The 55,879-nt window shown below is 70.7% G+C and carries 55 protein-coding genes and 2 riboswitches (2 of these 57 running past the window's edge); of the genes, 19 read left to right on the top strand and 36 right to left on the bottom strand.

What is annotated here, in order from left to right; genetic code table 11:
- The 3 genes from thiD to thiM form a co-directional block, all read right to left on the bottom strand.
- Positions 1–1,406 carry the 5' portion of a bifunctional hydroxymethylpyrimidine kinase/phosphomethylpyrimidine kinase gene (gene thiD, locus QUC20_RS02175; protein WP_289330800.1) on the bottom strand. It extends 118 nt beyond the left edge of the window, so only the first 1,406 of its 1,524 coding nucleotides appear in the window; the start codon lies at positions 1,404–1,406; its stop codon lies beyond the left edge, outside the window.
- Positions 1,403–2,083 (bottom strand): thiamine phosphate synthase, encoded by a 681-nt coding sequence (gene thiE / locus QUC20_RS02170; RefSeq protein ID WP_259455265.1) that lies wholly within the window; start codon positions 2,081–2,083, stop codon positions 1,403–1,405. Before thiE ends, thiD begins: the two co-directional genes overlap by 4 nt.
- Positions 2,080–2,898 (bottom strand): hydroxyethylthiazole kinase, encoded by an 819-nt coding sequence (gene thiM, locus QUC20_RS02165; protein WP_289330799.1) that lies wholly within the window; start codon positions 2,896–2,898, stop codon positions 2,080–2,082. The genes thiE and thiM overlap by 4 nt, the downstream gene beginning before the upstream one ends.
- Positions 2,889–2,985: riboswitch (TPP riboswitch) on the bottom strand. Its footprint overlaps the gene before it by 10 nt.
- 117 nt (positions 2,986–3,102) lie before the next feature.
- On the opposite strand from thiM, the gene QUC20_RS02160 reads away from it, so the two are divergent.
- Positions 3,103–4,098, top strand: a complete 996-nt coding sequence (locus QUC20_RS02160) for a hypothetical protein (RefSeq protein WP_289330798.1) — start codon at positions 3,103–3,105, stop codon at positions 4,096–4,098.
- 66 nt (positions 4,099–4,164) lie between these two features.
- Positions 4,165–4,671 carry a GNAT family N-acetyltransferase gene (locus QUC20_RS02155; protein ID WP_120263571.1) on the top strand — a complete coding sequence of 169 codons (507 nt, stop codon included), beginning with the start codon at positions 4,165–4,167 and terminating at the stop codon, positions 4,669–4,671.
- Between the two features lie 275 nt (positions 4,672–4,946).
- Here QUC20_RS02155 and QUC20_RS02150 read toward each other — a convergent pair whose 3' ends face one another.
- Positions 4,947–5,108, bottom strand: a complete 162-nt coding sequence (locus tag QUC20_RS02150; protein ID WP_289330797.1) for a hypothetical protein — start codon at positions 5,106–5,108, stop codon at positions 4,947–4,949.
- An 84-nt stretch (positions 5,109–5,192) separates the two neighbouring features.
- Between QUC20_RS02150 and QUC20_RS02145 the strand changes: the two genes are divergently transcribed.
- A complete protein-coding gene (locus QUC20_RS02145) occupies positions 5,193–6,443 on the top strand; it encodes an HNH endonuclease signature motif containing protein (protein WP_289330796.1) in 1,251 nt (416 codons plus the stop codon).
- A gap of 243 nt (positions 6,444–6,686) precedes the next feature.
- Here QUC20_RS02145 and QUC20_RS02140 read toward each other — a convergent pair whose 3' ends face one another.
- A complete protein-coding gene (locus QUC20_RS02140; protein WP_289330795.1) occupies positions 6,687–7,616 on the bottom strand; it encodes a cytochrome b/b6 domain-containing protein in 930 nt (309 codons plus the stop codon).
- Positions 7,617–7,624: 8 nt separating this feature from the next.
- Complete coding sequence (locus QUC20_RS02135; RefSeq protein WP_289330794.1) at positions 7,625–8,401, bottom strand: enoyl-CoA hydratase-related protein; 777 nt, start codon at positions 8,399–8,401, stop codon at positions 7,625–7,627.
- A 119-nt stretch (positions 8,402–8,520) separates the two neighbouring features.
- Here QUC20_RS02135 and QUC20_RS02130 point away from each other — a divergent pair, with 119 nt between their 5' ends.
- Entirely contained in the window at positions 8,521–12,312 is a 3,792-nt protein-coding gene (locus QUC20_RS02130; protein ID WP_289330793.1) for a choice-of-anchor I family protein, read from the top strand.
- A 94-nt stretch (positions 12,313–12,406) separates the two neighbouring features.
- Here the strand turns inward: QUC20_RS02130 and QUC20_RS02125 are convergent, their stop codons facing one another.
- Genes QUC20_RS02125 through QUC20_RS02110 form a run of 4 tightly spaced genes read right to left on the bottom strand, consistent with a single transcriptional unit; the run spans position 12,407 to position 16,744 of the window.
- On the bottom strand, positions 12,407–13,597 hold the full coding sequence (locus tag QUC20_RS02125) for a bifunctional 2-methylcitrate synthase/citrate synthase (RefSeq protein ID WP_289330792.1): 1,191 nt from the start codon (positions 13,595–13,597) through the stop codon (positions 12,407–12,409).
- 41 nt (positions 13,598–13,638) lie between these two features.
- The gene (gene prpB / locus QUC20_RS02120; RefSeq protein WP_120263574.1) at positions 13,639–14,565 is read right to left on the bottom strand and encodes a methylisocitrate lyase; all 927 of its coding nucleotides are present in this window, start codon (positions 14,563–14,565) and stop codon (positions 13,639–13,641) included.
- Positions 14,565–16,085, bottom strand: coding sequence for an MmgE/PrpD family protein (locus QUC20_RS02115; protein WP_289330791.1), 1,521 nt, complete (start codon positions 16,083–16,085; stop codon positions 14,565–14,567). The genes prpB and QUC20_RS02115 overlap by 1 nt, the downstream gene beginning before the upstream one ends.
- Positions 16,082–16,744: a GntR family transcriptional regulator gene (locus QUC20_RS02110; protein WP_289330790.1), complete on the bottom strand. Its 663-nt coding sequence runs from the start codon at positions 16,742–16,744 to the stop codon at positions 16,082–16,084. Before QUC20_RS02110 ends, QUC20_RS02115 begins: the two co-directional genes overlap by 4 nt.
- Positions 16,745–16,850: 106 nt before the next feature.
- Here QUC20_RS02110 and QUC20_RS02105 point away from each other — a divergent pair, with 106 nt between their 5' ends.
- Entirely contained in the window at positions 16,851–17,381 is a 531-nt protein-coding gene (locus QUC20_RS02105) for a ribonuclease H family protein (RefSeq protein WP_289330789.1), read from the top strand.
- Positions 17,382–17,396: 15 nt separating this feature from the next.
- Here QUC20_RS02105 and QUC20_RS02100 read toward each other — a convergent pair whose 3' ends face one another.
- The 8 genes from QUC20_RS02100 to rlmN all read right to left on the bottom strand — a co-directional run bounded on the left by QUC20_RS02100 (position 17,397) and on the right by rlmN (position 24,121).
- Positions 17,397–18,008 (bottom strand): hypothetical protein, encoded by a 612-nt coding sequence (locus QUC20_RS02100; protein WP_289330788.1) that lies wholly within the window; start codon positions 18,006–18,008, stop codon positions 17,397–17,399.
- A gap of 191 nt (positions 18,009–18,199) precedes the next feature.
- Complete coding sequence (locus QUC20_RS02095) at positions 18,200–19,051, bottom strand: hypothetical protein (RefSeq protein WP_120263578.1); 852 nt, start codon at positions 19,049–19,051, stop codon at positions 18,200–18,202.
- Positions 19,048–19,614, bottom strand: a complete 567-nt coding sequence (locus tag QUC20_RS02090) for a hypothetical protein (RefSeq protein ID WP_120263579.1) — start codon at positions 19,612–19,614, stop codon at positions 19,048–19,050. Before QUC20_RS02090 ends, QUC20_RS02095 begins: the two co-directional genes overlap by 4 nt.
- Positions 19,615–19,656: 42 nt before the next feature.
- Positions 19,657–20,895, bottom strand: coding sequence for a hypothetical protein (locus tag QUC20_RS02085; RefSeq protein ID WP_289330787.1), 1,239 nt, complete (start codon positions 20,893–20,895; stop codon positions 19,657–19,659).
- Positions 20,892–21,197 (bottom strand): hypothetical protein, encoded by a 306-nt coding sequence (locus tag QUC20_RS02080; protein WP_289330786.1) that lies wholly within the window; start codon positions 21,195–21,197, stop codon positions 20,892–20,894. The genes QUC20_RS02085 and QUC20_RS02080 overlap by 4 nt, the downstream gene beginning before the upstream one ends.
- Before the next feature lie 46 nt (positions 21,198–21,243).
- Entirely contained in the window at positions 21,244–21,735 is a 492-nt protein-coding gene (locus QUC20_RS02075; RefSeq protein ID WP_289330785.1) for an NUDIX hydrolase, read from the bottom strand.
- Positions 21,736–21,747: 12 nt separating this feature from the next.
- Entirely contained in the window at positions 21,748–22,761 is a 1,014-nt protein-coding gene (locus tag QUC20_RS02070; RefSeq protein ID WP_289330784.1) for an aldo/keto reductase family protein, read from the bottom strand.
- 55 nt (positions 22,762–22,816) lie between these two features.
- Positions 22,817–24,121, bottom strand: a complete 1,305-nt coding sequence (gene rlmN / locus QUC20_RS02065) for a dual-specificity RNA methyltransferase RlmN (protein WP_289330783.1) — start codon at positions 24,119–24,121, stop codon at positions 22,817–22,819.
- 93 nt (positions 24,122–24,214) lie between these two features.
- On the opposite strand from rlmN, the gene QUC20_RS02060 reads away from it, so the two are divergent.
- The 6 genes from QUC20_RS02060 (at position 24,215) to QUC20_RS02035 (ending at position 31,059) form a co-directional block, all read left to right on the top strand.
- Positions 24,215–25,126, top strand: coding sequence for a PRD domain-containing protein (locus tag QUC20_RS02060; RefSeq protein ID WP_120263585.1), 912 nt, complete (start codon positions 24,215–24,217; stop codon positions 25,124–25,126).
- 187 nt (positions 25,127–25,313) lie between these two features.
- Positions 25,314–27,179, top strand: coding sequence for a beta-glucoside-specific PTS transporter subunit IIABC (locus tag QUC20_RS02055; protein ID WP_289330782.1), 1,866 nt, complete (start codon positions 25,314–25,316; stop codon positions 27,177–27,179).
- Between the two features lie 132 nt (positions 27,180–27,311).
- Positions 27,312–28,727 (top strand): glycoside hydrolase family 1 protein, encoded by a 1,416-nt coding sequence (locus QUC20_RS02050; protein ID WP_120263587.1) that lies wholly within the window; start codon positions 27,312–27,314, stop codon positions 28,725–28,727.
- Positions 28,728–28,811: 84 nt separating this feature from the next.
- The gene (locus tag QUC20_RS02045; protein WP_289330781.1) at positions 28,812–29,687 is read left to right on the top strand and encodes an HAD family hydrolase; all 876 of its coding nucleotides are present in this window, start codon (positions 28,812–28,814) and stop codon (positions 29,685–29,687) included.
- Between the two features lie 23 nt (positions 29,688–29,710).
- Complete coding sequence (locus QUC20_RS02040) at positions 29,711–30,580, top strand: Cof-type HAD-IIB family hydrolase (protein WP_289330780.1); 870 nt, start codon at positions 29,711–29,713, stop codon at positions 30,578–30,580.
- Complete coding sequence (locus QUC20_RS02035) at positions 30,580–31,059, top strand: GNAT family N-acetyltransferase (RefSeq protein ID WP_120263590.1); 480 nt, start codon at positions 30,580–30,582, stop codon at positions 31,057–31,059. The genes QUC20_RS02040 and QUC20_RS02035 overlap by 1 nt, the downstream gene beginning before the upstream one ends.
- Before the next feature lie 23 nt (positions 31,060–31,082).
- On the opposite strand, the gene QUC20_RS02030 is transcribed toward QUC20_RS02035, so the two are convergent.
- From QUC20_RS02030 to QUC20_RS02020, 3 genes are read right to left on the bottom strand one after another with little or no spacing between them, the layout of a single operon-like run.
- Positions 31,083–31,925: an SDR family oxidoreductase gene (locus QUC20_RS02030; RefSeq protein ID WP_289330779.1), complete on the bottom strand. Its 843-nt coding sequence runs from the start codon at positions 31,923–31,925 to the stop codon at positions 31,083–31,085.
- The gene (locus QUC20_RS02025) at positions 31,922–32,743 is read right to left on the bottom strand and encodes an enoyl-CoA hydratase/isomerase family protein (RefSeq protein WP_289330778.1); all 822 of its coding nucleotides are present in this window, start codon (positions 32,741–32,743) and stop codon (positions 31,922–31,924) included. Before QUC20_RS02025 ends, QUC20_RS02030 begins: the two co-directional genes overlap by 4 nt.
- Positions 32,740–33,501, bottom strand: a complete 762-nt coding sequence (locus QUC20_RS02020; protein ID WP_289330777.1) for an SDR family NAD(P)-dependent oxidoreductase — start codon at positions 33,499–33,501, stop codon at positions 32,740–32,742. Before QUC20_RS02020 ends, QUC20_RS02025 begins: the two co-directional genes overlap by 4 nt.
- A gap of 385 nt (positions 33,502–33,886) precedes the next feature.
- Here QUC20_RS02020 and QUC20_RS02015 point away from each other — a divergent pair, with 385 nt between their 5' ends.
- Both QUC20_RS02015 and QUC20_RS02010 read left to right on the top strand, forming a co-directional pair.
- The gene (locus QUC20_RS02015) at positions 33,887–34,624 is read left to right on the top strand and encodes an aminoglycoside 3'-phosphotransferase (RefSeq protein ID WP_259455268.1); all 738 of its coding nucleotides are present in this window, start codon (positions 33,887–33,889) and stop codon (positions 34,622–34,624) included.
- Positions 34,609–35,118, top strand: coding sequence for a GNAT family N-acetyltransferase (locus QUC20_RS02010; protein ID WP_289330776.1), 510 nt, complete (start codon positions 34,609–34,611; stop codon positions 35,116–35,118). The genes QUC20_RS02015 and QUC20_RS02010 overlap by 16 nt, the downstream gene beginning before the upstream one ends.
- A 69-nt stretch (positions 35,119–35,187) precedes the next feature.
- Here the strand turns inward: QUC20_RS02010 and glpK are convergent, their stop codons facing one another.
- From glpK to QUC20_RS01995, 3 genes are all read right to left on the bottom strand, one after another.
- Positions 35,188–36,702: a glycerol kinase GlpK gene (gene glpK, locus QUC20_RS02005; RefSeq protein ID WP_120263596.1), complete on the bottom strand. Its 1,515-nt coding sequence runs from the start codon at positions 36,700–36,702 to the stop codon at positions 35,188–35,190.
- 45 nt (positions 36,703–36,747) lie between these two features.
- Complete coding sequence (locus tag QUC20_RS02000; protein WP_289330775.1) at positions 36,748–37,500, bottom strand: MIP/aquaporin family protein; 753 nt, start codon at positions 37,498–37,500, stop codon at positions 36,748–36,750.
- A 101-nt stretch (positions 37,501–37,601) separates the two neighbouring features.
- Entirely contained in the window at positions 37,602–39,320 is a 1,719-nt protein-coding gene (locus tag QUC20_RS01995; protein ID WP_120264427.1) for a glycerol-3-phosphate dehydrogenase/oxidase, read from the bottom strand.
- 121 nt (positions 39,321–39,441) lie between these two features.
- On the opposite strand from QUC20_RS01995, the gene QUC20_RS01990 reads away from it, so the two are divergent.
- Complete coding sequence (locus QUC20_RS01990) at positions 39,442–40,422, top strand: sugar-binding transcriptional regulator (RefSeq protein ID WP_120264428.1); 981 nt, start codon at positions 39,442–39,444, stop codon at positions 40,420–40,422.
- Between the two features lie 37 nt (positions 40,423–40,459).
- Here the strand turns inward: QUC20_RS01990 and QUC20_RS01985 are convergent, their stop codons facing one another.
- The 3 genes from QUC20_RS01985 to QUC20_RS01975 all read right to left on the bottom strand — a co-directional run bounded on the left by QUC20_RS01985 (position 40,460) and on the right by QUC20_RS01975 (position 43,406).
- A complete protein-coding gene (locus tag QUC20_RS01985) occupies positions 40,460–41,251 on the bottom strand; it encodes an energy-coupling factor transporter transmembrane component T family protein (protein ID WP_289330774.1) in 792 nt (263 codons plus the stop codon).
- Entirely contained in the window at positions 41,248–42,765 is a 1,518-nt protein-coding gene (locus QUC20_RS01980) for an ABC transporter ATP-binding protein (RefSeq protein WP_289330773.1), read from the bottom strand. The genes QUC20_RS01985 and QUC20_RS01980 overlap by 4 nt, the downstream gene beginning before the upstream one ends.
- A 2-nt stretch (positions 42,766–42,767) precedes the next feature.
- The gene (locus QUC20_RS01975; RefSeq protein ID WP_120263600.1) at positions 42,768–43,406 is read right to left on the bottom strand and encodes an ECF transporter S component; all 639 of its coding nucleotides are present in this window, start codon (positions 43,404–43,406) and stop codon (positions 42,768–42,770) included.
- A riboswitch (TPP riboswitch) is annotated at positions 43,400–43,509 on the bottom strand. It overlaps the preceding gene by 7 nt.
- 37 nt (positions 43,510–43,546) lie before the next feature.
- Between QUC20_RS01975 and QUC20_RS01970 the strand changes: the two genes are divergently transcribed.
- Complete coding sequence (locus tag QUC20_RS01970; RefSeq protein ID WP_289330772.1) at positions 43,547–44,899, top strand: D-alanyl-D-alanine carboxypeptidase family protein; 1,353 nt, start codon at positions 43,547–43,549, stop codon at positions 44,897–44,899.
- Here QUC20_RS01970 and QUC20_RS01965 read toward each other — a convergent pair.
- The 3 genes from QUC20_RS01965 to QUC20_RS01955 all read right to left on the bottom strand — a co-directional run bounded on the left by QUC20_RS01965 (position 44,862) and on the right by QUC20_RS01955 (position 47,627).
- A complete protein-coding gene (locus tag QUC20_RS01965; protein ID WP_289330771.1) occupies positions 44,862–45,533 on the bottom strand; it encodes a class I SAM-dependent DNA methyltransferase in 672 nt (223 codons plus the stop codon). The genes QUC20_RS01970 and QUC20_RS01965 overlap by 38 nt on opposite strands.
- Entirely contained in the window at positions 45,530–46,453 is a 924-nt protein-coding gene (locus tag QUC20_RS01960; RefSeq protein WP_289330770.1) for a DnaJ domain-containing protein, read from the bottom strand. The genes QUC20_RS01965 and QUC20_RS01960 overlap by 4 nt, the downstream gene beginning before the upstream one ends.
- A 103-nt stretch (positions 46,454–46,556) precedes the next feature.
- Entirely contained in the window at positions 46,557–47,627 is a 1,071-nt protein-coding gene (locus QUC20_RS01955) for an enoyl-CoA hydratase/isomerase family protein (protein WP_289330769.1), read from the bottom strand.
- A gap of 86 nt (positions 47,628–47,713) precedes the next feature.
- On the opposite strand from QUC20_RS01955, the gene QUC20_RS01950 reads away from it, so the two are divergent.
- Both QUC20_RS01950 and QUC20_RS01945 read left to right on the top strand, forming a co-directional pair.
- Positions 47,714–48,646 (top strand): ATP-binding cassette domain-containing protein, encoded by a 933-nt coding sequence (locus QUC20_RS01950; RefSeq protein ID WP_120263604.1) that lies wholly within the window; start codon positions 47,714–47,716, stop codon positions 48,644–48,646.
- Positions 48,643–49,464, top strand: coding sequence for an ABC transporter permease subunit (locus tag QUC20_RS01945; RefSeq protein ID WP_120263605.1), 822 nt, complete (start codon positions 48,643–48,645; stop codon positions 49,462–49,464). The genes QUC20_RS01950 and QUC20_RS01945 overlap by 4 nt, the downstream gene beginning before the upstream one ends.
- Here QUC20_RS01945 and QUC20_RS01940 read toward each other — a convergent pair.
- From QUC20_RS01940 to QUC20_RS01915, 6 genes are all read right to left on the bottom strand, one after another.
- Positions 49,431–49,850 (bottom strand): hypothetical protein, encoded by a 420-nt coding sequence (locus tag QUC20_RS01940; protein WP_120263606.1) that lies wholly within the window; start codon positions 49,848–49,850, stop codon positions 49,431–49,433. The genes QUC20_RS01945 and QUC20_RS01940 overlap by 34 nt on opposite strands.
- A 69-nt stretch (positions 49,851–49,919) precedes the next feature.
- Positions 49,920–50,720, bottom strand: a complete 801-nt coding sequence (locus QUC20_RS01935; protein WP_120263607.1) for a uroporphyrinogen-III synthase — start codon at positions 50,718–50,720, stop codon at positions 49,920–49,922.
- Positions 50,721–50,929: 209 nt separating this feature from the next.
- The gene (locus QUC20_RS01930) at positions 50,930–51,196 is read right to left on the bottom strand and encodes a hypothetical protein (protein WP_289330768.1); all 267 of its coding nucleotides are present in this window, start codon (positions 51,194–51,196) and stop codon (positions 50,930–50,932) included.
- Positions 51,186–51,596: a phage holin family protein gene (locus QUC20_RS01925; protein ID WP_289330767.1), complete on the bottom strand. Its 411-nt coding sequence runs from the start codon at positions 51,594–51,596 to the stop codon at positions 51,186–51,188. The genes QUC20_RS01930 and QUC20_RS01925 overlap by 11 nt, the downstream gene beginning before the upstream one ends.
- A 1-nt stretch (position 51,597) precedes the next feature.
- Complete coding sequence (locus tag QUC20_RS01920) at positions 51,598–51,957, bottom strand: hypothetical protein (protein ID WP_120263610.1); 360 nt, start codon at positions 51,955–51,957, stop codon at positions 51,598–51,600.
- Positions 51,958–52,051: 94 nt separating this feature from the next.
- Entirely contained in the window at positions 52,052–53,446 is a 1,395-nt protein-coding gene (locus tag QUC20_RS01915) for a protoporphyrinogen/coproporphyrinogen oxidase (protein WP_289330766.1), read from the bottom strand.
- 55 nt (positions 53,447–53,501) lie between these two features.
- Here QUC20_RS01915 and QUC20_RS01910 point away from each other — a divergent pair, with 55 nt between their 5' ends.
- Both QUC20_RS01910 and QUC20_RS01905 read left to right on the top strand, forming a co-directional pair.
- A complete protein-coding gene (locus tag QUC20_RS01910; RefSeq protein WP_289330765.1) occupies positions 53,502–54,080 on the top strand; it encodes an HhH-GPD-type base excision DNA repair protein in 579 nt (192 codons plus the stop codon).
- 99 nt (positions 54,081–54,179) lie between these two features.
- A protein-coding gene (locus tag QUC20_RS01905) for an endo-1,4-beta-xylanase (protein WP_289330764.1) crosses the window boundary here: on the top strand, positions 54,180–55,879 show its 5' portion. It continues 1,888 nt past the right edge of the window; the window shows 1,700 of its 3,588 coding nt (coding positions 1–1,700); the start codon lies at positions 54,180–54,182; its stop codon lies off the right edge, out of view.

Here is a 55,879-nt window from a genome sequence, read left to right as displayed (position 1 = left end):
CGTTCCGAGGCCGATGCTTCGCTCGCAGCCCGCTCCGCGATCTCGACGGCGGAACGGTTCGAGGCCGCGAAGGCCGGATCGGCGTAGGTCGAGAGCCAGTCGCGATAGGGATGCCCGGCATGCGAGGCCAGCACGAAGCGCTCGCCCAGGTCGGCGTAGAGCCAGAAGCACGGCAGGAGCGCGGCCACCACTTCACCGTACGACCCTCGAGCAGTCGCGGCGTGCAGATGGTCGGTGTAGGCGAGCGTCGCGGGAGCGGGGGCTGCGGCATCCGCTCCGACCCGCGCCCGGTGCAGTTCGGACTCGACCGCGACCGCCGCAGCGGCCGCTTCCGCCCAGAACACCTGTTCGTCGCTCCGCGGCGCCAGAGCGCTGGCCCGGGCGAGCACGCGGGCGTACTCGGACAGGTAGAGCGCGTCCTGCCGGAGATACCAGGCGAACACCGACTCATCGAGCTCGCCCGTGCGCAGCCCGTCGACGAAGCTGCACGCGTCGACCGCGGCGCGGAGCGGGGCCACATCCGCCCATGCCTGCGTCGTCCACGACACGGGCGGCGCCGGCGGCACGAGCTGCGGGCGGATCTCGTGCAGGTGGTCGACGGGACCGTTGCCCCCGCCGACGGCGAGAGCGGCACCGGCGGCGATCGCGCCGGCGAGCCAGTCCGTGGCGCGTGCGAGCGCATCGCTCCAGCCCCGGCCGGCTGCGCCGAGGGTCGCCATGGCCGCGGACAGCGAGCATCCCGTGCCGTGGGTGTTCGTCGAGGCGATGCGCGGCCGTGACACCTCCCCCGCGACGCCTTCGGGCGTCACGATGGCGTCGGGGCATTCGTCGCCGCCGAGGTGCCCGCCCTTCACGAGTACCGTCGCCCCCGACGAGCGGGCGAACCGCAGCGCTTGGGCCAGCGCGTCCGGCCAGGTGCCCGCGACCGGCTCGTCGGCCAGAACGGCGAGCTCGGGCAGGTTGGGTGTCACGAGATCGACGCGCATGCAGAGGGCACGGATCGCCGCCTCCGCCGCGTGATCGAGCAGGCGGTCGCCGCTCGTGGCGACCATGACGGGGTCCAGCACGACGAGGTCGCCACCCCGACGCGCGAGCCAGTCGTCGACGACCGCGACCAGCGGCTCGGAGTGCAGCATCCCGATCTTCACCGCATCGATCTCGACGTCGTCGCCCACGGCGTCGAGCTGCGCGCGCAGGAACTCGGCGGGCGGCGCGTGCACCGCCCGCACGCCGCGGGTGTTCTGCGCCACCAGAGCGGTCACCACGGCCATCCCGTAGCCGCCCATCGCGGCGATCGACTTCAGGTCGGCCTGGATGCCCGCACCTCCGGACGGGTCGGTGCCCGCGATGCTCAGCACCCGCGGCACGCGCACCGCCCGCGGCATCCCCGCCGCCCGCGCCCTCACCGCGCCGCTCCGTCCGACGCGCCGCGTGAATGACGGGCCGCCGCAGCGGTGAAGGCCCGGGCCGCGGCAGCGGGATCCGCGGCACCGCAGATCGCCGACACCACGGCGACCCCGGCCGCGCCCGCCCGGCGGAGCGGGACGACGTCATCGGCGCCGACGCCACCGATCGCGACGCACGCGAGCGGGGTCGACGCGGCCCGCGCCGCGAACCCCGCGATGCCGAGAGCCGGCGGGTGATCGGCCTTCGTCGCCGTCGGCCGGATGACGCCGACTCCGAGGTAGTCGAGGGTGCCCTCCGGCATCGCGTGAGCGGCCCGCAGATGGTCTTCGGTGTTCGCCGTCCAACCGATCACGGCGGTCGGCCCGAGCAGTCTGCGCGCGGTGATGGGCGGGATGTCGTTCTGCCCGAGGTGCACGCCGTCGACCTGCGCACCCGCGTCCCGCGCGGCGAGGGCGACGTCGACCCGGTCATCGATGAGGAGCGGCACCCGCCCCGCGATCGCATCCGACAGCACACGCGCGCGGCGCACCAGCTCCGCCGCCTCGCACGTCTTGTCACGCAGCTGCACGAGGGTCACCCCGCCGGCGACGGCAGCATCGACGATCGACGGCAGCGCCTCGAAGCCGACGCGGTCGTCGGTGACGAGGTGCAGGGCGAGGGACTCGCGACGGATCACTGCGCAACGCCCGATGTCGAGACCTCCATCGACACCCGCGACTCGTCGAGCTCGTCGGGCGCGAGCGCGGCGAGCGCATCGAGGAAGGCCACGGCGAACGAACCCGGCCCCGAAGAGACGGATGCCGCGGCCTCGGCCGCCCGCTTGTGCACGACGGACGCGGCGACCGCCGCCGAGAGGGGGGCCGTCACCCCGAGGAAAGCGGCCATGGTCGCACCGAGCGAGCAGCCGCCGCCGGTGACGCGCGTCAGCAAGGGGTCTCCCCCGCGGACCCGCGCGATCCGGTCTCCATCCGTGATCAGGTCGACCGGACCCGACACCGCCACGACCGCCCCCGTGCGACGCGCGAGCGACAGCGCTGCGTCACGCACCGTGTCGGGATCGTCGACGCTGTCGACTCCGCGACCGCCCGATCCGCTGCCGGCGACCGCCGCGATCTCCGACGCGTTGCCGCGGATGATCGCGGGCCGAGCCGAGACGAGCTCGGCGGCGAGCGCCGTCCGGACCGGCAGCGTCCCCACCGCGACCGGGTCGAGAACCCAGCGTCGCGTCACCTGGACGACTTCGCGGGCGCCGGCCTGCTGCTGCGGCGTGGGGGTTCCGAGGTTGAGCAGGACACCGTCGGCGACCCCGGCGAAGATCCCGGCCTCGCCCTCGATGTCGACCATGGCGGGACTCGCACCGAGCGCGAGCAGCGCATTCGCGGTGAAGCCGGTGACGACGGCGTTGGTCACGCAGTGCGTGAGCGGGGCGGCATCCCGCAGCGCTCGGAGCGCCGCCTCCGGACCTCGGACGGTGGGCACGACATCGCGCATCTCGACATCCCTTCGCCAGCATTGCACTGGAGCAGGTTCGACGGGTCTGATCTCAGCTCGCGGTCGCGGGCACCCCGTGTCGGGACCCGACCATAGCAGGCCTGTTTCGGTGCCGAGATGACGGCTCCCTTTTCTCCTGGCCCCCGCAGCGCGTAGGTTGCGAGTGAGCGCGCTCACGGGCCGGCGCGCCAGGGGGTGAGGGCCGTGCTGACAGCAGGGGTGGCGTTGGTGTGCGCGTGCCTGGCGACCATCGTCGGGCTGGTCTACCTGTTCGCGGTACGCCCGAGCTGGCGTCGACGCGGCGAGGTGCTGCGTTTCGCGATCGTCGGGGCGCTGTCCGCGATGGCGGCGAGCCTGCTGCATCTCGTGCACACCCAGACCGGAGACCCCGCGTCCCTCGTCATCAGCGACGTCGCCATGGTGCTGGCGCCGGGCTTGGTCTTCGCGGGCCTCGGCTCGTTCAGCGGCAACGTCCTGGCGCGTGCGGGCATCGCCGCGTCGCTCGCCGCGGTGGTCGGCGTCGTCTCCGCCGCGGTGGGTCTCCCCGCCTCACTCGCGGTGAAGGTGCTGGTCGTGGCGGTCGCCTGCGGATTGACCGCCGTGGCAGCGAGGCACCCCGCGATCGCCGCGAGACGCGGGACGTGGCTCCTCGCTTCGGCGATGACAGCGTACGCAGCCTTCTCCACGTGCCGCGCCGTGACGGGGCTGACGGCCGGGTGGGATTCGCCGTTCTTCCGCTCATGGATGTCGGTCGTGCCGACGACCCTGGCCGGAGCCGTCCTGGTGCTTCTCACGGGTGTCGCGCTGCTGATGATCCTGTCGGACCGGAGCGCGACGGCGGCGGCGCGACGCCCGCCTGCCGCGTCGTCGCTCGGCCGTGGACAGATGTGGTCGGTCGCCCTGAGCTCGTTCGACATCGTGCGGACGGCGCTCGGCACCGCCCGCGCGGATCGGATGAGGGACGAGCTGCTCGCCGCGGCACGGACGCTCGATCCGGACGCGGTGCTCGGCGCGACGCGAACGGGAACGCGCCTGCGCGCTGGCGGCGAACAGGCGGCGGTGGAGACGGCGCTCCGCGCCCGCCTGGTCGCGGCGGGGTGGAGCCCGGGCGAGGTCGGTCTGCTCTCGGTCGAGGCAGCGGCCGAGGGTGAGGCTGCGGCCGCCCATGATGCCGAAGAAGGGGTCGAGCTCGGAGCCTGATGAGCCCGCGGCGCAACCCCGACGGCTCGATTTCACGCCACCGCCACCCGCGCGTAGAGTCTGGCCATGGAAGCCGAACTGCAGACCGACATCGTCGTCCGTCCGGTGCGGGATGTCGACGCCGAAGCCCTCGGGCGCGTGCACGCCACCTGCTGGCACGAGACCTACGACCACCTCATCAGCACGGCCGCGCTCCAGAGCGTGTCGCCTCGCCGACTCGCCGAGCTGTGGACGCACTGGGCCGCGCAGGGCGAGGACTTCCGGATGTACGCCGCGCTCGTCCGCGGCGAGATCGTCGGCTTCGTGGGTTCGGGCCCGGCTCGCGACCGCGACGCGCCTCGGATGCGCGAGCTCTACTTCATCTACCTGCTCGACGCGTGGCACGGCACCGGCATCGGCCAGCGCCTGTTCGATGCCGCCGTCGAGAAGGACGAGGGGATCTACCTGTGGGTCGCGGAGGACAACCCCCGCGCGCACCGTTTCTACGAGCGCAACGGCTTCACGCTCGACGGACAGACCCACACCGAGCCCTTCCTCGGTGAGACGCTGACCGAGGTCCGCTTCGTTCGCTGACGTGAAGTCCGCTCTGGCCGGAGTCCGGTTGGCCTCGGCGGCTGTCTGCTCGGGTTGAGCTGGTGACCGTCGGCTTCGGGCCGGTATCGCCCGGTATCGCCCGCTATCGCCAGCGCGAACGTCCGTCTCGCGCTGGCCACGAGCGGGCGCGGGTTGTGCCGGCGTCGCTCGTGACCGGCGCTGTCGGTTGTGTTGGCGCCGATTGAGTCTCGGATGGCGCCGGTTTTCTCACATGCGGTGGCCGTCGCTCCTCCCCTATCGGATGATCTGGCGAGTTATCCAACATAGAACGTATCTTCGACTGTAATGTCGCCCCCTACTGTCATGATGGGAACATGAAAGCGAACGGCGAGGTCGGCGGGATGCGACGCGATGACGCCGCGCCCGCGCAGGTGCTCGCGTTTGCGAGGTTCGCGGAAGCGCTCGATCTTGTCCATGCTGGCGAGGTTGAACGGATGTGTGCGTTGGCCGATCTGGGACGGTCGGCGTTGCGTGAGGCCCGGCGCGATGGGGTGCGGGGCATGGCCTCCGACATGGAGCTGCGATCGGTCGCAGCTGAAGCGGCGGGGATGGCGCGGTTGACGGATCGGCGGTTGCAGGGCGAGATCGACCATGCGATGACCGTCATCGACGACTACCCGGCCGTGTTCGCCGCGTGGGTGGAACGGCGGATCGAACGCGGACACGTGGATGTGATCGTGAAGGCCGGGGCCGGGGTGCCCGATGAGGTGCGAGGGTCGTTCGCGGATGCCGCGATCGATGTATGCGAGCGGGATGTACCGTCCCGGGTGCGGGGTGCGCTCGAGGTTTTGGCGGCGCGGGTGCACCCCCAGTCGTTCACGGAGCGGCATGGTGCTGCGGCGGCGGAGCGGTGCGTGCGCGTGTTCCGCGGGTCGGACGGGATGTCGAACCTCGTCGCCAACCTCCCCACCGTCATCGCTGTGAGGATGCTTGACCGGCTCACCCAGATGGGACAAGCCGTCAAGGATGCCCGGGATGCCCGGGATGCCCGGGATGCGGGCGGTTGCGGGGATGCGGTGGAGGCGGATGCTGCCTCGGCCGGTGCTGCCTCGGCCGGTGCTGCGGGCGCCGGGGCGGATGCGGCGCCAGACGCCCGGACGATGGATCAACTGCGTGCTGACATTCTCGGCGACCTTGTCCTCGGCGGAGCACCCGTGGTCGACCCGACCTACGGAACCGACCGGGCCGGTGGGCTCGGCGCGATCCGAGCACGAGTCCAAGTCACCGTCACCGCCGAGACCCTGATAGGCCGTGACGAGCACCCCGCCGACGCTGTCGGTGCCGGACTGATCGACGCCGACACGGCGCGTGAACTCGCCGGACAGGTCACCGAGTGGGACCGGCTCTTCATCGACCCGGTCACCCGCACCCCGGTCGAGATCGACACCTACCGGCCCACCATCGCGATGAAGAAACTCCTCACCGCACGCGACCAGCACTGCCGGTTCCCCGGATGCCGCAGAGCCGCGATCCGATGCGAACTCGACCACACCATCGACTACGCCCTCGGCGGCCACACCCACCTCCTCAACCTCGCCCACCTCTGCCAGAGACACCACTCCATGAAGCAATTCACCCGGTGGGAAGTGCGGCAGCTCGGCGGTGGAGTCCTCGAATGGACCTCACCCCTCGGGCGGGTCTACCGCGAAGACGTACCCACACCCGCCGTCTGCTTCACCACCGGCACGGTGGACCCGCCACCGGATGGCCGGACCGGCGGAGCACCGCCACCCGAACCACCACCATTTTGATCGTGAGGGCCGGGCAGTCCCGCGCCGGGGACGAGCGGGATGCCCCGCGCTCCGAGCGAGGCAACAGCGCGCCTGCGCCCGAGCGCGGCAACATCGTGCCTGCGACACCGGCCCCGCGACGCCGCGACCGCACATTGGGCGTGTCGCACCGGGGGCGTGTCGCACCGCACCTGCGCCACCGGGCGTGCGACACCGGGCCCGGCGACGCCGCGACGCCGCGACGTCGCCGGGTCACGTCCGCGATCAGCGGGTGATGGTCGGGCCGAACAAGCGCGCGATCGGTGCGAGCACGGCGGGACGGGCAGCGACGCACGCTCCGACGATGACGCCGAGCGACAGCACGAACAGCCAGAAGCCGGTCCAGTTGTCGGCGTAGGCCGTCGGGCCCACCGACCCTTGTGCGGCATACATGTGATTGAGGTTGCGAAGCGCTCCCGTGGCGAGAACGAGTGCGACATGGGTCACGATGAAGACCGCGAAGAACAGCATCACGAGCACGTGAAGGCGGCGCGCCGGCTCCAGCGGCAGGATCCGGTTCATCCGCGCGTCGCCGCGGGGCCACACGGTGCTCAGCCGCAGCCCGGTCGCCACCGCGAGCGGAGCGGCGACGAAGACCGTGGTGGCGTAAGCGAGCTGCTGCAGACTGTTGTAGTTGACCCAGCCGTTTTCGGTCGGCCAGTCGAGCGACACGTATTGCAACGCCGCCGACGCCGCGTTCGGCAGCACCTCCCAGCTCGTCGGCACGATCCGCATCCACTGCCCCGTCGCGAACAGCAGGATCACGAACACCACTCCGTTGGCGACCCAGAAGACGTCGAGCGCCTGATGGAACCAGATCGTCAGGCTCGTCCGCCGCTTCGGTCGACCACGCGGCGACCAGAAGACCTTCGGGCGTTTCTCCCTACGAGCCTGCAGACCGGTGCGGATGATCAGCACCATCAGGAACGCGTTGAAGAAGTGCTGCCAGGCGAGCCACGCCGGAAATCCGACAGGCGCACCCTCGGGCAGCGGGTACGCCCCCGGGTACCGGTCGAGAAACCCGCGCACCGCATCGAGGCTCAGCGCCCACCGGGCGCACGCGACCGCCCCGGCAGCCACGAGCACCAGCACCACCCCGCCGACGAGCACGATCGCCGCCCGACGGCGGATGGCGGACCCGCGTTCGACCAGCACTCGACGAATCAGCGGTGCCGGAACTCGGGACTGCGCTTCTCGGCGAAGGCCGCCATGCCTTCCTTCTGGTCGTCGAGGGCGAACAGCGATGCGAAAAGCGTGCGCTCCAGGCGAAGCCCTTCGGCGGCGGTCGTCTCCTGCGAGGCACGCAACGCTTGCTTGGCGGCGTAGGCGACCGGCAGCGACCTCGACGCGATCCGCTCAGCCACCGCGCCGGCCTCGTCGAGCAGCTGTGCGGCGGGGACGACGCGCGACACCAACCCGGCACGCTCAGCCTCCTCTGCCGGCATCCGCCGACCGGTCAGCACCAGCTCGGCCGCCTTGTAGTACCCGATCGCACGCGTCAGCCGCTGCGTGCCGCCGATGCCGGGGATCACGCCCAGATCGATCTCGGGCTGCCCGAAGACCGCGGTGTCCGCCGCCAGCACGATGTCGCACATCATCGCGAGCTCGCACCCGCCCCCGAGCGCGAACCCGGCGACCGCGGCGACGACAGGAGTGCGCACCCGCGAAAACTCTTCGAGCGCCGCGAAGGGGTTATCCATCGACATCTCACGGGCGCTCTTGCCCGCCATCTCCTTGATGTCCGCACCCGCCGCGAACGCCCGCTCCGAGCCGGTCACGACGATCGCGCCGATGGACTCGTCGCGATCGAACGCCGTCGCCGCGTCCGCGAGCTCGGTCACGAGCGTCGAGTTCAGGGCGTTCAGCGCCTCGGGTCGGTTCAGGGTCAGCCAGCCGACGCGCCCTCGCGTCTCGCTGATGATCGTCGTGTAGTCGCTCATCCCCTCATCGTGCCACGCGCCCCACCGCGCGTCTCCGACCAGTTGCCGGGCATTCACGTCCCGGACACGTGCGCGGAGTACTCACGACCTGCACCCGTTCACCCGACCAGAGGACACCCATGCCTTCGCCTGCCCGGAGCCGCACGGTTCCCCGCACGCTCGCCGCCGTCGCGACGGCCGCGCTCACCTGCACCCTCGCGCTGACCCCGCTCACCGCGGCATCCGCCGCGCTCGTCACCGCTCCGATCACCGACTCCGCCCCCGGCGCGACGCTTTCGCTCACGCCCATCGGCACGCACGAGACCGGCGAGTTCGATGCGTCGGCCGCCGAGATCGTCCAGTCGTACCGCGACCGCCTGCACGTCGTCAACGCGCAAGCGGGCTCGGTGACCGTGCTCGACAACAGCGACCCGACCACTCCGGTCGAGCTGTTCACCATCTCGGATGCCGGCACGGCGAACTCCCTCGCGATTCGCGACGACGGGCTCGGCGTCGTCGCGTTCGAGGCAGAGGACAAGACCGCGAACGGAACGCTGGTGTTCTTCGACGCGAATGCCGATGACGCGGCATCCACCCGCCTGGGCGCCGTCACCGTCGGCGCGCTGCCCGACATGGTCACGATCTCCAAGGACGGCGCGTACGCGGTCGTCGCCAACGAGGGCGAACCCGCCGACGACTTCTCGCTCGACCCGGAAGGCTCGATCGGCGTCGTCGCGCTGCCCAAGACCGTGTCCGCCCCCGCACAGTCGGCCGTGCGTATCGCGGGCTTCGGCGCGTTCGAAACGGGCGGGTCGAAATCGCTCCCCGCGGGCGTCCGCGTGTTCGGACCCGATGTCGCCGCGCCCGACCAGGGCGACAAGCCCCTCGCCGCCAACCGCGTGAGCCGCAACCTCGAGCCGGAGTACATCACCGTCGACGGCACGACGGCCTACGCCGCACTCCAAGAGGCCAACGCGATCGCCGTCGTCGACCTCGCGAAGGCCGAGGTCACCAAGATCCTGCCGCTCGGACTCAAGGATCACGGCACGACCGGAAACGGTCTCGATGCGAGCGATAAGGACGGCGGGATCACCATCGCCACGTACGCCGGGCTGAAGGGCATGTACATGCCCGACGGCATCCAGTCGTACTCGGCCGCCGTCGGCGGCAAGACCAGCACCTACCTCGTCACCGCCAACGAGGGCGACGCCCGCGAATGGGGCGACTACGCCGAGGCAGTCCGCGTCAAGGACCTCGGCAAGAAGGGGCTCCCGGCCGTCTGCGCGGACTCGCCGCTCGCGGCGAAGCTCGGCGACGGAGCACTCGGACGCCTCAACGTCTCAGTCGAGAACGGATTGCGCGGCGACGGCAGCTGCTACGACGAGCTGTCCTCCCTCGGCGGCCGCTCCTTCTCGATCTGGGGCACCGACGGCACGCTCGTGTTCGACTCGGGCGACCAGTTCGAACGGATCCTCGCCCGCGTCGCACCCGATTACTTCAACTCGAACCACACCGAGGCCAACCTCGACGGACGCAGCGACGACAAGGGCCCCGAGCCCGAGAACCTGTCGATCGGCACCGTCGGCGGCCGCACGTACGCCTTCATCGGCTTCGAGCGCGTCGGCGGCGTCATCGTCTACGACATCACCGACCCGAAGGCGCCGACGTACGTCACGTACGTCAACAACCGCGACTTCAATGCTGCTGCCGACTCGCCCGCTGCGGGCGACCTCGGCCCCGAAGGCATCCAGTTGATCGGGGCGCACCGCTCCCCCACCGGCCAGCCGCTGCTCGCGGTCGGCAACGAGGTGTCGGGAACGACGACCCTGTACAGCGTCGAGCAGCTCGTCGGCGGCGCTCCCGTCGCGCAGCCCGACATCCGCGTGCTGACGATCAACGACTTCCACGGCCGTCTCGTGCCGGAGTCCGGCGGCGTCGCGGGTGCCGCGGTCCTCGCGGGTGCGGTGGACACGTTCCGCCAGCAGAACCCGAACACCCTGCTCGTCTCGGCCGGTGACAACATCGGCGCCTCGGCGTTCGAGTCGTTCATCGATCAGGACACTCCCACGATCGACGCGCTGAAGACCGCCGGCCTCGACGTCAGCGCCGTCGGCAACCACGAGTTCGACCGCGGTTTCGACGACCTGACCGGTCGCGTCATCCCTCGATTCGAGGAGAACGCGGATGCCGGCGCCTTCAGCGACTTCGCCCTCGGCGCAAACGTCTTCCGCAAGGGCACCGACGAGCACGCGCTCAAGCCCTACACGATCAAGGAGGTCGACGGCACGCGGATCGCGTTCGTCGGCACCGTGACCGAACAGACCGCCGGCATGGTCAGCCCGCAGGGCATCGCCGACATCGAGTTCCGCGACCAGGTCGCCTCGGCCAACGACGCCGCCGCCGATGCGGTCGCCGAAGGCGCCGATGTCGTCGTGCTCCTCGCCCACGAAGGGTCGGCCGGCTCGGACTGCGCGGCGATCGCGACCGAGTCGGGCCACTTCGGCGACCTCGTCCGCGGCGCGTCCGACGACATCGACGCGATCGTGTCCGCTCACACGCACCAGAAGTACGCGTGCGAGATCGGTGGTCGCCCGGTGATCCAGGCGCACCAGTACGGCACGACGCTCGGCTCCCTCGACATCGAGCTGACGGATGCCGGTGACCTCGAGTCCATCACGGGCAGCACCGTGCCGCTCATCGACCCTGCGCTCGGCCAGCCGATCGCCTTCCCCGACGTCGACACGCGTGCGGTCGTCGCGGAAGCGGTCCGCGTCGCGGACGAGAAGGGCCGGGTGCAGGTGGGCTCGATCACCGCCGACATCATGCGCGGCAAGACGGCGTCGGGATCGGAGGACCGCGGCGTGCATTCGACGCTCGGCAACACCGTCGCCGACGTGTACCTCTGGGCCACATCGCAGAACCCGGCCTACGGTGGGCGCGACGCCGAGGTGGCGTTCATGAACCCGGGCGGCCTCCGCGCCGACCTGCTGTTCGGCGACGACGGCGGAGCCGTGTCGTACCGCGAGGTCGCGAATGTCCAGCCGTTCGCGAACACCCTGGTCACGCTGGAGCTCACCCCGGCACAGATCAAGCAGGTGCTCGAAGAGCAGTGGCAGCCGGCCGGGGCATCACGTCCCAAGCTCGCCATGGGCGTGTCGAAGGGCTTCTCCTTCGAGTACGACCCGGCAGCACCCTCAGGCTCGCGCATCCGCTCGATGCAGCTGAACGGTGAGCAGCTCGCGGTCGACGACACCACCACGACGATCCGCGTCGTCACCAACTCGTTCCTCGCGGGCGGCGGCGACAACTTCGCGACCTTCGCGACCGGCTCGAGCGCGACCGACTCCGGTCAGGTCGACCTGCAGGCGACGGTGGAGTTCTTCGCCGCCGTCGGCCCGGTCTCACCCGCACCGGCGAACCGCGCGTATCTCTCCGGAGAGCAGCCGCCCGCCGAGCAGCCCGGCTTCCCCGGGCCAGGCGCCCCCGGTGACGGCGAGCCCACGGAGCCCGGCGAACCCGGCGAGCCCGCCGAGCCAGCACAGCCGTGGGCGACGGTCGAGCTTGGCAGCACCACGGTCGCGCAGGGCGGAACCCTCGCAGTGACGGTGACCGGCCTCGAGCCGGGCCAGCAGATCGCGGCGACGCTGTTCAGCGACCCGGTCGCGGTCACGGGGATCCCCGCGGCTGACGAGGCCGGCCGGACGGCGTTCTCGATCGCGATCCCGCGCGACTTCGAGGTCGGCGCGCACCGCCTCGTCGTGACGTCGGGGACGCTCGCGCCCATCGAGGTCGGCGTGACCGTGACGGCGGCGGCGCCTGCGGGCACGATCGCCGTCACGGGCGGGACCGCGCCGATCGGGTTCGCGGTGGCGGGCATCCTCACCCTCGCGCTCGGCGGCCTGCTGGTCGCGGCGCGTCGCCGGACCGCCTGACCCGCCTCACCCGCGAGAGGGCCATCGGCCCGCTGCATCCCCGAGAGACGAGGTGCAGCGGGCCGATCCGCGTTCCGGCCCCGGAGGCCCGCGCTCAGCCTGCGGCTTCCTCCGGGCGCTCCGCCACGTCGATCTCGGCCTCGTCCGCGACATATCCGTCGACGTGGCGCTCATCCGGCCCGTCGTACGCCGACAGGGGCCGGATGAGCGCGTTGGCGGCGTACTGCTCCATGATGTGAGCCGTCCACCCCACGACCCGCGCCGCCACGAACAGCGGCGTGAACGTCACCGTGTCGAACCCGATGAGGTTGTAGGCGGGCCCGGAGGGGTAGTCGAGGTTCGGGTAGATGCCCTTGCGGCCGGTGAACTCGCGCTCGAGGGTGTCGTAGAGCTCAGCGACATCCGGCCGGTCGTAGTGGTCGACCAGCGCATCCAGCGCCGCTTTCATCGTCGGCACCCGCGAGTCGCCGCGCTTATAGACGCGGTGGCCGAACCCCATGATCTTCCGCTTCTCGGCGAGCGCCCGGTCGAGCCAGGCCTCGACGCCGGCGGCGTCGCCGATCTCATCGAACACATGCATCACGGCCTCGTTCGCCCCGCCGTGGAGCGGCCCCTTCAGGGCGCCGATCGCGCCGACGACGGCCGAGTACAGGTCGCTGAGGGTCGAGGCGATGACCCGGGCCGTGAAGGTCGAGGCGTTGAACGAGTGCTCGGCGTACAGGATCAGCGACCGGTTGAACGCGTCGGCCACGACCGGGTCGGGCTCCTCTCCGAAGGTCATCCACAGGAAGTTGGCCGCGTCGTCGAGATCGTCGCGCGGATCGATGAGCGCGAGCCCCCGGCGGCGACGCTGCCCGTACGCGACGATGGCGGGCAGCACCGCGAACAGGCGCAGGCTGCGGGCGAGATTGCGTTCGGGTGTTCCGACCGCATCGAGCACGGATGCCGCGCCGGCGGTGTCGAGCGCGCCGAGGACGCTCACGGCGGTCCGGACCTCATCCATCGGGTGCGCGTCCAGCGGCATCCGGTCGATCGCCTCGCGCAGTTCCGCCGGCAGCGCGCGCTGGGGCCGGGCCTGTCGTCGCTGTTCGGCGAGCTCGTCACCGGTCGGCAGCTCGCCGTGCCACAGCAGGTGCGCAACCGCATCGACCGGCTGCGTCGCGGCGAGCTCCTGCACCGGGTAGCCCCGGTAGAGGAGCGAGTTCGTGTCGGGGTTCACTCTCGAGATCGCCGTCACGTCCGCGACGACCCCCACGAGCCCCTTGCGGATCTCTTGCTCGGTCATGTCCTGTTCCCTCTCCGTCGAGTAGCCAGAATCTGCGGGTCTCAGCCCCGGTCGATCGACTCATTCTGGCGAGTCGACAGGGTGAAGTCGAAGACCGACGAGTCGAAACGTGTGTAGCCCTCGTAGTCGACGAGGTCGTACAGGTCGGCTCGGTGCTGCATCTCGTCGAGCTTCGCGGTGAGATTCCCGGCCGTCGTGAGCTCGTCGAGCGCGCGGCCAGCCGCCCCCATCGCGATACGCAGCAGCGAGACGGGCCAGATCACGATCCGAACGCCCGCGTCGCGCAGCTGGTCGACGGTGAACAGCTCCGACTTCCCGAACTCGGTCATGTTCGCCAGGATCGGCACGTCGACGGCGGCCGCCATCGCCTCGAACTCGGCGAGATCGCGCATCGCCTCGGGGAAGATCGCGTCGGCCCCGGCATCGACGAGCGCGCGGGCGCGGTCGACGGCGGCATCCATCCCCTCGATCGCCCGCACGTCGGTGCGCGCCATGATGAGGAAGTCCGCGTCGCGCCGGGCATCGACGGCAGCCCGGATGCGGCCCACCGCGGTGTTCTCGTCGACGACGCTCTTGCCGTCGAGGTGCCCGCAGCGCTTCGGGTTGACCTGATCCTCAATGTGGCAGCCGGCTAGGCCCGCGTCTTCGAGCGTCTGGATCGTGCGCGCCACGTTCATCGGCTCGCCGAACCCCGTGTCGGCGTCGATGATCGCGGGAAGCTCAGTCATCCGGGCGATCTGCTGACCGCGTCCGGCGACCTCGCTGAGGGTCGTGAGACCCACGTCGGGCAGACCGAGGTCGGCGGCGATGACCGCGCCCGAGACGTACACGCCGTCGAAGCCGCGCTGCTCGATCAGCCGGGCCGACAGCGGGTTGAACGCTCCCGGAAAACGCAGGGTCTCACCGCTCGCGAGACGTTCACGCAGGATGCGGCGCTTGTCTGCCGCCGTCGTACGCGAGTACAGCATCAGAACAGTCCTCTCGGGTTCGGAGCCGACGCGGTGACACCGTCGCGCGCCACGATGTTCAGCTCGCGCACCTCGTCAGCCGTGAGCTCGGGCAGGCGCTGCGCCAGGTCGAGGAAGCGCTCGATCTCGGCCGGCTCGAGCACCGGCTCGGCGAGGATCCGGAACTTGCGGATGTAGTCCTCGCGCGCGAACGGCCGGGCGCCGAGCGGGTGCGCGTCGGCGACGGCGATCTCGTCCACGATCGTCGAGCCGTCGGTCAGGCGGATCTCGACGCGACCGCCGAACGCCTTCTCGGCCGGGTCCTCCGAGTGGTAGCGCCGCGTCCATTCGGGGTCCTCGGCCGTCGTGACCTTCTGCCACAGCTCGACCGTATCGGGGCGGCCCGCCCGTTCGGGCGTATACGAATCGACGTGGTGCCAGCCGCCGTCCTGCAGGGCGACCGCGAAGATGTACGGGATCGAGTGGTCGAGCGTCTCCCGCGAGGCGGTCGGGTCGTACTTCTGCGGGTCGTTCGCGCCCGAGCCGATGACGTAATGCGTGTGGTGGCTCGTGTGCAGCACGACGCTCTCGACGTTCGCGGGGTCGACCAGCTCGGGGTGCTCGCCGTGGAGCTTGCGCGCCAGGTCGATCCACGCCTGCGCCTGGTACTCCGCCGAGTGCTCCTTGGTGTACGAGTCGAGGATGCCGCGCTTGGGCTCCCCCGGAGCCGGCAGCGGCACCGCGTAGGCGGCATCCGGCCCGTCGAGCAGCCACGCGATGACACCGTCCTCGCCCTCGTAGATCGGGTTCGGGCTCGTCTCGCCGCGCATGGCGCGGTCGACCGCTTCGACGGCGAGCTTGCCGGCGAAGGCGGGGGCGTGCGCCTTCCACGTGGAGATCTCGCCCTTGCGCGACTGGCGCGTCGCGGTCGTCGTGTGAAGCGCCTGACCGACCGCCTGGTAGATCGTCGCGGCGTCGAGGCCCAGCAACGTCCCGATTCCTGCGGCGGCGGAGGGCCCGAGGTGAGCGACGTGGTCGATCTTGTGCTTGTGCAGGCAGATCGCGCGCACGAGGTCGATCTGGATCTCGTACCCGGTCGCGAGGCCCCGCACGAGTGCCGCACCGTCGGCGCCCACGTGCTGCGCGACCGCGAGGATCGGCGGGATGTTGTCGCCCGGGTGCGAGTAGTCGGCGGCGAGGAAGGTGTCGTGGTAGTCGAGCTCGCGCACCGCGACGCCGTTCGCCCACGCGGCCCACTCGGGGCTCGTGAGGTCGGTCACCCCGAACACGCTCGCCCCCGCGCCGCCCCGCGAGACCGGGTGGTCGAGGGCCTGCGCGCGGGCCGAGCTGACGGGCGCCCGGGTGAGGGATGCCGCCGCGACCGCGGCGTTGTCGATGATGCGGTTGATGATCATCCCGACGACGTCGGGCTCGACCGCGACGGGGTCGACCGCGACCTCCGCGATCTTCCACGCGAGCTGCTCCTCGCGTGCGAGCTCTTCGTCGCTGCGGTGGACGCGGACGTGATGGCTGACGGTCATGCGGATGCCTCCAGGGAGTCGAGGATGCTGGTCAGGGCGTTGTGCAGGTGAACATGGGTGGCGTGCGCCGCGAGGTCGGCGTCGCGGGCGGCGATCGCGCTCGCGATGAGCCGGTGCTCGCCGATCGAGGCGGCGAGCCGCGCCGGGTTGTCGCGTGCGAGGCGGCGAACCCGCACGAGGTGAGCGCGGGTCTTCGTGAGCGCCGACGTCAGGTAGGCGTTTCCGGCGGCGTCGTCGAGCGCCGCGTCGAAGCGAGCGATGAGCGCGTAGTACGCGTCGGGGTCACCCGTCGCGGGCGCTTCAGCCTGCGCCGTGCGCTCGAACGCCGCGGCGAGCTCGGCGAACAGTGCAGCGTCGCCCCGGGACGCCGCGAGCCGCGCGGCGGTCTCCTCGAGAGCGCGCCGCACCTCGAACAGCGACCGGATGTCGTCACGATCGATGTCGGCGACGACGGTCACGCGCGGTGAGGCCTGACGCACCAGGCCGTCAGCGGCGAGCCGTCTCAGGGCCTCGCGCAGCGGGGTGCGGCTCACGCCCAGTCGGGTCGCCTGCTCCACCTCGGCGAGCACGGCACCGGGAGCGAGGTCGCCGTTCTGGATCTCGGTCAGCAAAGTGGCGTACGCGCGCTCTCCCGCTCGTGCTCCACCCTCGGCCACCATGCAGTGATTGTATACACAGAGGCACGCTCGCAGCTCGAAAGTGATCGGATTCGATGTGAGCGTATACAGAAACCGCAGTCGGCCGGCCCCCGGTACCCTTGCCCGAGTGAGTTCCGACCGATACACCGTGGCCACCGACGGCGCCTGCAAGGGCAATCCCGGACCGACCGGCTGGGCCTGGGTCGGCGAGGACGGTCACTGGGCCGCGGGAGCGATCCCGCAGGGCACGAACAACATCGGTGAGCTTCTCGGGCTGCTGAAGGCGATCGAGGACCACCCCGACGTCCGCGAGCTCGTCGTCCAGGCCGACTCCAAGTACGCCATCGACACGTACGCGTCGTGGATGGACGGCCACCGTCGTCGCGGCTGGAAGACCTCGACCGGCGCGCCGACGAAGAACCGCGACATCCTCGAGCATCTCATCGCCGCCCGCGATGCCCGTCGGGCGCGCGGCCTGCCCGACGTCATCCTCGAACACGTCCGCGGGCACCGCGGTCATGTCCTGAACGAGTGGGCCGACGAGCGAGCCGTGCGCGGCGCCGAGCACGCCGCGCAGGGCACCGCCAGCGCCTGGTCGTCGCTCGGCGGGCTGCACGAGAAGCTCGACGTCTCGGAAGCGCCGAGGAAGAAGCGCTGACGGGCGCAGCGCGGATCAATCGCGCCGGCGCCACCGCACGCTCGCGACGATCGCGTCGCAGACGAGCTCCATCGCATCGATACCGTCGTCGGGGATCTCCGTCCCGTCGACACGGTGGAGGATCGTCGACCGGAAGACGAGCGCGCGCTTCTTCTCGTCGGGCACGCGGACGAGATAGCCGTGACCCGCCGTGCGCACTTCCGCACCCTCGATCGTGGAGGTCTTCGCCGCAGACCACTTCAAGATCGTCCCGCGCTCGTCGAGCGGTCGAGCCCGGTAGCGCTGCACCATCGTCGCGCCCAGGTCGGAGGCCGTCGCCCCCGCGGGTGCGACGAGCCACGAGGCGACGAGCGACACCGGGATCGCCTCGTCCTCACCGACCTGCGACGGCGAGAAGACGCGGATGACGTCGGCGCGCGTCGCCTCGGCGCGGGCAGAGGCCACCGCCTCGCGCAGCGCCGCCAGCGCAGCCCCTCGGGAAGCGACCGGAAGCGCGGAGACGGCGGCGTCGACACGCTCGTCCACCGATGCGAGATCGGGCGCGTGGGCCTCCCAGCCGGTGGGCAGGAGCACCGCGAACGACGGGTCGCTCACGGTCTCACCGATCAGCTCCGCGCGCAGCGACATGAGGGTTCCTTCCGTCGGGGGTGCCAGCCTATCGAGCCGGCTGTGTCAGACCGCATCGCGCATCACCGTCATCGTCCCGGCCGCCTCCGGACCTGGACCGACGCACGGCCTCGGACCCGAGGTCACGAACCGCGTCTGACGCGCGATCAGCGCCTTTATGTGGTCGTCCGAAACCGCGTGCATACCAGCCCTCAGACTTCACCCCTCATGACCTCGGGCACCCACGTTGCCAGCAGCGCGTCGATGATCACCGAACCCGCCGGGGTGCGCGGCGGCACGGGTTCGAGCGTGATCCCCCGCGCCGCGATCTCCGCCAGCACCGTGTCGCGAAGTGCCACGATGCGATCCGCTGTCGCGGCATCGAGAGCCGCTTCCGTCTCGGCGCGAAGCCGGAGGCCGACCGCCTCGACCTCCGGCTTCGTCTCGGCGAGGGCGACGTTCTCCGCGGTGTCGACGAGCTCGGTGTCGGCGGAATCCCGAGCACGTGCGACGAGCACACCGACGAGGCCGGCGACCCCGATCGCCGCTGTCACCAGCAGGATCATCGCCGTCGTGTCCCAGCCGCGTCCGACAGTGAACACCGCGGCGAGGACGAGCCCCACCGTGGCGACGCCGTGAAGCCGGATGACGGCGCGGTTCAGCGCCCGTCCTCGCGCAGCGATCATGACGACGATGCAGGCGAGGGCGGCGAGCCCCGACAGGGTGACGACTGTGGCCACGGTGTCAGCGGGATCGAAGCGCAGGCCGCTCGAGAGCACTGCCGCGACCGCGGCGCACAGGGCTCCGACGAGCAGGACCATGAGCGGCCAGCCGCCTGGTCGGCGCGAACCGTGCCGCTCCCGCAGACCGGCCCTTACCGATCTGCGGGCAGCGTCTGCCGCGTCGCGGGCCTCCGTCCACAGGCGCATGGCGAGATCCCGCTCGCCGACCGCCGTGAACGCCGCGAGCTCGACAGTGCGAGGCTCCACATTTCGCGGGAGAGCCGGCGCGATCTCAGCGTGCACCGCGGCGAGCTGTTCGGACCATTGCGCTTCGATCATCATGCCGCAGCTCCCGACAGGGAGAGAGTCGAGAGCACCCGCTCGGCCAGGACGTGAGCAGCCGCCGCGGCAAGTGGCACCAATGGGGTCAACGCCGCCACGACGCATCGCCCCTCGAGATCGAGGACATACACCGTCGAAATCGTCTGCGCCACAACGACCGAGTCATCGCCCACCACGGGATCGAGGACCGTCGCGCGCCACCCGCGAACCACGCCCCACGAGACCGTCGCGAGCTCAGCTCCCCAGGGCGAGGGCACAAGGGCCTCCGCGATCTCTTTCGCTCCGGCTGCCGTCGACGGAGCCGGGGCATCTCCGAGCCCGAGGACGCCCAGCATCCCGAAGATGCCGGAAGCGGGCACCGAGAGCAACAGCGCGACGCTCAGCTCACTTCCCAGACGCGCATACAGAGCGAGCCGTGCCGCATCTTCGACGCGTTGCGCAGAGTCGGCAGGAACTCCCTCCAGCCGTGCCGCGATCCACGCGTCGGCGTCGGCGATCGTGTCGGGGACGCGACTCCAGATCGACGGGTCCGCCCGGAGCGCGAGGTCGGAGACGAGTGGCATGACGGTTCCTCCCGGAATCCGAGGATGTGGCAGCTGCCGAGCCTAGCGCGATAGCGAGGCGAGGCGTTCGCTGCCGTCCTTGAGAATGCCCATGACGTCGAGCATGACGTCGACGGAGCCACCGAGCGCCTCGGGCAGGTTGGTCGGATTGCCGGCGAGCGCGTTCCAGCCCGCTCGCCATCCGCCGACGAGACGGGTCTCCTGCATGACGTACGCGGGGAACTGCAGCACGCGCATCATGTTTTGAGAGTTGAGGCCGTGCACCGTGAACAGATCGGGGATCCGGCCGACGAGGAACCGGTTGAGCGAGCTGTGGAGATCGACGAATTCGCTGCCCCCTAACCGGAACGCACCGCTCAGGCGCGGGAACCGAGCGCTCACGTTCGCGAACTCGGCGAGGTTGCCGAGCTTGGCGAGCTTGCCGAAGGGGATGATGCCGACGGCGGCGAAGGCGACGCTCTGCCAGTCACCGCGGCCCGCGTTGAGCTTGGCGATCTCGCCGAGAAGGCTGAGCACACCTGCGACGGTGGCGAGCACACCGGCCAGGAGCGCGAGCGGCCCGGTGAAGACGAACGCGACGATCAGCAGAATCACGCCTACGACGAGGAGCACGTCGAGCATCGCCTCGACGAACGGCATCGAGTTGTCCCAGAAGCTGTCGGACACGCCGTTGGCGTTGGTGTGCTCGAGGCTGTTCACGGCGGTGTCGTAGGCCGACTCCCACGTCTCGACGGGGGCGTCGTAGGTTCCCCAGTAGGCCTCCCACGACGACACCGCGGCGTCGAACGCGGCCTGCGCACCGGCGGTACTGGGCCGCGTGCCGGTCTGCTCGACGTCGGGATGCAGGCGTTCCTGGGTGTCGAACTCGTGCTGGTCGGATTCCGCGCCACTCAGGGCGCGCGATGCCTCGTTGACCTCGGGCCACGTCCGGTTCGCGCCATCGACCCGCCAGTCGCTGTCGGCCTGGACGGTGCTGAGCGCGGTCGCATACGCCGCCAGCGCGGTGCCGCTGGGTCGGTACCGGCGTGCCGCCGTCTGGAGGTCTTCGTAGACCTCCTTCGCCTGCTCGCGGACCGCCTCGAACGATTCGCCTCGGCCCACCGTGCCGTCGGCGAACCGCTGGAGGGTCGCCGCCGCGCGGGCCATCTTGTCGCCGAGCGACTCGATGTCGGCCGCCCGCGTGCTGATCGCACCGGGGTTCCCCTCGATCTTGCGGACCCGTCGTCCGCCCGGCGTCGAGGGCATCTCCTCGCGGGAGTAGATGTACGAGTTCTCGGTCATTCGGCGGACTCCATGCTCTGCGCGAGTTCCAGATCGGCCTGCTCCCAGCCCTCGCGGGCGTCATCGAGCCGCTTCTTCATCTCTTCGAGGTTGCGGCGCTGCGTCTCGCGTTTGTCGTCCCATTCCGACTCGAAGTCCTCGGCGGCACGGGCGAGACGGCTGTCGCCCTGCGGGTTGCCGATCGCACCCACCAGATCACTGGTACGCGAGCCAGCCTCCTCGAACTCGGCAATGATCTCGTGCAGCGCGTCGCTGAGCGCTTGCATCGAGTCGAGCGGAATCTCTACGCCGTCGGCCATCACGATCCTCCCCAGGTCGTCGTGGAACAGCATAGGAACACTCGGGTGGTCACGGCGATGGGGAGTTCTCCCCATGCACGAGATCGGCGAGCCGATCGAGCGCCGGCCGCTGTCCCTTCACGAGCAGCTCGCGGGCACGGCCGAGGTCGACCCACTCGACGCGGTCGACCTCCGGAAAGGATGCCGTACGGCCCGACCGCGGCGGCCACTCCATCTCGAACTCGCCGAAAACGGCACCCGAGACGTCGAGATCGGCGCCGTCGACGACGAACACCGTGATGCGCTTGCCCGACGAGTACGAGAAGGTGCCCAGCTCGGCGTACGGACCATCAGGCGCCTCGAGCCCGAGTTCCTCACGGAACTCGCGTCGTGCGGCATCCAGCGCCGTCTCGCCGTCGGGGTCGTACTCGCCTTTTACGATCGACCACGCCCCGGCATCCTTGGCCGACCAGAACGGCCCGCCCATGTGCGCGACGAGCGCCGACACCGTGCCGTCCGCAGCGATGCGGTAGGGCAGGATGCCGGCGCTCGTCGTGACCACGATCAGGCGGAGTCAGGCCGGGCGCGTCTTCGGCGAGACCTTGTCGGTCTCGGCCGGGTCGGTCACCGCGACGCCGGCGAGGGCGTCGTTGATCGCGTCGTACGCCGACTGCTCGAGCTTCACGCCCGAGGCCTTGACGGTGTCCTCCAGCTGCTCGGGGCGCGAGGCGCCGACGAGCGCCGCCGCGATGTTCTCGTTGTGCAGCACCCACGCGAGCGAGAGCTGCGCGACAGTGAGGCCCGCCTCGTCGGCGATCGGCTTCAGCTTCTGGACGGCCGTGAGCACCTCGTCGTTCAGGAAGCGCTTGATGAAGTTCGCGCCGCTCTTCTCATCGGTCGCGCGCGACCCCTCGGGCACGGGCTGGCCGGGCTGGTACTTCCCGGTCAGCACGCCCTGCGCGAGCGGCGACCAGACGATCTGAGAAATGCCGAGCTCCTGCGAGGCGGGGATGACCTTGCCCTCGATGACGCGCCAGAGCGCCGAGTACTGCGGCTGGTTCGAGACGAGCTGGAACCCGAGCTTCGTCGCGAGGGCGTGGCCCTCGCGAAGCTGCTCCGCCGTCCACTCGCTGACGCCGATGTAGAGCGCCTTGCCCTGGCGGACGATGTCGGCGAAGGCCTGCATCGTCTCTTCGAGCGGCGTCTCGTAGTCGTACCGGTGCGCCTGATAAAGGTCGACGTAATCGACGCCGAGGCGGCGGAGCGACCCGTTGATGCTGTCGAAGATGTGCTTGCGCGAGAGCCCCTGGTCGTTCGGTCCCTTGCGGCCGGTCGGCCAGTACACCTTCGTGAAGATCTCGAGCGTCTCGCGCGGCTGACCCTTCAGCGCCTCGCCGAGCACGACCTCCGCGGCCGTGTTGGCGTACGCGTCTGCGGTGTCGAACGAGGTGATGCCGAGGTCCAGCGCCTTGTGGACGGTCGCGATGGCCGCGTCGTTCTCCACCTGCGACGCGTGCGTCACCCAGTTGCCGTACGTGATCTCCGAGACCTTGAATCCACTGTTGCCGAGGTAGCGATACTCAACCATGGGAAAACGCTACCTCGCGGTGGACGCGCACGGGCCGGAGTTGCGTCTTATGACCTCAACCGGCGGGAACGGTGTCGGCCGCGCGCTGGTCGTCCTCGGTCGCGACGAGCTGACCGCACGCGCCGTCGATCTCCTTGCCGCGGGTGTCGCGGAGGGTCGTCGGGATGCCGGCCTCGTTGAGCCGTCGCACGAACTCGTCCTGCACCTCGGGCTCGGACGAGGTCCAGATCGAACCGGGCGTCGGGTTCAGCGGGATCGGGTTCACATGGACCCAGCCGCGGCCCCGCGCGTTCAGCTTCTCGGCCAGCAGGTCGGCCCGCCAGGCGTGGTCGTTCATGTCCTTGATGAGGGCGTACTCGATCGACACGCGACGACCGGTCTGGTCGAAGTAGGCCTTCGCGGCGTCGAGCGCCTCGTCGACCTTCCATCGCGAGTTGACGGGGATGAGCTCGTCGCGCAGCTGGTCGTCGGGGGCGTGCAGCGAGAGCGCGAAGGTGACGGGGATGTCCTCCTTCGTCAGCTTCTGGATCGCCGGCACGAGTCCCACCGTCGACACCGTGATGCCGCGCGCGCTCATGCCGATGCCGTGGTCCTTGTCGACCATCGTGCGCACGGCCTGCATGACGCGCGCGTAGTTCGCGAGCGGCTCACCCATGCCCATGAACACGATGTTCGTCACGCGTTCGCCCTCATGACCCACCTTGCGGGGGTCGCCGAGGCCGCCGTCGGCGATGAGGCGGTTGGCGCGGACGACCTGCTCGACGATCTCGGCGGCCGACATGTTGCGGGTCAGACCCGCCTGGCCGGTCGCGCAGAACGGGCAGTTCATGCCGCAGCCGGCCTGGCTCGACACGCACAGCGTGATGCGGCCGGTGTAGCGCATGAGCACCGACTCGACGAGGGCGCCGTCGTGGAGCTTCCACAGGAACTTGATGGTGTCGCCGCGGTCGGTCTCGAGCCGGCGCACCTCCGTCAGCAGCGGCGGCAGCAGACCCGCGATGAGCTCGTCGCGCCCCGCGGCAGGCAGGTCGGTCATCTCCGCGGCGTCGGAGGTGAAGTGCCGGAAGTAGTGCTTCTCGATCTGCTTGGCACGGAAGCCGGGCATGCCGAGCTCCTTCACCTTCTCGACGCGCTGCTCGGGCGTGAGGTCGGCGAGGTGGACCGGCGGCTTGCCACGCTTCGGGCTCGCGAACTGCAGCAGCGGACGACCCGTCTCATCCTTCTGCTGCGACCAGCCCTCGGTCGCCGGACGCACCTGACGCGGCTTGGTGGAGCGCACGGGCGTCGAGGTCTCGCGCACGGACGACGCGGTCTCGCGCACGGACGACGCGGTCTCGCGCACGGGCTCTGAGTCGGTCATATGATCCAGGGTACCGGCGCCGGCTGCGCGAAGGCTGGCCGCCGGCATTCGCCGTGCCCGGCGACCGCATCTCCTCAGCTCTAGACTTCAGCCATGGACCTCGACGACGTCGCCCCGCCCCCGCGCGGCACCGTCGTGCACAAAGTGCTGAACAACAACGTCGTCATCACCGTCGACGAGCACGGCCGCGAGCGCGTGCTCATGGGGCGCGGGCTCGGATTCCAGTTGAAGCCGTCCGACACCCTCGACCCCGACAAGGTCGAGAAGACGTTCATCCTCGACGCCGGGGATGCCGGCGAGCGCGAGCGCCAGCTGCTCACCGACGTTCCCTACCCGGTCGTCGAAGCCGTCACGCGCGCCGTCGACGAGGCCGAGCGCCGTCTCGGCCACCACCTCGACCGGTTCTTCACGATGGCCGTCATCGACCACATCCAGTTCGTGCTCGAACGCCTCGACAACGGCATCCGCATCCCGGCGACGAACATGCCCGAGCTCCGCGTGCTGCACCCGCACGAGTTCTCCGCGGCGCAGCGCATGGCTACCGCCATCTCCGAGTCGCTCGACCGTGAGCTGCCCGCCGAAGAGGCGGTCTTCCTGACGATGCACCTGCTCAACGCGACCCGCGACGAGCCCAACGGCACAGCGGCCCTGCTCTTCCGGCGGCTGCAGCACGTCGTCATGACGGTCGAGAACGGTCTCGGCGTCAAGCTCGACACCGACAGCCCCGACTACGCGCGTTTCATCCTGCACATCCAGTTCCTGCTCCAACGCCTGGTGTCCAAGACGATGCTGCGCAGCGCCGACACGTCGTTCTTCGAGTTCGCCAAGCACAGCTATCCGCGCTCGTACGCGATCGCCGAAGAGGTCAAGGCGTACGTCCGCGCGGCCACCGAGTCGGAGCTGACCGACGAGGAGCTGCTGTACGTCATCGTGCACGTCGAGCGCCTCGCGACCCAGGTCGGCGCGAACGCCGCTGGCCAAGACTCCGGTCCCGTGCTACCGTGACCCTCGCAGGGCGTCGCTGCCCTGCGGAAGTCTCCGGATTGTTACCGCGGCAGCGGGCAAAACCTGAACTCACATCGCTTTGATCGGCGGTGAACGAGTTCAGGTTTTTTTGTTGCCCGGAAACACGGATGCGGGGGCTTCCTCCACCCGAGTGCCGCGATGCTGCGGCAGAAAGCGAGCAGTCCCGATGGATTACTCGAAGACCGCGGCCGGCGTCCTGGAGGGCGTCGGCGGCGAGGCGAACGTGAACTCCCTCGTCCACTGCGCGACGCGTCTGCGTTTCGTGCTGAAGGACGAGTCGAAGGCGAACACCGCCGCCGTCAAGGCCGTGCCCGGTGTCGTCACCGTCGCCCAGGCCGGCGGCCAGTACCAGGTCGTCATCGGCAACGACGTGCCCGACGTCTTCGCCGAGATCGGCAAGATCTCGAAGCTCGGCGCCGGCTCCGGCTCCGACGCCGCGGAATCAGAGGGCCCGAAGGGCAACCTCTTCAACCGCTTCATCTCGATGATCTCCGCGATCTTCACGCCGCTGCTGTGGGCCCTGGCGGGCACGGGTCTGCTCAAGGCATTCCTCGCCGCAGCGGTCACCTTCGGCTGGATCACCACCGACAACTCGACCTACGCGGTGCTCAACGCCCTGTCGGACGGCCTCATCAACTTCCTGCCGATGGCGCTCGCCTTCACGGCCGCGCGGTACTTCAAGGCGAACGAATTCACCGCCTTCGCCATCGCGGCGGCGCTGCTCTACCCGACGATCACACCGCTCGTCGGCGTCGAGGGCCTGACGTTCTTCGGCATCCCCTTCACGATGGTCACCTACGTCTCGAGCGTCATCCCGATCATCGTGATCGTGTGGCTGCAGAGCCACGCCGAGAAGTTCCTGTACGCGAAGCTCCCCGGTGCCGTGCGCCGCTTCGTCACCCCGATGATCGTCGTGCTCATCGCCGTGCCGATCGTGTTCGTGGTCATCGGCCCGATCTCCGCGATCCTCAGTGGCGCACTCGGCAACGGCATCGGCTGGGTCTTCGAGAACGCTCCGTGGGCCGGTGGCGCCATCATGGGCGGTTTCTGGCAGGTCTTCGTCATCTTCGGCCTGCACTGGGGTCTCGTGCCGCTGTTCACGCTGGAGTACCAGACCACCGGCCAGATCCTGCTCATCGGCCCGGTCTTCGCAGCCGTCCTCGCGCAGGCCGCCGCGGTCGCCGGTGTCTGGGTGCGCGCGCGCAACAAGAACCTCAAGTCGCTCGCGGCTCCCGCCACGCTGTCGGGCTTCCTGGCCGGAATCACCGAGCCCGCCATCTACGGCATCAACCTGCCCCTCAAGCGCCCCTTCGCCTTCGGCATCGTCGGCGGTGTGATCGGTGGCGCGATCATCGCGATGGGCGGCGTGTTCTCGACTGCGTTCGTCGTACCCTCGGGCCTCGCCCTTCCGGCCCTGTTCGGCAACGGCAACATGGTCATGCTCATCATCGGCCTCGCCGCCGCGATCATCATCCCGTTCCTGCTCACCGCCATCGTCGGATTCACGGAGCCCGAAGAGGATGCCGCGCCGTCGGCCGCTCCCGCCGCGTCCGGCAACGACGTCGTCGTGCTGAGCCCCGTCGACGGCACGGTCGTGCCGCTCAGCGAGACCCCCGATGCGGCCTTCGCCGAGGGCAGCCTCGGTGACGGCGTCGCGATCAAGCCGCGCTCGGGTGCCGTCTACGCCCCCTTCGACGCGGTCGTCGCCGCCGCGTTCCCGACCGGTCACGCGATCGGACTCCGTCACGCCGACGGCGCCGAGGTGCTCATCCACATCGGCATCGACACGGTCAAGCTCGCCGGTGCGCACTTCGACGTCAAGGTCACCACCGGCCAGGAGGTCAAGGCCGGCGCCCTGCTCGTCGAGTTCGACGGCGATGCGATCGAGCGTGCGGGCTACGACCTCACCACGCCGGTCATCGTCACCAACGGCGAGCTGTACCCCGCCCTGACCGACCAGGCGTCCGGCCCGATCGCGCACGGCGAGCCGCTGTTCACGGCGGTCTCGGTCGAGTCCGCGCTCGCGAACTGACCGACGCACCCCGTATGGAGGGGGCGCGGACCCGAACGCGCCCCCTCCCCCACCCCGTCCCGTCACCCTCGGGACAAGCGATACACAGTCCCGCCCACCCGCGGGACAAGCGATACGAAACGAGAGAGAGCCATGAGCACCACCACCTTCCCCGACGGATTCCTCTGGGGCGGCGCGACTGCCGCGAACCAGCTCGAGGGCGCCTACGACGAAGGCGGCAAGGGACTCTCGGTGCAGGACGTCATGCCCCGCGGCATCGTCGGCGCCCGCACCGACGAGCCGACCCCCGACAACCTCAAGCTCGTGGGCATCGACTTCTACCACCGCTACGCCGACGACATCGCCCTCTTCGCCAAGATGGGCTTCAAGACGTTCCGCTTCTCCATCGCCTGGAGCCGCATCTTCCCGAAGGGCGACGAGACCGAGCCGAACGAAGCGGGCCTCGCCTTCTACGACCGCGTGCTCGACGAGCTCGAGAAGCACGGCATCGAGCCGCTCGTCACCATCTCGCACTACGAGACGCCCCTCCACCTCGCCGAGACCTACGACGGATGGACCGACCGCCGGCTCATCGGCTTCTACGAGAACTACGCGCGCACGCTCTTCGAGCGGTACGGCGCACGGGTGAAGTACTGGCTCACCTTCAACGAGATCAACTCGCTTCTTCACGCGCCCTTCATGTCGGGCGGCATCAACACCCCGAAGGACGAGCTGACCGAGCAGCAGCTCTATCAGGCGATGCACCACGAGCTCGTGGCATCCGCCCGTGCGACGCGCATCGCGCGCGAGGTCGCCCCGAGCGCGCAGATCGGATGCATGGTGCTGTCGATGCCCGTGTACCCCCTCTCGCCCTCGCCCGCCGACGCCCTCGAGGTCATGTCGTTCGACCACTCGAACCTCGTCTACGGCGACGTGCACACGCGCGGCGCATACCCCGGGTACTTCCTCCGTACGCTCGCCGAGAAGGGCATCGAGCTCGACATCACCGACGAAGACCGAGACGACCTGACCAACACGGTCGACTTCGTCTCGTTCAGCTACTACATGTCGGTCGCCGCGACCGCCGACCCGGCGAAGAAGGTCACCGGCGAGGGCAACATCATGGGCGGCGTCCCGAACCCCACGCTCGAGGCGAGCGAGTGGGGCTGGCAGATCGACCCCGTGGGCCTGCGCCTCGTGCTCAACCAGTTCTGGGACCGCTGGCAGAAGCCGCTGTTCATCGTCGAGAACGGGCTGGGCGCCAAGGACGAGCTCGTCGAGGTCGACGGTGTCAAGACGGTGGTCGACGACTACCGCATCGCCTACCTCAACGACCACCTCGTGCAGGTTGGCGAGGCGATCGCCGACGGCGTCGAGGTGCTCGGCTACACCTCGTGGGGCTGCATCGACCTCGTCAGCGCCTCGACCGCGCAGCTGAGCAAGCGGTACGGCTTCATCTACGTCGACCGCAACGACGACGGCACCGGTTCGCTCGAGCGCTACGAGAAGAAGTCGTTCGGCTGGTACGCCGAGGTCATCCGCACGAACGGCGCCTCGCTCACTCGCTGAGACGCCGACCCGACCGGGCGCGGTCGCGGGGCCCTCCTTCTGGCCCGCGACCGCGCCCTTTCTCCGCGTCTGAAAGGGATCTGCATGACTTCGTCCGACTTCCGCCGCCGCGCCGTGTTCCTCGACGTCGACGGCACCCTCCTGCAAGACGGCACCCATCTGCCCGAGTCCGCCGTCGCCGCCGTCCGCCGTGCCCGCGAGAACGGGCACCTCGTGCTGCTGAGCACCGGCCGCGGCATGGCCGAGCTGCGCGGCCGCATCCTCGACATCGGCTTCGACGGCGCCGTCACCAACGGAGGCGCCTTCGCCGGGGTGGGCGACGAGCTGGTTGTCTCGCGACTCATGACGGCCGCCGAGGTCGCGCGCCTCAGCGCGGCGTTCGAGGCCCGCGGCATCCATTGGTACTTCCAGTCGTTCGACCGCATGTTCGCGAGCCCCGGCCTGCCGGCTCTGCTCGCCGACCGTCTCGAGCGCGACCGCGCCCGCCACATCGAGGACGCGCTGGCCGCCGGGGCCGACCCCGACGAGCTCGAGTTCTTCAGCGTCGGCATGAAGACCTTCGACGACGAGGTCCACTTCTCGGATGCCGAGATCGCCAAGGCCGTCATCCTGGCGCACGACGCTGACGCCGTCGCCGATCTGCTCGCCGAGCTCGCCCCCGACTTCGCCGTCGTCTCGGGCACCATCCCCCTGCCCGAGGGCAGCTCGGGCGAAGTGGCGCCGCGCGGCGTGAACAAAGGCGCCGCGATCCTCGAGGTGCTCGCCCACCTCGGCGTCGACCCATCGGACGCGATCGGCATCGGCGACAACTGGAACGACGCCGAGATGTTCGAGGTCTGCGGCACCGCGATCGCGATGGGCAACGCCGCGCCGGAGGTTCAAGCCCTCGCCGACGAGGTCACGACCGCGATCGACGACGACGGCATCCACAACGCCTTCGCGCGACACGGCCTGCTGTGAGCGCCCCCCGTTACGCTGGAGGGGTGACGTCGGAAACTCGCATCATCTTCCTCGACGTCGACGGCACCATCCTCGCGCACGGCGAGACGATCGCCCCCTCGACGATCGCCGCGGTCCGCGCCGCGCGCGAACGCGGGCACCTCGTCTATCTCTGCACGGGACGCGCCGCCGGCGACATCAACCCTCGCGTGCTCGACATCGGCTTCGACGGTGCGATCTCCAACGGCGGCGCCCTCGCGGTCTCCGGCGACGAGACCGTCCTCGCCGAACTGATGCCCCGCACGGCCGTGGAGCGGGTGATGGCCTACTTCGACGAGCAGGGCACGCGGTACTTCATCCAGTCGCACGACGGCGTGTACGCGAGCGAGGGCGTCCGGTCGTTCATCGCGGACTTCATCAGCGATCGCCGTCGCCGTCATGCCGAGGACCTCTCCACCGTCGCCCTCGCCGAGGACGTCGTGGCCGCGCCGCGCTTCGCCCCCGTCGAAGAGGCCGATCTCGACCACATCGCCAAGGCGGTGTTCGTCAGCTCCGACCCCGACGCGGTCGAGAAGACCCAGGCCGCGCTCGGCGAGGAGTTCCACGTCATCCCGGGGAGCATGCCCCTGCCCACCGGCTCGAACGGCGAGGTCGGCATGCGCGGCACGAACAAGGGAACCGGCATCCAGGCGATGCTGACGCACCTCGGCCGAGACGCCGCGGACGCCGTCGGAATCGGCGACAGCTGGAACGACGTCGAGATGTTCGAGGTCTGCGGCACCGCGATCGCGATGGCCGAAGCCGACCCGCAGCTGCAGCAGATCGCCGGCGAGGTCACCACCGGCGTCCTCGACGACGGCATCTGGAACGCCTTCGTCCGCCACGGCATCATCGACCCCGAGACGGCCGCCTGATGGCGCCGGGCGCGGACGACCGCGACATCCGACCCATCGACCCCGCCGACGCCGGCGAGGTGCTGACCCTGCAGCGCGCCGCGTTCGTGTCCGAGGCCCTCATCTACGACGCCGCCGACATGCCGCCGCTCACCCAGACCCTCGACGAGCTTCGTGCCGAGCTGGCGGAGAACCTCGGCTGCGTCGCGGTCGACGACGGTCGCATCGTCGGAGCGGCGCGCGCCCGCCTCGACGGCGAGCTGCTGCTGATCGGCCGCATCGCCATCGCCCCCGACCAGCAGGGGTCGGGCGTGGGCACGGCCCTGCTCGCCGCCGTCGAGGAACGCGGACGGGCGGCCGGTGCGCGCGAGGCCGAGCTGTTCACGGGATCGCTCAGCGAGGCCAACCTGCGCCTGTACGAGCGCGAGGGCTACACCGAGTCCGAGCGCGTGCCGCAGGACGACGGCACCTTCCAGATCTTCCTCCGCAAGCCCCTCTGACCGCGCTCGGGCAGCACATCCCTTCAGTCGAGGAAGACGTCGGGGAACAGCTCCGCGTCCGGCGTTCCGGGGACCGCGGCGTAGCCCGAGAAGTCGGTCACACCGGCGGCCTCGAGGACGTCCTCGACGATCAGGGTCTGCCCCGTGTATTCGCCGGCGGGCTGCACGAGCACCTCGTACGCGGCATCCGCGTATATCTCGGGGGTGCGGCTCGCCGCCATCATCCGCTCGCCGCCGAGGGAATTGCGCACCGCCGCCGTCGCGATCGTCGTCCGCGGCCACAGCGTGTTGGCCGCGATGCCGTCGGCGGCGAACTCCGCGGCGATCCCCAGGGTCGCCATCGTCATGCCGTACTTCGCGAGCGTGTACCCCGTGTGTGCGCCGAGCCACTTCGGCGAGAGGTTCAGCGGCGGAGACAGCGAGAGGATGTGCGGGTTCTCGGCGTCGCGCAGGGCCGGGATCGCCGCTCGCGACAGCAGGAATGTCCCCCGCACGTTGACCGCCTGCATGAGGTCGAAGCGCTTCGTGCCGAGCTCGAGCGTGCCCGACAGGTCGATCGCCGAGGCGTTGTTCACGACGATGTCGATGCCGCCGAACTCGCCCTGCGCCTTCAGCACGGCCTCGGTGATCGAGTCCTCGTCACGCACGTCGCCGACGATCGGCAGGGCTCGGCCGCCCGCCTCGACGATCGCGGCGGCGGCGGTGTGCACGGTGCCTTCGAGCTTCGGATGCGGCTGGTCCGTCTTGGCGAGCAGCGCGATGTTGGCACCATCGCGCGCGGCACGCAGCGCGATGGCCAGGCCGATGCCGCGGCTGCCGCCCGACATCAGCAGGGTCTTGCCCGCGAGGGGCTTCGCGTCGGTCATGAGGTCTCCTCGGTTCGGGTACGGCGTGCGGATGCGGCGGCGAACGCGTCGATGCGCATTCGCGCCTCGTCGGTGTCGAAGCGCGCGCCGATCGTCCGCGCCTCGTCGTCGAGGTTCTCGGCGAACGACCGCGCGGCGCCGTCGCGGACGAGACGTTTGGCCTGTCCGAAGGCGCGCGTCGCGCCCGCCAGCCACGAGTCGGCCAGGGCCTGCGCCCGGGCGGCGGGGTCGTCGGCCACCTCGGCCACCAAGCCCCAGTCGAGCGCGGCCGCGGCGTCGAGCGCGGTGTCGTGGAGCAGCAGCTGCAGCGCGCGGCGCTGACCGATCGCGGCGGGCAGCAGCGTCGAGACCCCCAGATCGGGCGTGAGGCCGATGTTGGCGTACTTGCTGACGAAGACCGCCGACGGCGACGCGACGATGTAGTCGGCGACCAGCATGATGCCGAGGCCTCCCCCGGCGACCGCACCCTGGACCGCGGCGACGATCGGCACCGCCGCGCCCGTCAGCGACGCGATGCCGTCGTGGATGATGCGGGCCGTCTCGGTGACCGCGGCGCCACCCATGCCCGACGTCGACATCGACACGACGTCGCCGCCGGCGCAGAAGGCGCGGCCCGCCGCATCCAGGATCACGGCACCGATCGAGGTGTCGGCGGCGACCTCCGCGGCCACCTCGCGCCAGCGGGCCGCCATGTCGGCGTCGACCGCGTTGAGCGATGCCGGGCGGTTCAGCGTGATCCGCGCGAGCGCGCCCTCGCGGCGTAGCAACACCGTGTCGGTTGCGGTTGCAGTGTCGGTTGCGGGTGCAGTGTCGCTCATCGGGGTGCCATTCTGATCGCGCCGTCGAGACGGATCGTCTCGCCGTTGAGGTAGTCGTTGTCGACGATATGGGCGGCGAGCGCGGCGAACTCCTCCGGCGCGCCCAGACGCGGCGGGAACGGAACCTGCTCGCCCAGCGAGCGCTGCGCGGCATCCGGCAGCCCCGCCATCATGGGCGTCTGCATGATCCCCGGCGCGATCGTGCAGACGCGGATGCCGTAGCGCGCGAGCTCGCGCGCGATCGGCAGCGTCATCGCGTGCACCCCGCCCTTCGAGGCGGCGTAGGCGGGTTGGCCGATCTGTCCGTCGAAGGCGGCGACGGAGGCGGTGTTGACGATGACGCCACGCGACCCCGTCTCCGTCGGCTCGGTCCGCGCGATCGCGGCCGACGCCTGCGCCACGACGTTGTAGGTGCCGACGAGGTTGATCCGGACGATGCGCTCGAAGTCCGCCAGCGGTGTCGGGGCACCCGCACGGTCGAGCACCTTGGCGGGCGGCGCGATCCCGGCGCAGTTGACGACGATGCGCAGCGGCGCCGCGCTACCCGCCGTCTCGACGGCGGTGGCCACCTCGTCCGGATCGGTGACATCGGCGGGGGCGAACCGCCCGCCCAGGGCCTCGGCGACCTCGCGCCCGGGCGACCCCGGCAGGTCGACGATCGTGATGTGCGCGCCGCCCGAAGCGAGGCGCCGTGCCGTGGCCGCGCCCAGCCCGCTGGCGCCGCCCGTGATGAGGGCGGAGGCTCCCGCGATCTGCATGTGTTCTCCTTCGAACTCGCCCCTCCACCCTAGAACGCCCGGGGCCGACCTCCGCGCCCGGGCGATCCGAGCACCCTCCGCGCGCCGCGCCGGTGCCGTCGACAGGCTGAACTGCCCCAGACGCACCCCAGCCACCCCGAGAGCCGCTCCGGCCCTGACGACGGAACGCCCAGCCCGGGCGCCGAACCTCCGCGGATCGCCTCCGGCCGACCGGTCTCCGCTCAGGCCGGGCGCCGCTCAGGCCGTCGACCGCGTGTGCCGCGAACAGGCTGAGCTGCCGTTCCACCGCCGCGCGGCAGCGGAACCACCCCACCAACCTGCGGACGGCAACTCGCGCGCGGCGGATGTCGGCCTCGACGGCGAGCGAAGGCGGCAGGATGTGGCTGTGACCCTACTGCCCCCGGACGCGCCCGTCCGCGCCGACATCGCAGCGCGACTGCGACGGCTTACCGCCGGCACCGCCGCGACCCCGCTCTGGCGCAACGCCATCGGGGGTATCACGCTCGGCACCGACGACGGCCGTGTCGTCAAGGTCGGCCCGCGGAACGCCGAGACCTCGATGCGAGTCGAGTCGGAGCGCCTGCGATGGGCTGCGCCGTTCACGTCGGTTCCCGAGGTCATCGAGACCGGCGAGGACGGCGACGTCGAGTGGCTCGTCACCCGCACTCTCCCCGGCCGGTCGGCCGTCGATCCCCGGTGGCTCGCCGATCCCGCGACCGCGGTGCGGGCGGTCGGCGAAGGACTCCGCGCCCTCCACGACGCCCTGCCGGTCGCCGACTGCCCCTACGACTGGAGCGTCGCGCACCGGCTGCGAAACGCCGAGGCCCGGGGCATCGCCGTGCCGGCATCTCTCCGCGACGCACCCGAGCCCGACCTCCTCGTGGTCTGCCACGGCGACGCCTGCTGCCCCAACACCCTGGTCGGTGACGACGGACGCTGGCTCGCCCACGTCGACCTCGGGGCGCTCGGCGTCGCCGACCGCTGGGCCGACATCGCGGTGGCCTCGATGAGCACCGAGTGGAACTACGGCCCCGGCTGGGAGGACGCGCTCATCGACGCCTACGGGATCGCCCCCGACGCCGACCGTCTGGCCTACTATCGGTCGCTGTGGAACGAGACCTGACCTGGCGGATCGTCGACGTCGCCTACGGCGATCCGCGCGCACGCGACCTGCGCCGACAGCTCGACGACGATCTCGGCGCGCGCTACGACGGATTCCACGGCGACGAACCCGACGAGCGACGCCGTGCCCGCGCCCGCGCGCTCGCGACGCACCCCGATGAGATCGTCACGACCCTGATCGCCCTCGCCGCCCGGGCCGGCTCCGCAGACACCCCCGCGGGGCACGTCATCCTCCGCCGACTCGGCGACGAATGGGAGATCAAGCGCCTCATCGTGACCGCGGACTTTCGCGGCGTCGGCATCGCGCGCGGACTCATGTCGACAGCCCTCGATGCCGCCCGCAACGATGGTGCCGAGCGGGTCATCCTCCAGACCGGACTCCAGCAGCCCGAGTCGATCGCGCTCTACACGTCGATGGGGTTCAGCCGCATCCCGGTCTATGAGCCCTACGCCGAGACGATGCCGCGCTCGGTGTGCTTCGCCCTCCCCCTCTGACGGGATCGCTCTGACACGACGCGGCCCCCGGGCCGGAAAGCTCGGGGGCCGCGCGCTAGGCCTTCGTCGTCAGCGGACGTCGTCGTCGACCCAGTCCATCGACTTCGTCACGGCCTTCTTCCACAGCCGCAGCTGGCGCTCGCGCTCCTCGACGTCGTCGTTCGGGGTCCAGCGCTTGTCCTCCTGCCAGTTGGCCCGGAGCTCGTCGAGGTCGCTCCAGAACCCGACGGCGAGGCCGGCGGCGTAAGCGGCACCCAGCGCGGTCGTCTCGGCGACGACCGGCCGGACGACGGGGACCCCCAGGATGTCGGCCTGGAACTGCATGAGCGTGTCGTTGGCGATCATGCCGCCGTCGACCTTCAGCTCGGCCAGGTCGACACCCGAGTCGGCGTTGACGGCATCCAGGACTTCACGCGTCTGGAAGGCCGTCGCCTCGAGCGCTGCGCGCGAGAGGTGGCCGCGGTTGGCGTAGCGCGTGAGGCCGACGATCGCGCCTCGAGCGTCGGGCCGCCAGTACGGCGCGTACAGGCCCGAGAACGCGGGCACGAAGTAGACGCCGCCGTTGTCCTCGACCGACAGCGCGAGCTGCTCGACCTCCGGCGCCGTGGAGATGATCCCGAGCTGATCGCGCAGCCACTGGATGAGCGAGCCGGTGACGGCGATCGATCCCTCGAGCGCATAGTGGGTCGGTCCGTCGCCGAGCTTGTACCCGATCGTCGTGAGGAGGCCGTTCTCGGACTTCACGATCTCAGTGCCCGTCTGGAAGATCAGGAAGTTTCCGGTGCCGTAGGTGTTCTTGCTCTCGCCGGCGTCGAACGCCGCCTGCCCGAACGTCGCCGCCTGCTGGTCGCCGAGGATGCCGGCCACCGGCGTCTCGCGCAGCAGCGACGTGTCGCGCGCCTCGCCGTAGACCTCGCTGGAGGAGCGGATCTCGGGCATCATCGAGCGCGGCACACCGAAGTCGGCGAGGATGTCGTCGCGCCACTCCAGGGTCTCGAGGTCCATGAAGAGCGTGCGCGACGCGTTCGTGACGTCGGTCGCGTGGATGCCGCCCGACGGGCCGCCGGTGAGGTTCCACAGCACCCAGGTGTCCGTCGTGCCGAAGATGAGGTCACCGGCCTCGGCCTTCTCGCGGGCACCCTCGACGTTCTCGAGGATCCAGACGATCTTGGTGCCCGAGAAGTAGGTCGCCAGCGGCAGTCCGACGATGTCCTTGTACCGCTCGACGCCCTCGTCGCCGGCCAGGCGGTTGACGATGGACTGCGTGCGGGTGTCCTGCCACACGATCGCGTTGTAGACGGGGATGCCGGTGTTCTTGTCCCACACGACAGCGGTCTCGCGCTGGTTGGTGATGCCGATCGCGGCGATGTCGTGGCGGGTCAGGTTGGCGCGGCCGAGCGCGATGCCGATGACCTCGCGCATGTTGTCGCGGATCTCGATCGGGTCGTGCTCGACCCAGCCCGCCCGCGGCATGATCTGCTCATGCTCCTTCTGCCCGACGGAGATGATCGAGCCCTTCTTGTCGAAGATGATCGCGCGGCTCGAGGTCGTGCCCTGGTCGAGGGCGATGATGTAGTCGGTCATGATGTGACGTCCTTGTCTGTCAGCGTTGGCGGTTCGTGAAGAGGGTCAGGCGAGGCCGAGCAGGGCGCCGGCGGCGAGTGCCGCGAGCGTACCGCCGATGAGGGGTCCGACGACGGGAACCCACGCGTACGACCAGTCGCTCGATCCCTTGCCCTTGATCGGGAGCACGGCGTGGGCGATGCGCGGGCCGAGGTCGCGGGCCGGGTTGATGGCGTAGCCGGTGGGGCCGCCGAGCGAGGCGCCGATACCGACCACGAGGAGCGCGACGGGCACGGCGGTGAGCGGGCCGAGCGAACCCGGGGTGCCGATCTCGATGTCGCCGTAGTCGGCGAATCCGAAGATCACGAACACGAGTACGAAGGTCGCGATGATCTCGGTGACGAGGTTCCAGCCGTAGGCACGGATGCCGGGGCCGGTCGAGAACACGCCGAGCTTGTTGGCCGGGTCGGGCTCGGCGTCGAAGTGGTCGTGGTAGGCCAGCCAGCAGAGCACGGCACCCAGGAAGGCGCCGACGAACTGGGCGGCGACGGCGACGAGGAACTGGGCGAACTCGATCTTCCCGCCCACGAGGAGGCCGATCGACACGGCGGGGTTCAGCTGGGCGCCCGAGTACGACGACACGAGCACGCCGGCGAACACCGCCAGGCCCCAGCCCCAGTTGATCATGAGCGTCCCGCCGCCGAGGCCCTTCGACTTGGCGAGGATGACGTTGGCGACCACGCCACCGCCGAGCAGGAGCAGCATCGCCGTCCCGACGAGCTCTGACACGAAGTAGAGCCCGAGATTGATGTCGTGCATGTCAGCGTCGACCTTTCTGCAGAATCACCGCGGGCGACATCGCCGCGCGAGAGGATGGCCCGAGGGTGATCCGGCGTCGGGCCTCGCCGGGTCAAACGGGCTCAGGCGTCGAGCGGCGCCAGGTGCGACGTGCGCACGTCGATGCGGTGAGCCTCCTCGAGCGCTTGCGCGGCCTCGTCGATCTGTGCGCGGACGGTCTCCGCATCCCAGCCGAGCACGGGCGCGGCCGCCTCGGCGACCTCCGTGAGCGTCTCCATCGAGACGCCGCCGACGAAGGCGATCGAGGTGCGACGCAGGAGCAGATCCATCAGGGAGACGACCTCTTCGCGCTCGGCGAGGAACGCGATCTCCTCGACCGAGTAGCCGGGGGCGTGCTCGAACTCCTGCTGGGCGACGGGGAGCGCGGCCAGCACCTCCTGCGCGTAGGTGCCGTAACGCTCCAGCATGCGGTCGGCGAACTCCGCCGAGTGCGCGCCGCGGTGGGCCTCGATCCAGCGGCGACGCTGAGCGACGCTGCGCGGGTAGCCGGCGCCGCCGCCGATCGCGAGGTCGGTCGTGGCGACACGACGCGGTCGCTTCAGCAGGCCCATGACGTCGGTGGCGAGGTGCTCGGCGAGCGCGCGGAACGTCGTCCACTTGCCGCCGACGAGACTGAGGACGGGGACGTCGCCGAGGCGGTCCTTCTCGATGCGGTAGTCGCGCGAGACGAAGCCGGGGGCGAGGTCGTCGTGGCGCGGGAGGGGACGGATGCCGGAGAACGTGTAGACGATCTGCGAGCGGTCGACGTCGATGTCGGGGAAGACCTGGCCGATCAGATCGAAGAAGTAGTCGATCTCGTCGTCGGTGCAGACCGTGGGCCGGCTCGGGTCGGCGTCGATGTCGGTCGTCCCCACCATCACCCGGCCCTTGAGCGGGTAGATGAGCACGATACGACCGTCGGCGGCCTCGAAGAAGATCTCGTTGCCGCCGGTCGCCTCGAGCAGCGAGGTGTTGTCGAGGACGATGTGCGACCCCTTGGTGCCGCCCATGAAGCGCGTGGGCGTGCCGAGTGCGGTGTTGGTCAGGTCGGTCCACGGCCCGCTCGTGTTCACGACGACGTCGGCCGTGAACGGGAACTCCTCACCCGTGACGTCATCCCGGATGATGACCGACGCCCCGTCGGCGCCGACGACGGGGGCGTAGTTCGCCGCCCGCGCCGACTCCTCGCGCACGCCGTCGCGCAGGACGTCGAGCGCGAGGCGCTCGGGGTCGTGCATGGAGGCGTCGTAGTAGGTCGCGGTGTAGCGGAACCGGTCGTCGAGGTCGGGGAACTGCGCCCGCGAGCTGCGGCGCCCGCGGAACCGGTGGCGCGGCACCGCGCCGCCGTCGCGCGAGAACGTGTCGTACATGATCAGGCCGACCTTGATCAGCAGGGCACCGCGCTCGCGCGGCTTGCCGCGGCCGTGCGTGACGAGCAGCCGGAACGGCGCGGCGAGGATGCCGGAGAAGGTGCGGTGGATCGGGATCGTCGTCGGCAGCGGCTTGACGAAGTGGGGCGCGTTGCGCACGAGCCGGTTGCGTTCGGTCACCGACTCCTTCACGAGCCGGAACTCGCCGTTCTCGAGGTAGCGGACGCCACCGTGGATCATGTGACTCGACGCCGACGAGGCGCCGCTGACGTAATCTCCGCGCTCGACGAGGGCCACGTCGACGCCCTGGAGTGCGAGGTCGCGGAACGTCGCGATTCCGTTGATGCCCCCGCCGATGACGAGGACCTCGGCATGGGGGCGCTCGCGCAGGGCTCGGATGTTCGCTCGGGTGGTCGGCGTCGACTCGGTCATCATGCATCCTTTTCCACGGCTGTCCCGATCTACACTGGGGTCCACCGCACGAATGCGCAACGGTCATGCACGAACGTGCACCGGCGCCGCGGCGATGCACGAACGTGCAGGACGGATGACGATGAGCGCGGACGCCGAGGCCGAGGCACGCACACGCGACGCGCTGCGCGCGGCGCAGCTGTACTACGTGCAGGACCGCACGATGGACCAGATCGCGGCCGAGATGGCCCTCTCGCGCTCGTCCGTGTCGCGGCTGCTCTCGCACGCCCGAGACATCGGACTCGTCGAGATCACGGTGCACTCGCCCCACGAGGCGAACTCGGTGGTCGCGCGGCGCCTGTCCGAGCGCTTCGGCATCTCCGTCCACGTCGTCAGCACGCCCCCGCGCACGAACGACGCCGAGCGACTCGAGAGAACAGCCCGGACAGCGGCCCACGTCCTGTCATCGACGCTCGATCCCGACGCGAACATCGGCATCGCGTGGGGAGCCACGGTCTCGGCGATCGCCCGCCACCTGCCTACCAAGCGGCTGCACGACTCGCAGATCGTGCAGATGAACGGGGCAGCGAACGAAACGACGTCGGGCATCTCGTACTCCGGCGCGATCCTCGAGCGGTTCGGGCAGGCGTTCGGCACCGACGTGCAGCAGTTCCCCGTGCCCGCGCTGTTCGACGACCCGCTGACCAAGCAGCTGCTCTGGCGTGAGCGGTCGATCCGGCGCGTGCTCGACGCGCAGTCGCGCGTTCAGGTGTTCGTCTTCGGGCTCGGCTCCCCCCACGCCGATGTCCCCTCCCACGTGTACGCCGGCGGATACCTCACGGGCGAGGACCTGCGCTCGCTCCTCCGCGACGGCGTCGTCGGCGACTGCGCGACCGTGTTCTACCGCATCGACGGCTCGGCGACCGGCATCGAGCTCAACGCGCGATCGAGTGGTCCGTCTCTCGAAGCGATCCGCCGCATCCCCCGCCGCCTGTGCGCGGTGTCGAGCCTGACGAAGCTCGACGCGCTGCGCGGCGCGCTCGCGGCCGGTCTGATCACGGAGCTCGTCGTGGAGGAGGCGCTCGCCCGGCGCCTGGCGGAGACGACGGTCGGCAGCCTCTGAGACGCGGCCCGAGGCCCGACTCCAGGGCGGTCCGGCGTCAGGATGGGCCGAAGATCGGGTGGAAGGCGCCGACCGCGACCGACACCGCGACCGCCGTCACCGAGATCGCGAGTCCGCCCGCGATGATCGCCGCGTCGGATGCCGCGAGCCGCGACTCCCGTGCCCAGGTGCGTCGCCCCGGGGCACCGAAGGCCCGCGCCTCCATCGCCGTCGCGAGGGCCGAGCCGCGACGGATGGCGAGCACGAGCAGCGCGAAGGCCATGCCGAGCGTCCGACTCAGACGGCCGTCGTCGGCGACGCCGCGGGCACGCCGCGCGAGCGCGAGCGCACGCCAGTCCTCGGCGAGCAGCCCGAGCATCCGCATGCCCGCGAGCCCGCCGATGACGAACCGCGCCGGAAGCCGCAGGATCTGGGCCAATCCGTCGGCGAGGTCGGTCGGGTCCACGGTGATGAACAGCACGACGGCCGGCAGACCGATCGCGAGGACACGCAGAGCTGCCGCCAGGCCGAGTGCGAGCGAGCCCTCGCTGACGTGGACGAACGCCCAAGCGAAGACCTCGGCTCCGCTCCGCTCGCCGTAGAGCGAAATCGTCACCGCGGCCGCGGGGGCGGCGATCCACAACGGAAGCGTCCGCACCCAGAACCGGCGCCAGCCGACCCCCGAGGCGAGCAGCAGCGGCAGCTCCAGGAGCAGCGCGACGCCGGCGGACACGGGGTCGATCGTGATCACGAGCGGCATCGCGATGAGAAGCGCCGCCAGCAACTTCGCCACGGGGTTGAGCGCCGCGACGCCGCGCGGCGCGTCTCGGGTCACCGCCGCCGCGGTCATGCCGGCACCCCCGTCGGAGCGGTGAGCGCGAATCGCCGGGCCGCGAGCGCATCGAGCACGGCGTCGTCGTGCGTGATCGTGATGACTCCGAGGGGCCCGCGATCGTCGACACCGTCGCGGAGGGCGGCGATGATCGCGACCAGCTCCGACCAGGTTCGGGCATCCTGCCCGTAGGTCGGCTCGTCGAGGACCACGATGCGTGGCCGCGCCGCCAGCATCGCGGCCACGGTCAAACGGCGCTTCTCGCCGCCGGAGAGCGTGTAGGGATTGGCCCCCGCGAGCGGGGCGAGCCTCAGCCGCTCGAGCAGCTCGTCGACGCGTGCCGCGACCTCCCCCGCCTCGATGCCCAGGGCCCGCGGCCCGACCTCGAGCTCGTCGCGCACCGTGGAGCGGAGGATCTGGTGCTCGGGCTCCTGCAGGACGGTTCCGATCCGCGTCAGCAATGCCGTCGAGCTCCATGCCGCGGGGTCCGCCCGCTCCCGTCGCCGTCCGCGGACGAGCGCGGCGCCCGCCGCCACGTCGTCAGCAGTACGGACGATCCCACCCTGCGCCGGCAGCAGCCCGGCGAGCGTGAGCCCGAGCGTCGATTTGCCGACACCATTGGGCCCCACGATGCCGAGCGCTTCGCCGGCACGCACGTCGAGGTCGAGCGGCCCGGCGGCCGGCGAGCCCGGTGCACGCCCGACGACGAGACGTTCGGCCGACAGTAGGACGTCACCCGGCGAGGCCACCGGGCGCGGCGGCGAGGACGGCCGGATGCCGGGCACCCATACGCCCGCCGACGCGAGCTCGGCGCCGCGTTCGGTGAGCACCGTCCGCGGGTCGCCGTCCGCGACGACCCCGCCGCCGGGCGCCAGCACGATCACGCGGTCGACGAGCGGGAGCCAGGCATCGATCCGGTGCTCGATCACGACGAGCGTGGCTCCCGTGGCATCGAGCACCCGCGCGACGGCATCGCGCACCTCGATCACGCCGGCCGGATCGAGGTTGGCCGTGGGCTCGTCGAGCAGCACGGCGCCCGGCCGCATCGCGACGACGCCGGCGAGCGCGAGGCGCTGCTTCTGCCCGCCCGACAGGGCCGCGGTCGAGCGATCGAGAGGGACGTCGAGGCCCACGGCATCCAGGGCAGCCCGTACCCGAGACCAGATCTCCTCGCGCGCCACCCCCAGGTTCTCGCATCCGAAGGCCGCGTCATCGCCCACCCGCGCGAGGATCGTCTGACTGTCGGGGTCTTGGAGGACCAGTCCGACGCGACCGCGCGCCTCGGCAGCCGACCGACCGTCGACGAGGAGCGATCCTTCCTGCTCACCCTCGTCCGCCCCTCCGAGGACCCCTGCGAGCCCCTGCAGCAGCGTCGACTTGCCCGACCCCGACGCCCCGAGCAGGAGCACCCGTTCACCGGCCTCGATCGTGAAGGAGGTCTCGCTCGCGGCCCACGCGCGTCGGGTGGCGTAGCGCCACCCCCACCCGCGGGCCTCCAGGGTCGCGGGCCGCGCCGCGCCGGCGTCACCCACCGTCAGACGCGGGCGGTGGCTTCGCGCCCGGCCGCGAACCGGCTGAGCGCCCCGGTGCGTGCCAGGGCACGTGTGATGAGCCAGCCGCCGAGACCTGCGATCACCGCGCCCGACAGCGTCGTCGAGGCGATGTAGACCGACGTGAAGAGCGTGTCGGCGCCCGGGTACCAGAGGATGCGGTCGTTGATGCCACCGGCAAGTCCCGCGCCCGCGCCCGCGAGGAGGGCGACCGGCAGACGCCACGCCGCGTAGAGGAAGACCAGGAAGATCAGTTCGGCGCCGAATCCCTGCACGAGGCCGGACACGATCGTCAGGGGTCCCCACTGATTGCCGACGAGCGCCGAGATCACGGCCGCCAGCAGTTCGGTGTACAACGCCGCGCCGGGCTTGCGGATGATGAGGCCGCCGAGCACGCCGGCGATGAGCCAGGGCCCCGCGAGCAGGCCCTGCAGGCCCGGGAGCAGCGGCGTCAATGCGGCCGACGGCCCCTGATATGCGACGTTCCACAGGAGGAACACCGCGGCGCAGGCGACACCGATGACGCTCGCGACGACGATGTCGACGACGCGCCAGCGGAAGCGGCCGGGCGCGTGCCCGGGACGACGATCGGTGGGCTCGGTGGTGGACGCAGCAGCGTGCATTTCTCTCTCCTCCCTGCGCCGGCATGATCCGGATCAGGTTCGACGGTCGAAGCGTGGATCGCTTCCTCTCAGCCCGGCTCACCGGACTCCCGTGGTTGTCGATGAAGTATATCGGCGCACGCGCGTTGTACGTTGGGCGGGTGACATCTCCCGACTCGCGCGTCGCCCTCGCGTGGGTCGACGACGACGCGGTCACCGGCGCGAACGGGCACCGCGAAGCAGCTGCCTCGGCCGGTCCGTACACGCTCGCGCACGCCGAACTGCTCACCGAGCGGCCGCGCCGGTCGGCGGCGCCGGCCGTGCTCACGACGCTCGGTGTGGCCGTGCTCGTCGCAGGCGGGTACACCGGGGCGACGCTGATGTGGCCGTTGGATGCCGTCGCGCCCGAGATCCTGCCCGCCGCCGTCGCGGCTCCCGCCGCCGCCATCGCCCAGCCCGCGTGGCCCGCCGAGGGCGCCGGGGCGACGGCCGTCGGCGGATTCGCCGCCGTGTCGGCGTCGTCGGGCGAGCCGGAGTCGATCGCGAGCATCACCAAGCTCGTGACCGCCCTCGTCGTGCTCGACCGGATGCCGCTCGCCGACGGCGAACAAGGCCCCGAGTTCGCTTTCACCGCCGCCGACCGTCGGGAGTACCGCGCGTACATCGCCGACGACCAGTCGGCTCTGGACGTTCCCGTCGGCGGGGTGCTGACCCAGTACCAGCTGCTGCAGGGCGTGCTGATCGGCTCGGCGAACAACTACGCCGACCGCCTCGTGTTCGATCTCTGGCCCGACGAGGACGCCTACGTCGAGGCGGCGAACGCCTGGTTGCGGGCGCACGACCTCGGCGGCGTCACCGTCGTCGATTCGAGCGGAATCGATCCCGGCAACACGGCGGCACCGGCATCGGTCATCGCCCTGGCCGAGAGCGCGATGTCGAACCCCGTCATCTCGGGAATCGTGGCCCAGCGCTCCGTCGAGCTGCCGGGTGCCGGGTTCGTCGAGAACACGAACGCCCTGCTCGCCGACCCCGCCGTCGTCGGGGTCAAGACGGGCAGCCTGTACGGCTCCTACAACCTCGTCGCGGCGAAGGACACCGACCTCGACGGTGTCAACGTGCGCGTGTTCGCGACCGCCCTCGACCAGCCCGACGACGAAACCCGCCACTCGGCGACGGCCGCGCTGCTCGATCGCACGATCGCCGAGATCTCGGCGTCACCGGTCCTCCCCGCGGGAACCGTCGCCGGCACCGCGACGACTCCGTGGGGAGCGACCGCCGAGATCGTCACCGAAGCCGACATCCGTGTCGCCCTCTGGAACACGCAGTCCGCTCAGGCGGCCGCGAGCGTCGACCTCGGAGACGCCCGCGACGCGGACGACCAGGCGGGCGAGCTCACCCTCACCGGCCCCCTCGGATCAGCGACGACGGCCCTGCGTCTGACCTCGGACATCCCCGATCCCGACATCTGGTGGCGCCTCAGCCACCCGCTGCAGCTGTGGGGCCTAGCAGGCTGACCTCGCGTCGCGCCAGCACGAACCCCTGTGGGTGCGGTTCACCACCCCGCGCGAGCCGCTCGCGCTGGTCGAGCACGGCGAATCCGCGAGCCGCGAAGGCTGCCGCGACCTCGCGGGGGTCGTGCAGAACCGCATCGAGCGAGACGTCGTGACCGTACGCCCGGTCGATCCGACGCGTGCCGCGGCCACTCTGGAAACCCAGCAGCACGAGGCCGCCCGCCGTCGAGACCCGGGCGAACTCGTCGGCGATGAGGTCGAGCTCGTCCGTGCCGTCATGGATCACGGAGTACCAGGCGAGCACGCCGGCCACGGATCCGTCGGGCAACGGCACGTCCGCCAGGTCGCCCACGGCGAGATCGGCGAACGGACAGCCCGCGCGCGCCAGCCCGATCATCTGCGGCGAGAGGTCGAGGCCGACGAGGCGCAGGTCCGGCCGGCGCTCGCGCATCAGGTGCAGCATCCGCCCCGCCCCGCATCCGGCGTCGAGCACACGGGCGCCGCTCGGGAGCAGGTCGAGGAACCGATCGATCAGGGCGACGTCTTCCGGGGATTCGAACGAAGCATCGGGCAGCAGAGCCGCGTAGTCGGCCGCGACCGTGTCGTAGGCCGCTCGCACGGCTGCTCGGGACGTCACACGAACCGCACCGTCTGCTGCAGCCGGGTGCGCACGTCGAAGAGCTCGTTGCCGCCGATCTCACGCGCACCGGCGACCCCCCGGCGCAGCACCGTGGCGAGCGCGGAGCGGCCGACAACCGCGACCGCGAGCCCGCGCACGCGGCCGAGCTCCTCGATGGCCTGCACGACGTCGTCGTCGGGGAGCACCACGATGACGCCGCTGAACTTCACCCGGGCAGCGCGGCTGAGCGCACGCGCCCGGTGCACGAGCGTCGCGATCGGGGAGTCGACCCCCTCGCCGATCAACTCGCCCCGGCGGGTGCGCACGGGCGCGCCGAAGTCCTCCGACAGCACGGCGTAAAGGCCCGAGGGCCCGAGCACGACGTGGTCGAGCTTCACGTCGGGGTCGCGCGGATCGGCGGCGACGTCGTGCCAGACCGTGTAGCCCATGCCGAGGTCGGCGACGACGCGGGCGGTCGCCTCCTCGGCGAGCGCATCGGCCAGCAGCCGTCTGATCTCGTGCGGCGCGGTGCGCACGAGGGCAGGGTCGTACGGGTCGTCGAGCGGCGCTCCGCGTCCGACCCACTCGCGGATGAGGGTCAGGTAGCGCTCGCGGCGCCAGCCGCCGGGTTGGCCGAAGGAACGAGCCCGCGGGCGCGTGTCGGCGGGACGCTGCGGCGGCCGCCACGTCGAGGCCCCGGGTGAGAAGTCCGGGGCGGCGGTGAAACCGTGCCCCCGGTCGTAGGCGGCGCGGGCGGTGGCCGTTCCGACGAGATCCCAGGCGCGCTGCACCTGCACGAACGCGACGGCGTCGCCACCGGTGTCGGGATGGGTCTGCCGAAGCCGCAGGCGGTAAGCGCGGCGCAGTTCCTCGTCGTCGACGTCGGGCGCGACCCCGAGCACGTCGTACGCCGAGGCGGACAGCGGACTGTCGAACACGAAGAACCCTCCCTCGTGCGTCGCGGCCCCGGGACGGCGCGGACGCACAGCATCCCGAGACTATTACCTCGTGGCCGGGCGCAGTCCGGGAGCCCGACGGAACTCAGTCAGTCCATAGGGCGGGCACGGGCTCGAAGGCGAATGCCTGCGTCACGATCTCGGGATCGAGATCGTCGCGGGATGCCGGCGACCATGACGGCGACCCGTCCTTATCGACGAGTCGCGCGCGAATGCCCTCGACGAGGTCGGGTTGCGTCTGGGCGAACCACAGCACCAGGGCGTACTCCTGGGCCAGCACCGCTCGGAGCTCGTTCCGGGCGCGGGCCTGACGGACGGCCGCGAGGGTGACGGCGAGCGCAGTCGGGGGGAGGGTGTCGAGCAGATCGGCTGCAGCTCGGGCGTCCGACTCGTCGCGCTCGCGCAGCCGCCCGATGATCTCGACGACCGAATCCGCGGCGAAGGCGGCGTCGATCCAGGGCCGCGCGGCCTCCAGGCGGGCGGGCCCCGCGGTCTCGTCGAACAGCAGGACGAGCTCGGTCGCCGTCTGCGGATCGGCTCGGCTGACGAGGGCGTCGCGCAGGTCGTCGAGCCGCTCCGACGGAACGAGGTGGTCGGCGAAGCCGGCGTAGATCGCGTCGGCGGCATCCATCGACTCGCCCGTCAGCGCGAGGTATTCCCCCACGTGCCCCGGCGCTCGCGCGAGCAGCAGGCTGCCCCCGACGTCGGGGGTGAAGCCGATGCGGACCTCGGGCATCGCGAGACGCGATCGTTCGGTCACCACGCGCACCGCCGCATGCCCGGCGAGCCCGATGCCGCCGCCCATCGTGACGCCGTCGGCGAACACGACGACAGGCTTCGGGTACGCGGCGATGCGTGCGTTGAGTGCGTACTCGGCCCGGAAGAAGTGCGCGGTCTCGGCCACATCACCGGCGACGATCTGGTCGTACAGGCCCCGGACGTCGCCCCCGGCGCACAGCCCGCGCTCCCCCGCGCCGTCGAGCAGAACGGCGTCGACACCGGGGTCGTGCTCCCATGCGTCGAGCGCCGCGGCGAGACTCCGGATCATGCCGAGGTCCAGTGCGTTGATGGCTCGCGGCCGGTCGAGCGTGAGGTGTCCGAGCGCACGATCGACACGGGCCCGGACACGCGAATCGGATGCAGCGGCGTCGGTCACCCTCGCCACGCTACCGCCCGGAGTTCGCGGTGAACGCGGCGTGTCGGGCAGGATGGGACCCGAACCACCCGGCGAGAGGGGGCGCGATGGCGGACGGACAGGTGCTGGAGTTCACCGACGTGGCCAAACGTTTCGGCCCCGTCGCGGCCGTCGACGGTCTGACGGCACGGGTCGAGCCGGGGGCGGTCACCGGCTTCCTCGGCCCCAACGGCGCGGGCAAGACCACGACGCTGCGGATGCTTCTGGGGCTCATCGCCCCCACGTCGGGGTCGGCCACGATCGGCGGCCGGCGCTACCGCGACCTGAAGCATCCGCTTCAGACGGTCGGCGCCGTCCTCGAGTCATCGAGCTTCCACCCCGGCAGGTCGGCCGCGGCGCACTTGCGGGTCTACGCCCATGCGGCGGGCATCGCTGCCTCTCGTGTCGACGACGCCCTCGGCATCGTCGGGCTCGGCGATGTCGCCGGGCGCAAGGTCGGCGGGTTCTCACTCGGGATGCGGCAGCGCCTCGGGCTCGCCTACGCGCTGCTCGGCGACCCCGGCGTCCTGGTCCTCGACGAGCCGACGAACGGCCTCGACCCCGAAGGCATCCGCTGGATCCGCCGGTTCCTCCGCGACCTCGCTGCGGAGGGGCGCACCGTTCTGGTCTCGTCGCACCTGCTCGCCGAGGTGCAGCAGTCGGTCGATTCGCTCATGATCATCACCCGCGGCCACCTCGTCTATCAGGGCGGGATCGAGAACGTCGTGCCGCAGGACGAGATCGCTACCGTCGTCGACGCCGACGATCGTGAAGCGCTACGGCGTGCCATCGCGGCCGCGGGCTTCGAGAGCGATGAACGTCGCACCGGCCTCGCCGTGCGCGGCGCCGACGCCCCGACCGTCGGACGCATCGCCGCCGACGCCGGCATCGCTCTCACCGCGCTGCAGCGGAAGGGCCCGGCTTTCGAAGAGGTCTTCCTCGAGCTCGTCAGCGGCACCCGCGTCCACCCGTCTGCCGAGAACGGCGAGGAGAAGCGATGAACCTCGTGAACGCGACGCGCTCGGAACTCAGCAAGCAGTTCTCCACCTCGGTCTGGTGGGTGCTCCTCATCGTCCTCGTCCTGTACATCGGCGGAACGGCCGGCGGCATGGCCGCCGTCTTCGCAGCGGGTGAGAACGGCTCGCTCCCCGGCACCACGTCGCTGCCGACGGGTCTCGGTGACCGGCTCCCGAGCCTCATCTACGGGCTCGCGACCGCCATGGGATACGTGTTCCCGCTCGTCGTGGGGTCACTGCTCGTGACCGGCGAGTACCGCCACAAGACGCTGACGCCGACCTTCCTCGCAACACCCCGTCGCGGCATCGCGTTGTCGGCGAAGATGCTCGCGGGCGTCGTCATGGGTCTTGTCTTCGGTGTCGCAGCCGTCGGCTCGACGGTCGCGGCGGGGGGCGGGATGCTGGCGCTGTTCGGCGTCGACCCGCAGCTCGCGCGTCCCGAGACGTGGGCCTTCCTCGGGCGGATGCTGCTCGCCCTCGTCCTCTGGGTACTCCTCGGCATCGCCCTCGGCACCCTGATCCGTAATCAGATCGCCGCCGTCGTCGGCATCCTCGCGTTCACCCAGTTCGTAGAGCCGATCGCCCGCGTGGGCGCGAGCATGGTCGAGGGGCTCGCCGACGTCGTGCGTTTCCTTCCGGGCGCCGCATCGGATGCGCTCGCGGGCGACAGCATCTACGCGGCGATGGGCGGCGGTGCGAGCCAGTCGCTGGACTGGTGGGCGGGCGGCCTCGTGCTCGCGGCCTACGTCGTCGTGTTCGCCGTGATCGGCTACGCGGTGTCGTGGCGGCGCGACGTCGCCTGATCGACCAGATCGGCGACATCGGCGGGCTCGTCCTCGACGTCGAGGCGCAGCGCCCGCACGAGCGCGACCCCGTGCCGCGTCGTCAGGATCAGGCGCTGGAACTCGTCGTCGCCCTCGAGATCGACGACGACCGACGGACGGCGACGCCGCACGAGCACGAAGTCAGTGCCACCCGCCGATTCGAACGAACCTGCTGCGATCACCGCGGGCACGAACAGACCCGGGCGGGGAACGCCGCGCAGCCACGACCACGCGTCATCCGTCAGCTGCACCCGCGCGATGTTCTCGCGTGACACCAGGACATTCCGCTGGCGGAATGCCGCTGCGCGCTCGGTCGCGGACAGCACGATCTCGAGCTGCGCGGAGTCGAGCAGGAGGGTCACCATGGGTCCAGTCTGCCAGTCGGACGCTCAGGGAATGCTCACAGACCGGCAACGATCGCGGCCGCGCTCACGTCATGGGGCAGGGGCGTCGGATGCCGGTGCCGGCTGGCGGGAGATCGCGTCGATGAGCGAAGAGATGGTCGTCTCGGCGGCGACCACATCGACGCTGAGACCGAGCTTGCGCGCGTCGCGCGCCGTCCGGGGACCGATCGCCGCGATCAGAGTCGATGCGGGGAGCTCGGGGAACTGCTCGCTGACCTGCTCGGCGACCGACCCGCTGGTCACGAGCACCGCGTTGATGCGGCCACTCGCGACATCGGCGGCGATGCGGTCGGTCACCGGCACACCCACCGTCCGGTAGGCGACGACGCTGCGGACGTCGTGACCTGCCTCGACGAGCATGCGGGTCAGCACGGGCTTGGCGACTTCACTGCGCAGCGCGAGGACACGCGTCGGCTCGGCCTCGATCGCGAGGATCTGCTCGGCCAGGCCCGCGGCCGAGTCGTCCTCATCGGGGACCAGGTCGACGCGGTAACCCACGGCTGTCAGCGCAGCGGCCGTGGTCTCGCCGACGGCCGCAACGCGCGTCTGCGCCGGGATCTCGGCGCGATAGGCGTACAGGACGTCGACGGTGGTCGCGCTCGTCAGCGTGATCCAGTCGAAGGCGCCGGCCGCGAGTTCGGCGAGTGCCCCTTCGAGGTCGGCCACGTCCGTCGTGGGCGCGAAGTTGATGAGCGGGGCGATGACCGGCGTGGCTCCGTGCGAGCGGAGGAGAGCGGCTACCTGGTCACCCCAGGGACCCCCGCGCGGCACGAGCACGCGCCACCCCCGAAGGGGCTTCTGCGGCTCTGCGTGGCCGGGCTCGACATGCATATGGTGGCTCTCGTGAGGCGCGACCACCCCCGGAAGAGCGGCCGACGCACGTTCCTTGTCCGGGCGGTGCAGGCCCGGATGCGCAACATCGGCAGCATTCGCTCCATCGCCGCTGCCTCGTTTCCGAGCATACTCCGCAACGGACGCGGGACGGCGGCAGGAGGTATCGATCCGGACTCGGTTGGCCGAGAACGGATCACGCCGCCCGATCAGCGCGCAATGAGTCGGGCGACGCCCCAGACGACGGCGCCCACCGCGACCGCGACGCCCACCGCTGCTGCGGCGGCGCCCGCCGGGTTGCGCTCGGCATAGGCGCGGGCCTCTCGGCTGGCGCGATCGGTCGCGATGACGGCGCGCTTGGGGAGGTTCGCCTTGTGCTCGATCGCGGCGAGCGCGGCCTTCAGCTCGGCGCGTGCCTTCTCGACCGGGTCGTTGATGCCCAGCGGCACGGCGGTGTCGGGGAGCTCAGAACTCATCGGCCACTTCCTTCACGATCTTGGCGTCGGTGGAGATCGCCTGGGCGGGGTTCTGGCGCGAGCTCAGCTTCTTGAAGCGAAGGAGGCCCAGCACCGCGAACACGGCGGCGATCACGAGGAGGATACCGATCACGATGAGCGACGCGGCCCACGCGGGCAGCCACGACGACAGCCCGATGATCGCGAAGGCGCCGATCGCCGGAATCGTCCAGAACAGGAAGAACAGGGCGACGATGAACCAGACGCCGCCGATGCCGGCGTCCTTGCCCGTCTTCTTGGCCCATGCCTTCGCCGAGTCGATCTCGGCGACGACGAGGTTGCGGACGAGCTCGGGGATCTCACCGATCAGGGTGAACAGGCTGTCGTCGGCGCGGTCGCGGAATCCGCGGGGCGTGCTCATCTCAGCTGTCCGCCACGGCGCTCGCGTCGGCGACCTTGCGCGCATCGCGCTCGGCGGCCTTGCGCACGTCGCCGGCGGCCTTCTCGCCCTCCGCGACGGCCGCGTCGAGCTTCTCGCCGGGGGTTCCGCTCTTGCCGGCGGCCTTGACGACCTTCTTCGCACTGTCCCAGACGACACTGGGCACCGCGAGGGCGGCAGACTTGCCGAGCTCGGTGACCTTTCCCACCTGCTTCTGCACGGGGTCGAGCTCCCAGATCTGCTGGGCCTTCTCTTTGATCTGCTCGTAGCGCTGACGCCCGGCGCGTGCCCCGAGCACGTAGCCCGCGGCGAGTCCGACGGCGATGCCAATCTTGCCCCTCATGGGGTCTCCTCACGTTCGACGTTGCTGCGTTGTCTCAGGCTATCGCCGTATGCCGCCTCAGGTATCCACTCCCGTAACGCGGCGGAGCCGACTATCATGCCGGATCGACCCCGTGCCACAGCACCGCGTGCCGCGCGGCATCCGCCTCGACGACGGCGTCGGCGGCGACTCGCTCGAGACTGTTTCCCGAGAGCCACCCGCCGACGACCGCGAGCCCCGGAAGCGTGCGCGTCCGCGCGCGGATGCCCTCGACTGCTTCGGCGTGTCCCAGGAGCGACGCGGGGGCCGCGCGGGAGTACGTGATGCGCGCCGAGGCGCGAACGGCTCCCGGCGGGATGACCGCGCCGCACAGATCGGACGCCGCGGCGCGCGCGGTCTCTACGGCATCCGCATCGGACGCGTCGGTGTGCGGCAGCGTCACCCGCAGGATGTGCTCGTCCTCGGCCAGCGCCTCGCCGATCCACGGCCACGTCCGCGAGATGTGACGCACGGTGACCGGCTCGGGGCCCGGCCCGATCACGAGCGACCCGCGCTCGGGTACGTCGAGTCCCGCGAGGCGCACCAGCACGACATCGAGCGGTCGCGGGCGGGGCTCGGCGCTCGCAGGAAGCTCGACGTGCGGGGCGAGCAGCCGACGGGCGGTGTCTTCGTCCGCCGCGACGACGAGGAGATCGGCCGGCACCTGCTCGTCGGCGTCGTCCGCGCTCACGAGCCACGTGTCACCATCGCGTCGGATCTGGCTGACGGCGGCGTCCGTACGGATGTCGACGTCGAAATCGCGCAAGCGGGCCTCGAGCGCATCGACCAGCCGGAACAGTCCCCCGCGCGGAGCCCGCCGCTGCGGCGAGCCGGGACGCACGGTCTGTGCGACCGCGCCGCTGAGCGAGCCGGTTCGCGTGAGCGCCGGGTTCAGCGACGGGGCGGCGACGTCGACGTCGATGAACTCCGGGGCGACGCCGTGCACGGCCAGCACGTACGGCGCCACCAGCCGGTCGCGCACGCGCTCGCCCATCCGCGACGACACGAGTTCGCCGAGGCTGCGTCGCCGACCCACCGTCAGCGGCGGCCGCACGCGGTCGAGATAGGCACGCCACGCGCCGCGCATCTCGATGTGGCGTCGGACGTCCTCCGCCCAGGGGTTCGCCGGGATCCCGAGCACCGTCTCGGCCGGCGCAGGGGCGGGTCCGTGCGGACCGGCACCGAGCCACAGCTCGTCATCGCGAGCGGTCTCGAGCTCGTCGGTCAAACCGACCTCGTCGATGAGCTTCGCGAGGGTCTGCGCCGAGGCCGGCACGCCGTCGGCCGCGGCATCCACGGTCAGGTCGCCCAGCGTCGCACGGTCGAGCGAGCCGCCCAGGTGCGGGCCGGCCTCGATCAGCGTCACTCGCAGGCCGAGTCGCGCGCATTCGAGAGCCGCCACGGCTCCCGCGATACCGCCGCCGACCACGACGACGCGGGTGTCGTGGGCGTGCGTCACGAGATCCGTCATCCCTCCATCCTGCCGCTCGCGGATGAGAACGCGGGCCGATGAGAACATGGGGAGCATGAGCCTGCACATCACCGACGACGACGCCGCCGATCAGCTGCTGACCGAGAATCCGCTCGCCCTGCTGATCGGGATGCTGCTCGACCAGCAGATCGCCATGGAGACGGCGTTCACCGGGCCGTTGAAGATCCGCGAGCGGGCCGGCTCTGTCGACGCGGCGGCGATCGCGGACTACGACCCCGAGGAGTTCGTCGAGATCTTCCGGCAGACGCCGGCCGTGCACCGGTTCCCGGGATCGATGGCGAGCCGCGTCCAGACCCTCTGTCAGACGATCGTGGACGACTGGGGCGGCGATGCATCGGCGATCTGGACGTCGGGTGATCCTGACGGAGCGACGGTGCTGAAACGGCTCAAGGCATTGCCCGGGTTCGGCGAGCAGAAGGCGAAGATCTTTCTCGCACTGTTGGGCAAGCAGTACGGCTTCACCGGCGCCGGATGGCGTGAGGCCGCCGGCTCCTACGGCGACGAGGGCTCATACCGTTCCGTGGCCGACATCGTCTCTCCCGAGTCGCTGACGAAGGTGCGCGAGTACAAGCGTGCGACGAAAGCCGCTGCGAAAGAGGCTGCGAGCTCCTGATCACCGGGGGGGGTTTCGAAAAGGCTGGCGGAACGCGGCGGATATGTTTGAGTAGTCGACAATCCGTTCCCCCGGTCTGCGCAAAGGAGCGCTCGAACCATGCGAATTCGTCGACCCCGAATACTGGCAGTCGCGGCGACCGCGGCCCTCGCCGCACCGCTGCTCGCCGCGACGGGAGCCGCTGCGGCCCCCACCGCCGCCGCCCCCGTCATCGCCAACGATTTCTCGAACCCTTCGCTCGGCGACGGGCTGACGCAGAGCGGGGGTGACGGCTCGACCCTCGACTACGCCGACGGCGCCCTCGTCGTGCAGGGCCGCGACGCCGACTACGTCGGCATCCAGACGGCGCCGGGATTCCTCGAACCCGAGACGACGTACACCGTCAGCGCACGCGTACGGCTCGCGCCCGGTACGCCCGACACCCGAGCGCGCTGGGTCGGCGTCCCGGGGTACACGTGGATCGGCGACACGACCATCTCCGCCGACGACTGGACGACGGTCACCGGCACGTGGACGTCGCCCGCGACCGCGGAGGCCGTCGGGATCTACCTCGGCACCGCCGACATCGCGGACGCCGCGCCCTACACCTACCTCGTGGACGATGTCACGATCACCACGGACGGCGATTCGGGCACAGATCCGGGCGGCGGACCCCAGACCCCCGGCACCGTGCTGATCGAGAGCACGTTCGACGACGGCGCCCTCGGCGCGTGGCAGCCTCGGGCCGGGTCGAGCGGCGCCGGCCCGACCGTCGACGTCGTGCCGGACGGAGCCGACGAGTCGTCGCACGCGGCGCTCGTCACGGACCGGACGCACGAGGGCGACGGCATCCTCCTGGATGTCACCGACACCCTGCTCGCGGGACAGACCTACGCCTTCTCCGCGGCACTGCGCTTCGCTCCCGGAGCAGACCCGGGCCAGGGCCTGACCGTCTCGATGCGCACCGACGACGGCGGCGCGGTCGCCTACACCAACCTCCTGCAGGCCGAGAGCGTATCGCCGACCGGGTGGACGACCGTGACCGGCGCCATCACCATCCCCGAGTACGACCTCGCAGCCGAGCTCTACATCGAGGCGCGCTACAACTCGGGCAACACCTCGCCGTTCCTCGTCGACCAGGTCACGGTCGCGGTGCCCGAGGCGGGAGAGGGCGACCTCGATCTCACTCCGCTGAGGGACACGACCGACTTCCCGGTCGGCGTCGCGGTCGACCAGCGCGAGACCAGCGGGGCGGCATCCGACCTGCTGCGGCACCACTTCGACCAGATCACGCCCGAGAACCACATGAAGGTCGAGGCCTGGTACGACGACCAGCAGCAGTTCCAGCGCCACCCGCAGGCCACGGCCCTGCTCGACTATGCGGCGGCGAACGACCTACGACTCTACGGGCACGTGCTGCTGTGGCACGCGCAGACCCCCGACTGGTTCTTCCAGGATGCATCAGGGCGTGAGCTCACCGACTCCGAGGCCGACAAGCAGCTGCTGCGCGACCGGCTCGCGACGCACATCGACAACGTCGCACGGTCGATCGCCGACGACTACGGCCTGTTCGGGTCCGAGACCAACCCGCTCGTCGCGTGGGACGTCGTCAACGAGGTCATCTCCGACCAGGCGACGCCCGACGGGCTGCGGACCAGCCGGTGGCACGACGTCCTCGGTGAGGAGTTCATCCACCTCGCCTTCCGGCTCGCCGACCAGGCGTTCAACGACGACTACGCGGCGCCGGGCACCGACCGCCCCGTGAAACTGTTCATCAACGACTACAACACCGAGCAGGACGCCAAGGGCTCGCAATACGA

The organism is Microbacterium arborescens (assembly GCF_030369635.1).
Lineage (GTDB): Bacteria > Actinomycetota > Actinomycetes > Actinomycetales > Microbacteriaceae > Microbacterium.
The sequence above is the reverse complement of the archived record's forward strand: the minus strand, read 5'-3'. Positions and strand labels throughout refer to the sequence as shown.

What these genes read in the sequence shown, in the direction of transcription:
- thiM (WP_289330799.1), bottom strand. Translation starts at nt 2,898, where the DNA reads ATGCGCGATGTCGTGCCCACCGTCCGAGGTCCGGAGGCGGCGCTCCGA.
- QUC20_RS02155 (WP_120263571.1), top strand. Translation starts at nt 4,165, where the DNA reads ATGGAAGCCGAACTGCAGACCGACATCGTCGTCCGTCCGGTGCGGGAT.
- QUC20_RS02150 (WP_289330797.1), bottom strand. Translation starts at nt 5,108, where the DNA reads ATGGACAAGATCGAGCGCTTCCGCGAACCTCGCAAACGCGAGCACCTG.
- QUC20_RS02145 (WP_289330796.1), top strand. Translation starts at nt 5,193, where the DNA reads ATGGCCTCCGACATGGAGCTGCGATCGGTCGCAGCTGAAGCGGCGGGG.
- QUC20_RS02135 (WP_289330794.1), bottom strand. Translation starts at nt 8,401, where the DNA reads ATGAGCGACTACACGACGATCATCAGCGAGACGCGAGGGCGCGTCGGC.
- QUC20_RS02130 (WP_289330793.1), top strand. Translation starts at nt 8,521, where the DNA reads ATGCCTTCGCCTGCCCGGAGCCGCACGGTTCCCCGCACGCTCGCCGCC.
- QUC20_RS02125 (WP_289330792.1), bottom strand. Translation starts at nt 13,597, where the DNA reads ATGACCGAGCAAGAGATCCGCAAGGGGCTCGTGGGGGTCGTCGCGGAC.
- prpB (WP_120263574.1), bottom strand. Translation starts at nt 14,565, where the DNA reads ATGCTGTACTCGCGTACGACGGCGGCAGACAAGCGCCGCATCCTGCGT.
- QUC20_RS02115 (WP_289330791.1), bottom strand. Translation starts at nt 16,085, where the DNA reads ATGACCGTCAGCCATCACGTCCGCGTCCACCGCAGCGACGAAGAGCTC.
- QUC20_RS02110 (WP_289330790.1), bottom strand. Translation starts at nt 16,744, where the DNA reads ATGGTGGCCGAGGGTGGAGCACGAGCGGGAGAGCGCGCGTACGCCACT.
- QUC20_RS02100 (WP_289330788.1), bottom strand. Translation starts at nt 18,008, where the DNA reads ATGTCGCTGCGCGCGGAGCTGATCGGTGAGACCGTGAGCGACCCGTCG.
- QUC20_RS02095 (WP_120263578.1), bottom strand. Translation starts at nt 19,051, where the DNA reads ATGATGATCGAAGCGCAATGGTCCGAACAGCTCGCCGCGGTGCACGCT.
- QUC20_RS02090 (WP_120263579.1), bottom strand. Translation starts at nt 19,614, where the DNA reads ATGCCACTCGTCTCCGACCTCGCGCTCCGGGCGGACCCGTCGATCTGG.
- QUC20_RS02085 (WP_289330787.1), bottom strand. Translation starts at nt 20,895, where the DNA reads ATGACCGAGAACTCGTACATCTACTCCCGCGAGGAGATGCCCTCGACG.
- QUC20_RS02070 (WP_289330784.1), bottom strand. Translation starts at nt 22,761, where the DNA reads ATGGTTGAGTATCGCTACCTCGGCAACAGTGGATTCAAGGTCTCGGAG.
- rlmN (WP_289330783.1), bottom strand. Translation starts at nt 24,121, where the DNA reads ATGACCGACTCAGAGCCCGTGCGCGAGACCGCGTCGTCCGTGCGCGAG.
- QUC20_RS02060 (WP_120263585.1), top strand. Translation starts at nt 24,215, where the DNA reads ATGGACCTCGACGACGTCGCCCCGCCCCCGCGCGGCACCGTCGTGCAC.
- QUC20_RS02055 (WP_289330782.1), top strand. Translation starts at nt 25,314, where the DNA reads ATGGATTACTCGAAGACCGCGGCCGGCGTCCTGGAGGGCGTCGGCGGC.
- QUC20_RS02050 (WP_120263587.1), top strand. Translation starts at nt 27,312, where the DNA reads ATGAGCACCACCACCTTCCCCGACGGATTCCTCTGGGGCGGCGCGACT.
- QUC20_RS02045 (WP_289330781.1), top strand. Translation starts at nt 28,812, where the DNA reads ATGACTTCGTCCGACTTCCGCCGCCGCGCCGTGTTCCTCGACGTCGAC.
- QUC20_RS02035 (WP_120263590.1), top strand. Translation starts at nt 30,580, where the DNA reads ATGGCGCCGGGCGCGGACGACCGCGACATCCGACCCATCGACCCCGCC.
- QUC20_RS02030 (WP_289330779.1), bottom strand. Translation starts at nt 31,925, where the DNA reads ATGACCGACGCGAAGCCCCTCGCGGGCAAGACCCTGCTGATGTCGGGC.
- QUC20_RS02025 (WP_289330778.1), bottom strand. Translation starts at nt 32,743, where the DNA reads ATGAGCGACACTGCACCCGCAACCGACACTGCAACCGCAACCGACACG.
- QUC20_RS02020 (WP_289330777.1), bottom strand. Translation starts at nt 33,501, where the DNA reads ATGCAGATCGCGGGAGCCTCCGCCCTCATCACGGGCGGCGCCAGCGGG.
- glpK (WP_120263596.1), bottom strand. Translation starts at nt 36,702, where the DNA reads ATGACCGACTACATCATCGCCCTCGACCAGGGCACGACCTCGAGCCGC.
- QUC20_RS02000 (WP_289330775.1), bottom strand. Translation starts at nt 37,500, where the DNA reads ATGCACGACATCAATCTCGGGCTCTACTTCGTGTCAGAGCTCGTCGGG.
- QUC20_RS01995 (WP_120264427.1), bottom strand. Translation starts at nt 39,320, where the DNA reads ATGACCGAGTCGACGCCGACCACCCGAGCGAACATCCGAGCCCTGCGC.
- QUC20_RS01990 (WP_120264428.1), top strand. Translation starts at nt 39,442, where the DNA reads ATGAGCGCGGACGCCGAGGCCGAGGCACGCACACGCGACGCGCTGCGC.
- QUC20_RS01985 (WP_289330774.1), bottom strand. Translation starts at nt 41,251, where the DNA reads ATGACCGCGGCGGCGGTGACCCGAGACGCGCCGCGCGGCGTCGCGGCG.
- QUC20_RS01975 (WP_120263600.1), bottom strand. Translation starts at nt 43,406, where the DNA reads ATGCACGCTGCTGCGTCCACCACCGAGCCCACCGATCGTCGTCCCGGG.
- QUC20_RS01950 (WP_120263604.1), top strand. Translation starts at nt 47,714, where the DNA reads ATGGCGGACGGACAGGTGCTGGAGTTCACCGACGTGGCCAAACGTTTC.
- QUC20_RS01945 (WP_120263605.1), top strand. Translation starts at nt 48,643, where the DNA reads ATGAACCTCGTGAACGCGACGCGCTCGGAACTCAGCAAGCAGTTCTCC.
- QUC20_RS01940 (WP_120263606.1), bottom strand. Translation starts at nt 49,850, where the DNA reads ATGGTGACCCTCCTGCTCGACTCCGCGCAGCTCGAGATCGTGCTGTCC.
- QUC20_RS01935 (WP_120263607.1), bottom strand. Translation starts at nt 50,720, where the DNA reads ATGCATGTCGAGCCCGGCCACGCAGAGCCGCAGAAGCCCCTTCGGGGG.
- QUC20_RS01930 (WP_289330768.1), bottom strand. Translation starts at nt 51,196, where the DNA reads ATGAGTTCTGAGCTCCCCGACACCGCCGTGCCGCTGGGCATCAACGAC.
- QUC20_RS01925 (WP_289330767.1), bottom strand. Translation starts at nt 51,596, where the DNA reads ATGAGCACGCCCCGCGGATTCCGCGACCGCGCCGACGACAGCCTGTTC.
- QUC20_RS01920 (WP_120263610.1), bottom strand. Translation starts at nt 51,957, where the DNA reads ATGAGGGGCAAGATTGGCATCGCCGTCGGACTCGCCGCGGGCTACGTG.
- QUC20_RS01915 (WP_289330766.1), bottom strand. Translation starts at nt 53,446, where the DNA reads ATGACGGATCTCGTGACGCACGCCCACGACACCCGCGTCGTCGTGGTC.
- QUC20_RS01910 (WP_289330765.1), top strand. Translation starts at nt 53,502, where the DNA reads ATGAGCCTGCACATCACCGACGACGACGCCGCCGATCAGCTGCTGACC.